General features: G+C 63.7%; 47 protein-coding genes (1 of these 47 running past the window's edge). 17 read left to right on the top strand and 30 right to left on the bottom strand.

What is annotated here, in order from left to right; genetic code table 11:
• Positions 1-1,443 carry the 5' portion of a DUF6600 domain-containing protein gene (locus F7R19_RS07895; RefSeq protein WP_150979895.1) on the bottom strand. The gene continues 1,116 nt to the left of window position 1, outside the view, so the window shows 1,443 of its 2,559 coding nt (coding positions 1-1,443); it begins with the start codon at positions 1,441-1,443; its stop codon lies beyond the left edge, outside the window.
• Positions 1,444-1,720: 277 nt separating this feature from the next.
• Positions 1,721-3,046, bottom strand: a complete 1,326-nt coding sequence (locus F7R19_RS07890) for a putative bifunctional diguanylate cyclase/phosphodiesterase (RefSeq protein ID WP_061957148.1) — start codon at positions 3,044-3,046, stop codon at positions 1,721-1,723.
• Between the two features lie 300 nt (positions 3,047-3,346).
• Between F7R19_RS07890 and F7R19_RS07885 the strand changes: the two genes are divergently transcribed.
• The 8 genes from F7R19_RS07885 (at position 3,347) to F7R19_RS07850 (ending at position 13,113) form a co-directional block, all read left to right on the top strand.
• Positions 3,347-4,966: a methyl-accepting chemotaxis protein gene (locus tag F7R19_RS07885; RefSeq protein ID WP_061957147.1), complete on the top strand. Its 1,620-nt coding sequence runs from the start codon at positions 3,347-3,349 to the stop codon at positions 4,964-4,966.
• Between the two features lie 17 nt (positions 4,967-4,983).
• The gene (locus F7R19_RS07880; protein WP_061957146.1) at positions 4,984-5,457 is read left to right on the top strand and encodes a chemotaxis protein CheW; all 474 of its coding nucleotides are present in this window, start codon (positions 4,984-4,986) and stop codon (positions 5,455-5,457) included.
• On the top strand, positions 5,454-6,770 hold the full coding sequence (locus F7R19_RS07875; protein WP_150979894.1) for a CheR family methyltransferase: 1,317 nt from the start codon (positions 5,454-5,456) through the stop codon (positions 6,768-6,770). Before F7R19_RS07880 ends, F7R19_RS07875 begins: the two co-directional genes overlap by 4 nt.
• Complete coding sequence (locus F7R19_RS07870; protein ID WP_150979893.1) at positions 6,763-7,485, top strand: chemotaxis protein CheW; 723 nt, start codon at positions 6,763-6,765, stop codon at positions 7,483-7,485. Before F7R19_RS07875 ends, F7R19_RS07870 begins: the two co-directional genes overlap by 8 nt.
• Positions 7,482-9,851 carry a hybrid sensor histidine kinase/response regulator gene (locus tag F7R19_RS07865; RefSeq protein WP_150979892.1) on the top strand — a complete coding sequence of 790 codons (2,370 nt, stop codon included), beginning with the start codon at positions 7,482-7,484 and terminating at the stop codon, positions 9,849-9,851. The genes F7R19_RS07870 and F7R19_RS07865 overlap by 4 nt, the downstream gene beginning before the upstream one ends.
• Complete coding sequence (cheB, locus tag F7R19_RS07860; RefSeq protein ID WP_150979891.1) at positions 9,848-10,879, top strand: chemotaxis response regulator protein-glutamate methylesterase; 1,032 nt, start codon at positions 9,848-9,850, stop codon at positions 10,877-10,879. Before F7R19_RS07865 ends, cheB begins: the two co-directional genes overlap by 4 nt.
• Before the next feature lie 5 nt (positions 10,880-10,884).
• The gene (locus F7R19_RS07855; protein WP_061957141.1) at positions 10,885-11,892 is read left to right on the top strand and encodes a response regulator; all 1,008 of its coding nucleotides are present in this window, start codon (positions 10,885-10,887) and stop codon (positions 11,890-11,892) included.
• 444 nt (positions 11,893-12,336) lie between these two features.
• Positions 12,337-13,113 (top strand): DUF4397 domain-containing protein, encoded by a 777-nt coding sequence (locus tag F7R19_RS07850; protein ID WP_061957140.1) that lies wholly within the window; start codon positions 12,337-12,339, stop codon positions 13,111-13,113.
• A gap of 126 nt (positions 13,114-13,239) precedes the next feature.
• Here the strand turns inward: F7R19_RS07850 and F7R19_RS07845 are convergent, their stop codons facing one another.
• The 4 genes from F7R19_RS07845 to F7R19_RS07830 all read right to left on the bottom strand — a co-directional run bounded on the left by F7R19_RS07845 (position 13,240) and on the right by F7R19_RS07830 (position 17,584).
• Positions 13,240-13,539 (bottom strand): PadR family transcriptional regulator, encoded by a 300-nt coding sequence (locus tag F7R19_RS07845; RefSeq protein WP_150979890.1) that lies wholly within the window; start codon positions 13,537-13,539, stop codon positions 13,240-13,242.
• 183 nt (positions 13,540-13,722) lie between these two features.
• Entirely contained in the window at positions 13,723-15,225 is a 1,503-nt protein-coding gene (locus tag F7R19_RS07840; protein WP_150979889.1) for a tripartite tricarboxylate transporter permease, read from the bottom strand.
• Between the two features lie 13 nt (positions 15,226-15,238).
• Entirely contained in the window at positions 15,239-15,700 is a 462-nt protein-coding gene (locus tag F7R19_RS07835; protein WP_061957137.1) for a tripartite tricarboxylate transporter TctB family protein, read from the bottom strand.
• Between the two features lie 426 nt (positions 15,701-16,126).
• The gene (locus tag F7R19_RS07830) at positions 16,127-17,584 is read right to left on the bottom strand and encodes an MATE family efflux transporter (RefSeq protein ID WP_150979888.1); all 1,458 of its coding nucleotides are present in this window, start codon (positions 17,582-17,584) and stop codon (positions 16,127-16,129) included.
• A 225-nt stretch (positions 17,585-17,809) separates the two neighbouring features.
• Between F7R19_RS07830 and F7R19_RS07825 the strand changes: the two genes are divergently transcribed.
• Positions 17,810-19,240, top strand: coding sequence for an NAD-dependent succinate-semialdehyde dehydrogenase (locus F7R19_RS07825; protein ID WP_150979887.1), 1,431 nt, complete (start codon positions 17,810-17,812; stop codon positions 19,238-19,240).
• A 43-nt stretch (positions 19,241-19,283) separates the two neighbouring features.
• Here F7R19_RS07825 and F7R19_RS07820 read toward each other — a convergent pair whose 3' ends face one another.
• From F7R19_RS07820 to F7R19_RS07790, 7 genes are all read right to left on the bottom strand, one after another.
• On the bottom strand, positions 19,284-20,480 hold the full coding sequence (locus tag F7R19_RS07820; RefSeq protein ID WP_150979886.1) for a DUF2252 domain-containing protein: 1,197 nt from the start codon (positions 20,478-20,480) through the stop codon (positions 19,284-19,286).
• A 51-nt stretch (positions 20,481-20,531) separates the two neighbouring features.
• Entirely contained in the window at positions 20,532-20,891 is a 360-nt protein-coding gene (locus F7R19_RS07815) for a cytochrome C oxidase subunit IV family protein (protein ID WP_061957133.1), read from the bottom strand.
• Positions 20,892-20,899: 8 nt separating this feature from the next.
• On the bottom strand, positions 20,900-21,595 hold the full coding sequence (locus F7R19_RS07810; RefSeq protein ID WP_061957132.1) for a heme-copper oxidase subunit III family protein: 696 nt from the start codon (positions 21,593-21,595) through the stop codon (positions 20,900-20,902).
• Positions 21,596-21,610: 15 nt separating this feature from the next.
• The gene (locus F7R19_RS07805; RefSeq protein WP_061957131.1) at positions 21,611-22,276 is read right to left on the bottom strand and encodes a cytochrome c oxidase subunit 3; all 666 of its coding nucleotides are present in this window, start codon (positions 22,274-22,276) and stop codon (positions 21,611-21,613) included.
• Positions 22,273-24,024, bottom strand: coding sequence for a cytochrome c oxidase subunit I (gene ctaD / locus F7R19_RS07800; RefSeq protein WP_150979885.1), 1,752 nt, complete (start codon positions 24,022-24,024; stop codon positions 22,273-22,275). The genes F7R19_RS07805 and ctaD overlap by 4 nt, the downstream gene beginning before the upstream one ends.
• A gap of 14 nt (positions 24,025-24,038) precedes the next feature.
• The gene (locus tag F7R19_RS07795) at positions 24,039-25,187 is read right to left on the bottom strand and encodes a cytochrome c oxidase subunit II (RefSeq protein ID WP_150979884.1); all 1,149 of its coding nucleotides are present in this window, start codon (positions 25,185-25,187) and stop codon (positions 24,039-24,041) included.
• A 259-nt stretch (positions 25,188-25,446) separates the two neighbouring features.
• Positions 25,447-25,950 (bottom strand): hypothetical protein, encoded by a 504-nt coding sequence (locus tag F7R19_RS07790; protein WP_061957150.1) that lies wholly within the window; start codon positions 25,948-25,950, stop codon positions 25,447-25,449.
• Between the two features lie 261 nt (positions 25,951-26,211).
• Here F7R19_RS07790 and F7R19_RS07785 point away from each other — a divergent pair, with 261 nt between their 5' ends.
• Both F7R19_RS07785 and F7R19_RS29690 read left to right on the top strand, forming a co-directional pair.
• Positions 26,212-26,394 (top strand): hypothetical protein, encoded by a 183-nt coding sequence (locus tag F7R19_RS07785; RefSeq protein WP_061957128.1) that lies wholly within the window; start codon positions 26,212-26,214, stop codon positions 26,392-26,394.
• Positions 26,395-26,441: 47 nt separating this feature from the next.
• Complete coding sequence (locus F7R19_RS29690) at positions 26,442-26,606, top strand: hypothetical protein (protein ID WP_170292568.1); 165 nt, start codon at positions 26,442-26,444, stop codon at positions 26,604-26,606.
• Between the two features lie 22 nt (positions 26,607-26,628).
• Here the strand turns inward: F7R19_RS29690 and F7R19_RS07780 are convergent, their stop codons facing one another.
• Entirely contained in the window at positions 26,629-26,814 is a 186-nt protein-coding gene (locus F7R19_RS07780; protein ID WP_061957127.1) for a rubredoxin, read from the bottom strand.
• A gap of 131 nt (positions 26,815-26,945) precedes the next feature.
• The gene (locus F7R19_RS07775) at positions 26,946-30,929 is read right to left on the bottom strand and encodes a DUF748 domain-containing protein (protein WP_150979883.1); all 3,984 of its coding nucleotides are present in this window, start codon (positions 30,927-30,929) and stop codon (positions 26,946-26,948) included.
• A 314-nt stretch (positions 30,930-31,243) separates the two neighbouring features.
• On the opposite strand from F7R19_RS07775, the gene F7R19_RS07770 reads away from it, so the two are divergent.
• A complete protein-coding gene (locus F7R19_RS07770; RefSeq protein ID WP_061957125.1) occupies positions 31,244-32,554 on the top strand; it encodes an MFS transporter in 1,311 nt (436 codons plus the stop codon).
• A 76-nt stretch (positions 32,555-32,630) separates the two neighbouring features.
• Here F7R19_RS07770 and F7R19_RS07765 read toward each other — a convergent pair whose 3' ends face one another.
• Entirely contained in the window at positions 32,631-33,710 is a 1,080-nt protein-coding gene (locus F7R19_RS07765; protein WP_061957124.1) for an extracellular catalytic domain type 1 short-chain-length polyhydroxyalkanoate depolymerase, read from the bottom strand.
• 272 nt (positions 33,711-33,982) lie between these two features.
• Between F7R19_RS07765 and F7R19_RS07760 the strand changes: the two genes are divergently transcribed.
• Entirely contained in the window at positions 33,983-34,729 is a 747-nt protein-coding gene (locus tag F7R19_RS07760; protein ID WP_223506051.1) for a Crp/Fnr family transcriptional regulator, read from the top strand.
• A 147-nt stretch (positions 34,730-34,876) separates the two neighbouring features.
• Here the strand turns inward: F7R19_RS07760 and F7R19_RS07755 are convergent, their stop codons facing one another.
• The 4 genes from F7R19_RS07755 to F7R19_RS07740 all read right to left on the bottom strand — a co-directional run bounded on the left by F7R19_RS07755 (position 34,877) and on the right by F7R19_RS07740 (position 37,988).
• The gene (locus F7R19_RS07755) at positions 34,877-35,740 is read right to left on the bottom strand and encodes a DUF2950 family protein (protein WP_150979882.1); all 864 of its coding nucleotides are present in this window, start codon (positions 35,738-35,740) and stop codon (positions 34,877-34,879) included.
• Positions 35,741-35,742: 2 nt separating this feature from the next.
• Positions 35,743-37,134 (bottom strand): DUF3300 domain-containing protein, encoded by a 1,392-nt coding sequence (locus tag F7R19_RS07750; RefSeq protein WP_150979881.1) that lies wholly within the window; start codon positions 37,132-37,134, stop codon positions 35,743-35,745.
• 88 nt (positions 37,135-37,222) lie between these two features.
• Complete coding sequence (locus F7R19_RS07745; RefSeq protein WP_223506050.1) at positions 37,223-37,624, bottom strand: hypothetical protein; 402 nt, start codon at positions 37,622-37,624, stop codon at positions 37,223-37,225.
• A 73-nt stretch (positions 37,625-37,697) separates the two neighbouring features.
• Positions 37,698-37,988, bottom strand: coding sequence for a transposase (locus F7R19_RS07740; RefSeq protein WP_223506048.1), 291 nt, complete (start codon positions 37,986-37,988; stop codon positions 37,698-37,700).
• An 835-nt stretch (positions 37,989-38,823) separates the two neighbouring features.
• Here F7R19_RS07740 and F7R19_RS07735 point away from each other — a divergent pair.
• The 3 genes from F7R19_RS07735 (at position 38,824) to F7R19_RS07725 (ending at position 42,182) form a co-directional block, all read left to right on the top strand.
• Positions 38,824-39,777 carry a LysR family transcriptional regulator gene (locus tag F7R19_RS07735; RefSeq protein WP_150979879.1) on the top strand — a complete coding sequence of 318 codons (954 nt, stop codon included), beginning with the start codon at positions 38,824-38,826 and terminating at the stop codon, positions 39,775-39,777.
• Positions 39,778-40,085: 308 nt separating this feature from the next.
• A complete protein-coding gene (locus tag F7R19_RS07730; RefSeq protein ID WP_150979878.1) occupies positions 40,086-40,748 on the top strand; it encodes a response regulator in 663 nt (220 codons plus the stop codon).
• A 99-nt stretch (positions 40,749-40,847) separates the two neighbouring features.
• A complete protein-coding gene (locus F7R19_RS07725; RefSeq protein ID WP_223506350.1) occupies positions 40,848-42,182 on the top strand; it encodes a cobyrinate a,c-diamide synthase in 1,335 nt (444 codons plus the stop codon).
• Between the two features lie 13 nt (positions 42,183-42,195).
• Here the strand turns inward: F7R19_RS07725 and F7R19_RS07720 are convergent, their stop codons facing one another.
• Positions 42,196-42,657, bottom strand: a complete 462-nt coding sequence (locus F7R19_RS07720; protein ID WP_061957116.1) for a MarR family winged helix-turn-helix transcriptional regulator — start codon at positions 42,655-42,657, stop codon at positions 42,196-42,198.
• Between the two features lie 37 nt (positions 42,658-42,694).
• A complete protein-coding gene (locus F7R19_RS07715; protein ID WP_150979877.1) occupies positions 42,695-44,308 on the bottom strand; it encodes an MFS transporter in 1,614 nt (537 codons plus the stop codon).
• A gap of 152 nt (positions 44,309-44,460) precedes the next feature.
• Here F7R19_RS07715 and rocF point away from each other — a divergent pair, with 152 nt between their 5' ends.
• Positions 44,461-45,363 carry an arginase gene (gene rocF, locus F7R19_RS07710; protein WP_150979876.1) on the top strand — a complete coding sequence of 301 codons (903 nt, stop codon included), beginning with the start codon at positions 44,461-44,463 and terminating at the stop codon, positions 45,361-45,363.
• A gap of 11 nt (positions 45,364-45,374) precedes the next feature.
• On the opposite strand, the gene guaD is transcribed toward rocF, so the two are convergent.
• The 8 genes from guaD to F7R19_RS07670 form a co-directional block, all read right to left on the bottom strand.
• Positions 45,375-46,715, bottom strand: a complete 1,341-nt coding sequence (gene guaD / locus F7R19_RS07705; RefSeq protein ID WP_099047581.1) for a guanine deaminase — start codon at positions 46,713-46,715, stop codon at positions 45,375-45,377.
• Between the two features lie 23 nt (positions 46,716-46,738).
• Positions 46,739-48,019, bottom strand: coding sequence for an MFS transporter (locus tag F7R19_RS07700; protein WP_150979875.1), 1,281 nt, complete (start codon positions 48,017-48,019; stop codon positions 46,739-46,741).
• Positions 48,020-48,246: 227 nt separating this feature from the next.
• Positions 48,247-49,728, bottom strand: coding sequence for an AdeC/AdeK/OprM family multidrug efflux complex outer membrane factor (locus F7R19_RS07695; RefSeq protein ID WP_061957111.1), 1,482 nt, complete (start codon positions 49,726-49,728; stop codon positions 48,247-48,249).
• The gene (locus F7R19_RS07690; RefSeq protein WP_061957110.1) at positions 49,725-52,871 is read right to left on the bottom strand and encodes an efflux RND transporter permease subunit; all 3,147 of its coding nucleotides are present in this window, start codon (positions 52,869-52,871) and stop codon (positions 49,725-49,727) included. Before F7R19_RS07690 ends, F7R19_RS07695 begins: the two co-directional genes overlap by 4 nt.
• Before the next feature lie 26 nt (positions 52,872-52,897).
• Positions 52,898-54,067 (bottom strand): efflux RND transporter periplasmic adaptor subunit, encoded by a 1,170-nt coding sequence (locus F7R19_RS07685; protein WP_150979874.1) that lies wholly within the window; start codon positions 54,065-54,067, stop codon positions 52,898-52,900.
• A 775-nt stretch (positions 54,068-54,842) separates the two neighbouring features.
• Positions 54,843-55,670, bottom strand: a complete 828-nt coding sequence (gene istB, locus F7R19_RS07680) for an IS21-like element helper ATPase IstB (RefSeq protein WP_211922719.1) — start codon at positions 55,668-55,670, stop codon at positions 54,843-54,845.
• Entirely contained in the window at positions 55,667-56,695 is a 1,029-nt protein-coding gene (gene istA / locus F7R19_RS07675; protein WP_150979873.1) for an IS21 family transposase, read from the bottom strand. Before istA ends, istB begins: the two co-directional genes overlap by 4 nt.
• A 200-nt stretch (positions 56,696-56,895) precedes the next feature.
• On the bottom strand, positions 56,896-57,267 hold the full coding sequence (locus F7R19_RS07670; RefSeq protein ID WP_150979872.1) for an endonuclease: 372 nt from the start codon (positions 57,265-57,267) through the stop codon (positions 56,896-56,898).
• Positions 57,268-57,671: the final 404 nt, after the last annotated feature.

The following is a 57,671-nucleotide window of genomic DNA, read 5'->3' as shown; positions in this document are numbered from 1 at the left end:
CCGTGCGAATCCCTGACGCGCCATCGGCGGCACGTCTTGCGGCCTCGCGCCGCCGATCAGGCTTGCCTTGACCGGCGCCATCGGCGGCGCACCGCGCCCTTCTCCCACCGGCAACTGGCGCCATTCGTCACGATAGCTGCCGCGCGGCACCGGCCGGCCCTCGACGAAATTGCGTGACGGCATGCCCGATATGGCCCCCGGAACGTTACGGTTGACCCAGCGGTCGCGGTCGCCACCACGCATCCAGGTGTTGTTCACGGTTATGTTGTTGATCCGCGTGACGTAGGTAGGGCTTGTGCGATACACGGGCCGGTACACGTCGCGCGGGCCCAGCGGATACCACGCCACGCCCGGGCCGCCGCCGATGCGGATGGAGGCCGAGACGCCGCCGATAAAGCCGACCACGGCTGGCGCGTAGCACGGCCGCACTGCCACCGGGCCGGGCACCCAGCCCCAGCGGCTGCCGAAGTACGCCCAGCGTCCGTAGTGCGACGGCGCGAAGCCCCACGGCGCATCGTCGATCCACGTCCATCCCCACGGCGCCACCCAGGCCCAGTGCCCGGTGCTGTAAGGCGCCCAGCCGGCGGACACGGCGCGCGGAAACCATACGGCGCCGTATCCAGGGTCCTGCTGCCAGTCGCCGTAGTCGTCCAGCGCCGTATATCCGGTCATCTCGGCCGGGACATAGCGCGCAGTGGGCGAGGCGTCCTCGCGCGCATCGCGCGCCGCGGTCCACTGGTCGAACGCGTCGGCCGGCGGATAGCTGCCCTGTCCCGCATCGGCCAGATCGGTTCCGGCAAAGCGCAGGCGCTGCCCGCGCTCCAGTTCGACGGACCGAGTGTCCCCATAAAGCACCGCGCTGCCGTGGCGCATCGTCACCAGCGTGGTGGTGCCGTCCGGAGCCACATCGAGTCGATAGTCGCCGGGTTCGCGCGGCACGAATGCCAGATTCGGGGTGTCCACTTCCACCTGCTGGTCCGGCGGCAGCGCGCGCACCCGCAACTGCAGCGAGCCCCGCGTCAGCTTGATCTGCGTGGTCCGGTCGTCGAGATTCAGGATAGTGGCTGCGGAAGCGCCCCCGAGCCGTACCGCCGTGGCGCCGGCATGCAATTCCGCACGGCCGCCCGGATCCACCCACAGCCGGTCGCCGGTGGTAAACGGGCGATTCGGCACCACCGCCGCCCAGTCGTCGGATCCCGCCGGCGCAAAGCTCAGACCGCCCGACATATCGGTGACGGTCGCGATCCGCGACGGCGGGTCGGTCACCGCCGCATCGGGATTGCCAAGCACATTGCCGTCGGCGGGATCGGGCCGACCATAGGGCTGCCCGTATGCCGGCGGCGCGGCGGGGCCGTAGTTCTGCGCCTGGACGAGGCCTTGGCCAAGCAACGCGGCCAGGCCGATGGCGACGGGCGCCAGTGCGAAGCGATAGCGGGATGACATGATGAAAAGTGTGGTTCTGGGCCGCCGAGCCGGCGACCATCGCAGGGCGGCGTACACCCTGTTGCCACCCTATATCGGATAACGGGACCGAACCTGACCTGTGCACCTGACTTTGTAAGTACATATTTCCCGGCGCGGCCCGAGGGGCTTGCGGGACAAAGGTGGAAACAAGTCTTGCAGGCGATGTGGAAATCGGCGGCCGGCTGGAAACGGTCCGGCGGGGCGTATTGCTGCAGCGCCGCATTCGGATGCGCGGGCGCGCATCCGGCAAACCGGCTCAACGCGGCTGGTTGCGCAGGAAGTCGGTCAGGCGATCCGCTGGCATCGGACGGCCATAGAGATAGCCCTGCGCCTCGATGCAGCCATTGCGCAACAGGAAGTCGCGCTGAGCGGTGGTCTCCACGCCTTCGGCTACCACGCCGATCTTCAAGGTCTGCCCTACGTTGATGACCGAGCGGACGATGGCGGCGTCCACGCTGTCTTCGGTGACATTGCGGATAAACGACTGGTCGATCTTGAGCCGATCCACCGGGAACGACTTCAGGAAGCTGAGCGATGCGTAGCCGGTGCCGAAGTCGTCGCAAGTCAGCGTCACGCCGTCGCGGCGCAACGCCTGAAGCTGATCCGAGACTTCGTCGCCCTGCTGCAGCGCGATGGTTTCAGTGATCTCGATTTCCAGCAGGTTCGCCGGCAGTTCCAGCGCGCGCAGCACGTGCCTGACCTCCGTCAGAAGGCGGCTTTCGGCCAGCTGTGCCGCAAACAGGTTGATTGCCACACGCGGCGCATCGGGAAAGGTCAGCGACCACGCGCGCGCCTGTGCGCAGGCCGTGTGCAGCAGCCACATGCCGACGTCGGCGGCCACGCTGCTGGCAGCCAGCGCATCTATGAACGCGGCCGGCGTCAGCAGGCCCAGGGTGGGATGGCGCCAGCGCATCAGGGCTTCGGCGCCCACTACGCGCCCATCGCGCAGATCGACCTGGGGCTGGTACAGCAGTTCGAACTGGCGCTGCGCATAGGCTTCGCGCAGGGCCTGGACAAGGGACAGGCGCGTCGTGACATCGGCGCGCATCTGCGGCTTGAAGAAGCGGATGGTCCGGCCGCCATCGTGCTTGGCACGGGCCAGGGCCAGGCTGGCCGCCGCCAGCACGTCGGAGGCCGTGTCGCCGCCGGCCGGCATCACGCACGCGCCGAGGCTGGCCAGCACATGGTGGCGGTTGCCGTCGAGTTCGTACGGGGCGGAAAGCATCGAAAGTATGGCGGCGCTGACATGCCGCACCAGCGTGGGGTCCGAAATCGACGTCAGCAGGATGCCAAATTCGTCGCTACCCACACGGCCGACCACTGCATCGCGCGGCGAGGCATCGCGCAGACGGCGCGCCACATGCTGCAGGATGGCATCGCCTTGCAGGTGGCCATGCATGTCGTTGAACGCGCGGAAATCGTCGATGCCTACCAGCAGCAGGGCAAAACGGGGCTTCGCCTCGCTTTGCAGACGCGCCTCCACCCGCTTGAAGAATGCCTGGCGGGCGACCACGCCGGTCAGCGAATCCACGTCCGCCGACGGCAAGGCGCCAGTCGCCTGTGTCCCCGACTTGGCCACCATCCCTGCCCTATCTGTAGTGATGAACATGTTTCCCGCTCAAGCTATTTGGCAAGTGTGACGAAAACCTTGAAAAAAGCAAGCGCTTCAGATTTGCGCATCAACCGCGCAACGGCAACGCGGGGGCTGGCCTTGTGCCGTTGAAATGACCCGGACGTTAAAGTACCCTACGCCGCAAATGCCTACCACCCAAACGAGGGATATCCGAATAAGGGATATCCCTTTGCTGGCGATGTCCGCCAGCATCCCGGCCACGCCAGACCCGACCACGCTGCGGCCGCCAACGAGAGACTCGCATCTACCGTGAACCACTGGACCATCCGCACCCGCATCCTGGCAAGTTTCACCTTCGTCCTGCTGGTCATGACGCTGATGGGCGTCGTTGCCTACAACAGGCTGTCCGCCATCGAGCACGAAACGACGGTGATGCGCACCGATGCGCTGCCCGGCCTGAACTACAGCGCGGGCATGCGCGGCGTGTGGGGCGAGATCTATGTGCTGGCCTGGCAGACGGTGACGGCGCAGGACGCCGCCCAGCGCGGCAGGCTGCAGGCACAGGCCGAAGACGCCGAACGTCGGCTCGACAAGCTGCAGAAGCTGTACGAGGAGACGGTGCAGCGCGAAGACGACCGGCAGCGCCTCCGCGTGTTCGTCGAAATTCGCGAAAGGTACCAACAGGCGGCGCTGCCCTATCGTGATGCGGCGCACTGGAAAGACAACGCCACGGCCGAAGCGGCGCTGCGCGGCAGTGCACACGAAATCTGGGCGGAGGGGCGCAAGGCCCTGCAGGAGCTGGTGGACGACAACGCCGCCGTCAACGACCGTGCCGCCGCGGGCATCGTGGCTTCGGTGTCGGCCGCCAAGAGCAGCATCGAAATCGCCCTGGCGATTGCCGTGGTGGCCGCCGCGGTATGCGGCTTCCTGCTGATGCGCGCCATCAACCGGCCCATGCGCGACATCGTGGGACTGCTGGCGACCATGCGCGGCGGCGACCTGCGCCAGCGCATGGCGCTGAATCGCGGTGACGAATTTCAGGCCGTGGAACAGGGCTTCAACCAGATGGCTGGCGAACTGACGTCGCTGGTCGGGCAGGCGCAGCGCTCGGCAATCCAGGTCACCACCTCGGTCAACGAAATTGCCGCCACGGCGCGACAGCAGCAGGCCACTGCCACTGAAACGGCGGCCACGACCACCCAGATCGGCGCGACCTCGCGCGAAATCTCGGCCACCGCCCGCGATCTGGTACGCACCATGAGCGAGGTTTCGCACGCCGCGGAGCAGACCGCCGGCCTGGCCGGCACAGGCCAGGTAGGCTTGTCGCGCATGGAGGGCACCATGCATCTGGTGATGGAGGCGGCGGGTTCGGTCAACGCACGGCTGGCCACGCTCAACGAGAAGGCCGGCAATATCAACCAGGTGGTGACCACCATCGCGCGCGTGGCCGACCAGACCAACCTGCTGTCGCTGAACGCCGCGATCGAGGCGGAAAAGGCAGGCGAATACGGCCGAGGCTTTTCGGTGGTCGCCACCGAAATCCGTCGCCTGGCCGACCAGACCGCCGTGGCCACCTACGACATCGAGCAGATCGTGCGCGAGATTCAGTCCGCGGTGGCCGCCGGCGTGATGGGCATGGACAAGTTCTCGGAAGAGGTGCGCCGCGGCATGTCGGAGGTCACCCAGGTGGGGGATCAGCTTTCCCAGATCATCGGTCAGGTGCAGTCGCTGGCGCCGCGCGTGCAGATGGTCAACGAAGGCATGCAGGCCCAGGCCGGTGGCGCCGAGCAGATCAATCAGGCGTTGATGCAGTTGTCCGAAGCGGCGCAGCAGACGGTGGAATCGCTGCGCCAGTCCGGCCAGGCCATCGACGAGCTGACGCTGGTTGCCAACGAACTGCGCAGCGGCGTATCGCGATTCAAGGTCTGAGCGGCCCCGCTCCTGTCATGGCGCTCTATCTGCTGTTCCGCATCGGCCCCGACTTCTACGCCCTCGATAGCGCCGAGGTGGCCGAAGTCCTGCCCCTGAGCCCCGTCAAGCAGATTCCGGGCACACCGGCATGGGTCAGCGGCGTGATGGCACGACGGGGCCGGCCGGTGCCCGTGATCGACATGAGCGCACGCGCCACTGGCGTACCCGTCTGCCCGCGCACCAGCACACGTACCGTTCTGGTGCATTACCGGCGCCCCGGCGATGCGCACGCCGCACCGCATCTGCTGGGCCTGCGGCTTGAATACGCCACCGATACGCTGCGCTGCGATCCGACCACTTTCGTCGATCCCGGCATCGATCCCGGTGAATCGCGTTATCTCGGCCCCGTGCGCCAGGACGCGCGAGGCCTGGTGCAATGGGTGCGCGTTGCCGAATTGCTGCCGCACGACGTGCATGCCCTGCTGTTTCCGGAAGTTGACCCGGCATGACGGACCACCCTCACCCCACCACACCGATCGAAGCACTGCTGAAGGAACGCATCGGACTCGATGCGGCGTCGGTGGGCCCGGCGGTGATCGCCCGTGCCGTCGAAGAACGGCGCGTGGCGGTCGGCGCGCTGGATCCGGCCGAATACTGGAACATGCTGCATGCGGTGCCGGACGAACTCCAGGCGCTTATCGAAGCGGTCGTGGTGCCCGAGACCTGGTTTTTCCGGCATCGCGAGGCTTTGCTGGCACTGGGCCGGTTTGCGGCGCAGCGCCTGTTTGGCGAAGGCAAACGCCAGTTGCGCATTCTGAGCGTGCCCTGCTCCACGGGCGAGGAACCGTACTCGATCGCCATGGCATTGCTCGATGCGGGGGTGCCGGCAGAGCGCTTTTGTATCGACGGCGTGGACATCAGCGCGCGGGCGCTGGAGCGCGCGCGCATCGGCTTCTATGGCAGCAACGCGTTTCGCGGCGCCCCGCTCGATTTTCGCGACCGCTATTTCACGCCAGCTGCCGGCGGCTTCCAGCTATCGGCAAAGATACGATCGCGGGTGCGATGGGTTGCCGGCAACCTCGTCACGCCGGGTCTGCTGATGGGCGAGGCGCCCTACCATTTCGTGTTCTGCCGCAATCTGCTGATCTATTTCGACCCCGATACACAACGCCGCGCTGTGCAGACGCTGCGCCGCCTTGCAGCGCCTGATGGCATGATCTTCGTCGGTCCCGCGGAAGCCAGCCTGCTGACACGGGAAGGTCTTGCCAGCGCCGGCGTGCCTCTCGCCTTTGCCTTTCATCCCGGATCGGACCGGTTGCCCGCAGCGGCTGGCGCGGCGCCATGCGCTCCCGTACCGCACGCACCGCCCCGCATGCTAGAGCCGACGCCGAAGCCCCACACGCCAGCCGCACCGCGCGGGCCGGCGCGCACGGCCGTACGTGCAACGGCGCGTACCGGCCTCGCATCGCTGCCCCATCCCGCACCGGCCTCCCCATCCGCTGCCGCCGACGGCGCCGACTTGGCTGCGATCGCCGCGCAAGCGGATCGCGGCGACCTCGCGGTGGCCACCGCGGCATGCCTGGAGTTCGTGGCCCAGCACGGATCATCGGCCAACGGCTGGTGCCTGCTCGGCGTGCTGCACGATGCGGCAGGCCGCACGGCCGATGCGCACGCTGCCTATCGCAAGGCCGTGTACCTCGATCCCGGCCACGAGGAAGCGCTGTACCATCTGGCGGCATTGCTGGATAGCGAAGGGGATGCAGCCGGCGCGCATCGTCTACGCGAACGCGCCCAACGTCACGCCCGACTAAGCCATGATTGATCCACTGGTTCGATCCTCCCTCCATGCATTGCCCGGCCTGGCGGCTGGCACTGTCGAAGACTGCTGGCGACACATCGGCACCGGCGGCGATCGGTCATGCCCGGAACTGGCCACGCACGTCCGATGCCGGAATTGCCCCGTGTACGCCCAGGCTGCGGTCACGGTGCTCGACTCGCTTTCCGCCGGAAGCCTGGCCTATAACGAAGACGCCGCATTGACTGCCGTCGATCTCGACAATCCCGCCGGGACCGAGGAAGCCGACCGGCGGGCAGGCCAATCGGTGGTGATATTCCGCGTAGGCGAGGAATGGCTGGCTCTGCCTACCGCGGTACTGGGCGAGATCACGGCGCCCGCCCCGGTACATTCACTGCCTCATCGACGCCATGCGGCATTGCTCGGCGTGGCCGCCGTGCGCGGCACGCTGCTGACGTGCGTTTCGCTTGGGTTGCTGTTCGGCACGTCAGCCGGCGACGACGCAAGCCAGCGCGCTGCGCGATTCCTGATCCTGGGGCACGGACGCGACGCCATCGCGCTGCCGGTGGCCGAAGTGGCCGGCGTGGAACGGGTCATGGCGGGCGCGCTGCTGCCGCTTCCCGCTACGCTCGCACGCGCGTCGGCACGCTACACGCAGGCGCTGTTCGAGCATGACGCTCGTAGCATCGGCCTGCTCAACGCCGACCTCCTTCGCCAGGCCCTGGCGCGGAGCCTGTCATGAATCCGGACCAACTACGCGACGCGTCGCTGCTGGAACTGTTCGCGCTCGAAGCGGACGCACAGGCGGACGTGCTCAATACCGGGCTGCTGGCGCTTGAACGCGACCCGACCGCCGCAGACCAGCTCGAGGCCTGCATGCGCGCCGCCCACTCGCTCAAGGGCGCGGCACGCATCGTCGGACTCGACAGCGGCGTCGGCGTGGCCCATTTGATGGAGGATTGCCTGGTGGAGGCGCAGCGCGGCACTCTGGCGCTCACGCCCGCGCATATCGATGTCCTGCTGCAAGGCACCGACCTGCTGCAACGCATCGGCAAGCCACCCGGCGGCAATCTCGACTGGCCGGAGACCGGCGGCAAGGCGCTCATCGAGGCATGGCTGACGGCCATGCGCGAACTGCTCGCCAGCAAGGGCGGCCCAGCGCTGCCGAAAGCGCGCCCCATCGATAACCCTGCTGTCGCTGGCGCGCGCGACACGGCCGTGGTCGGCGCCCAGGCTGACCTTACAGCCGATGCCGGCGCCGCGACCCGAATCGACGCCAGGATCGGCGCGGCGAGTCCTGCCGCTGCATTGGCGCCTGACGCAAGCGAACGAATGCTGCGCGTCAACGCGGACCGGCTCGATCGATTGCTGGCGATGGCGGGCGAAGCGCTGGTGGAATCGCACTGGCTTGCCCCGTTCGGCGACGCGCTGCAGCAGGCGCGGCGGCAGCAGATGCGCGCGTTGCAGGCGCTGGACGGCGTCCAGGCACTGCTTGACGCGCCAGACACCTCGCCGGACCACGTGCCCGGCAGCGCGTCCCGCATACGGGCGGCGCTGACGCAAGCACGCGACGTTCTAGAGAAAAGCCACGGCCAGCTTTCCGCGCGCGTGGAGGATTTCGACCAGTACCATCATCGCGCCAGTCGCCTGTCGCGCCGTCTCTACGACACCGCACTGTCGTGCCGCATGCGGCCTTTGTCCGACGGCATTACCGGTTATTCACGCATGGTGCGCGACCTGGGCCGAAGCCTTGGCAAGAGTGTGCATCTGGCGCTGTCCGGCGAACACACGCAGGTGGATCGCGACATCCTGGAGCAACTGGATGCGCCACTAGCGCATCTGCTGCGCAACGCAGTAGACCATGGCATCGAGAGCCCCGAGGTGCGCCGCGCGGCCGGCAAGCCCGCAGAAGGGCGTGTCTCGCTGCATGCACGCCACAACGCCGGGCGGCTTGTGATCGAGATCTTCGACGATGGTGCGGGCGTCGATCTGGATGCGCTGCGCGCCGCGATCGTGCGTCGCGGGCTGGCACAACCGGACACGGTCGGACGGCTTTCGCAGGCCGAACTGCTCGAATTCCTGCTGCTGCCCGGCTTCAGTCTGCGCGAAACGGTCTCCGAAGTGTCAGGTCGCGGCGTTGGCCTCGATGCCGTGCAGGACATGGTGCGCGCCGTTCGCGGCAACCTCAAGGTCTCGCAACAACCGGGCAGCGGCCTGCACTTCCATCTCGAACTCCCGCTTACGCTGTCGGTGGTGCGCGCGCTGCTGGTTGAAGTGTCGGGCGAATGCTATGCATTCCCGCTCGGACATGTACTGCGCGCGGCCGCGGTGCCGCGCGACAGCATCGAACAGACCGAACAACTGCAGCACTTCAGGCATGAGCAGCGCCCGGTCGGACTGGTAAGCGCCGCGCAGGTGCTGCAACGTCCGGAAACGCTTCGCGAAGGGGATGCCGTACCCGTGGTGGTGATCGGCGAACAGGATCGCGTCTACGGTATCGCCGTGGACCGCCTGCTCGGCGAGCGCATGCTGGTGGTGCAGCCGCTGGCGCAGGTGCTCGGCAAGATCAAGGACATCGCGGCGGGCAGCCTGACAGACGATGGCACACCCGTTTTGATCTTCGATGTCGAAGACCTGCTGCGCTCGGTGGAAAAGCTGGTGGCCGACGGACGCATCGAGCGAGTACGCCAGGCCGGCAACGAAGCGGCCAGCGTGCCGCGCAAGCGAGTACTGGTGATCGACGATTCGCTCACGGTGCGCGAACTCGAGCGCAAGCTGCTGACCAGCCGCGGCTACGAGGTCGCGGTTGCCGTCGACGGCATGGATGGCTGGAACGTCCTGCGCGCCGAATCGTTCGACCTGGTCATCACCGACGTCGACATGCCACGCATGGATGGCATCGACCTGGTGACGCGCATGCGGGCCGATGCGCGGCTGGCGCAATTGCCGGTGATGATCGTGTCCTACAAGGACCGCGAGCAGGACCGCGAGCAGGACCGCGAACGCGGCATGCAGGCAGGGGCGGATTATTATCTGGCGAAAGGAAGTTTCCACGACACCGCACTGCTCGATGCAGTGCACGACCTGATCGGCGAGGCCCGCACATGAAGATCGGTATCGTCAATGACTCCCCATTGGCTGTCGCCGCACTGCGCCGCGCGATCGCGCTGGACACCGCGCTGGAAATCGTATGGGTCGCAGCCGACGGTCAGCAAGGTGTCGCGATGGCAGCCAGGCAGACCCCGGACCTGATCCTGATGGATCTGATGATGCCCGTGATGGATGGGGTGGAAGCCACGCGCCGGATCATGGCCGCCACACCGTGCGCGATCGTGGTCGTGACGATGGATCTTGGGCGCAACGCCAACCAGGTGTTCGACGCCATGGGCCATGGCGCGATCGATGCGGTCGACACGCCCACGCTGACCGAATCGAGCAGCCGGCTCGAGGCCGGGCCGCTGCTGCGCAAGATTCGCAATATCGGCCGCCTGCTCAGTGGCCGCGCCCAGGCATCGCACACGGTTGCTGCCGCGCAATCCGCGCCGGCGGCACCGCGCCTGGTAGCAATCGGCGCTTCCGCCGGCGGCCCGGCGGCACTGGCCACGCTGCTTGGCGCATTGCCGGCAAATTTTGGGGCAGCCGTGGTCACCGTCCAGCACGTGGACGAAGCATTCGCGCAGGGCATGGCCGAATGGCTCGATGCGCAATGCCCGCTGCACGTGCGCATCGCACAGGCAGGCGAAGTGCCGCAAGCCGGCACGGTGCTGCTGGCAGGCACCAACGATCATCTGCGGTTGATTGCAGGGGCGCGCATGGCCTATACGCAGAAGCTCGGCGACTACCTCTATCGCCCGTCGATCGATGTGTTTTTCGAAAGCGTGGTGGAACACTGGCGCGGCGAAGCGGTGGGCGTGCTGCTCACCGGCATGGGACGCGACGGCGCGCAGGGTCTGCATGCCATGCGCGAACGCGGCTTTCTTACCATCGCGCAGGATCAGGCCACCAGCGCCGTTTATGGCATGCCCAAGGCGGCGGCCGCGCTGGGCGCCGCCAGCGAGATTCTGCCGCTGTCGCGCATTGCGCCGCGGCTGGTCCGCGCATGTGGCGGCCCGGACGCCAACCGGCACGTGGGATGACATCAATGCCAAAAATCAAGAATCCAACCGAAGCGATGGGCAAGAACGAATATATGGCCATGGTGCTGCTGGTAGATGACCAGGCCATCATCGGCGAGGCCATCCGGCGCGCACTGGCAAGCGAAACCGATATCGACTTTCACTATTGCTCGCAGCCGGAGGAGGCGGTGGCTGTGGCCGAGCGCACGCAGCCCACGGTGATCCTGCAGGATCTGGTGATGCCGGGCACCGATGGGCTGACGCTGGTGCGCCGGTATCGAGAAAATCCTGGTACGCGCGACATTCCGATCATCGTGCTTTCCACCAAGGAAGAGCCTACGATGAAAAGCATGGCGTTCGCGGCCGGCGCCAACGACTATCTCGTCAAGCTCCCCGACACGATCGAACTGGTGGCACGGATCCGCTATCACTCGCGCTCGTACCTGAACCTGCTGCAGCGCGACGAAGCCTATCGGGCGCTGCGCCAGAGCCAGCAGCAACTGCTGGAAACCAATCTCGAACTTCAGCGGCTGACCAATTCCGATGGACTGACCGGGCTATCGAACCGGCGGTACTTCGATGAATATCTCGGCGCGGAATGGCGTCGCGCTTGCCGTGAACAGACGCAACTGGCACTGCTGATGATCGATGTCGACGCGTTCAAGGCGTACAACGACAACTATGGGCACGTCGCAGGCGACGAAGTGCTGCGTCGCGTGGCAACGGTGATCCGCGAGAACTGCGCACGCCCGGCCGACCTCCCCGCGCGATTTGGCGGCGAGGAATTTTCGATGATCCTGCCTGCCACGTCGCCAGGCGGCGCACGCCTGCTTGCCGAGAAGGTCCGCCGCGCAATTGAGACGCTCGGGATTGCACACGCCGGCTCGCCGACCAGCGGCGTGGTCACGGTCAGCATTGGCGGCGCGGTGATCGTGCCGCACACCGAGGAAAATTCCAGCACGCTGGTGGAAGCTGCCGATAGCGGTCTCTACCAAGCCAAGCGCAGTGGACGCAACCAGGTGGTAATGGTGTAGATATTTCATCGTCGGCGCGACGTGCGGAATTACCGCAAACACGCGCGCCGGGCTCGTCCAGATCGGCCTCCACGCAGCTCTCAAGCGGCGATGCATGACAGGACGCGCAGCATGATGGTCGCGCGCCTTTGTATCGACTACCTGCGCCGCCTGTACGGCTGTGTGTCAGGTTTGCAACCAAATTGTGGGAATCTTCCGACAGGGATTTCGGAGCCGCGCGTCTGTCTGTGATTTCCCGTCCTGCCTATCTTTGCATCAGGCAAGTGCAATCCAGCATGACTGCCAGCATCGCAAACAAAATCGCGATCGCCGCGCGGCCCGCATCGCTCACAACGCAGCAGCCACCACCACACACACCGCCAGCCGGGTGGCGTGAGGATGGATCGTTGTGCCGACATGCTCCGCACGCTTGACTATCTGATCCAAACGGCAAGAGGTGAATCCATGACACAAATTAAGCGAAAAATCATTCTGGGCATGGCGCTGGCAACCACGGCAGTCCTGGCTGCATGCGGAGGCGACGACGGCATCGATGACCGCATCGGCATTAGCAAGCCGGCGGTGCGTGTGATCCATGCAGTCACGGCAGGCCCGAACGTGGATGTACTGCAGAACGGCGCACTGACCTCGCTGCAGAACATCCCGTACAAGACCGTATCGGGCTATTTCGACGTATCGACCGGCAACAACCTGTTCGCGTTCAACCTCGCCGGCACCTCGACGCAGGTCGCCTCGACCACCGTTGACGCACACACTGGCCACAAGTACACGGTGGTGGCATTGCCGGGCACCGCCACGCCGGACGTCGTGCAGATCGACGATCCGTACGGCAAGGGCCTGCTCGACACTTCGGCGCGCGTTCGTACCCTGAACGCATCGATCAACGCGCAGAATGTTGACGTGTACCTGACCACGCCGGCCGTCGACCTGAACTCGGTGTCGCCGAACATGGCTGCGGTGCAGTACAAGAACGCCGTGCCCGCATCGGGTCAGGACTCGCAATATGTGGACGGCGGCACCTATCGCCTGCGTATCACCACTGCGGGCACCAAGACCGTGATCTTCGATTCGGGCGCACTGACGATCTCCAAGAACGCCGACTGGCTGATCACCACGATCCCGGCCGACGGCTTCGGCGCCGTGGTGCCGAACAAGATCAAGGTGCTGGTGGCACAAAGCAATACCAGCAACGCGACGGCTCAGGAACTGGTGTCGCAGTAATCCGCTTCGTAGCTTGCGCCAGCGTTCTTCCAGGACGCTGGCGCGCCAAAAAAAACGCCGCCCCTCGCATACCGAGGGGCGGCGTTCTTGCATGGACTGCACGCGCAGGGCACGTGCCTCGCGCGCTCAGTCAGCCGAATCCTTGACCTCTTCCTTGAGCACGTCGAGGTGCGAAAGATAGGCGTCCAGCTCGGCGCGGCCTGCGTCGGTGATGCTGTAGACGCGGCCGTTGCCTTCGACCAGCTCGGCAGTGATCGCGCGCGCCATCATTAGGCTGCGCAGGATCGGGCGCAACGCGCGAATGTTCTTGTCGATACCTCGTTCGCGCAGCCGTTCCATCAGGTTGAAGACGGTGGCAGGGCTGGCCTGAACGAGCTTCAGGATGTAGAGCCGGGAAACGATCCGGTCGAGCGAAGGCGGTTTCATGGGCGCAGTCGACGCAGCCAGAGGTGCGGGAATTCGGATCATGATGCGCAGCCCATGACTGCTGCCGCAGTCGGGCATCTCTCTCGTAATGCTTTAGAAAAACGGGGTGCGCATTGGCACCCCGAAAGCTTGCTATGTACGCGCCACCGCAGTGGCGCATGCGTTCAGGAACGTCACGGAGCGTTATTCTTCCTGGAACGCTTCTTCACGCTTCGCCTTGATCGACGGCAGCGCAACCACGGCAACCAGAGCGGCAGCGGCGATCAGCAGGCCCATCGACAGCGGACGCGTCACGAACACGGTGAAGTCACCACGCGACAGCAGCAGCGAGCGACGGAAGTTCTCTTCCATCATCGGTCCGAGCACAAAGCCCAGCAGCAGCGGTGCCGGCTCGCACTTCAGCTTCAGGAACAGATAGCCGATCACGCCAAACGCGGCCGCCATGAACACATCGAACGTCTGGTTGTTGACCGAGTACACGCCGATGCAGCAGAACGTCAGGATCGCCGGATACAGGAAGCGATACGGCACGGTCAGCAGCTTCACCCAGATGCCGATCATCGGCAGGTTCAGGATGATCAGCATCAGGTTGCCGATCCACATCGAGGCGATCAGGCCCCAGAACAGCGAGGGGTTGCTGGTCATCACCTGCGGGCCCGGCTGGATGTTGTGGATCGTCATCGCACCGACCATCAGCGCCATCACGGCGTTAGGCGGAATGCCCAGCGTCAGCAGCGGGATGAACGACGTCTGCGCCGCGGCGTTGTTGGCCGATTCCGGACCTGCCACGCCTTCGATCGCGCCCTTGCCGAATTCGTGCGCATACTTCGACGTCTTCTTTTCCAGCGAGTAGGCCGCGAACGACGCCAGCGCTGCGCCACCGCCCGGCAGAATACCCAGCGCCGAACCGAGCACCGTGCCACGCAGCACTGCCGGAATCATGCGCCTGAAGTCTTCCTTGGTCGGGAACAGGTTGGTCACCTTGTTCGTAAAGGTCTCGCGGGCTTCCTTCTGCTCAAGGTTCGCGATGATTTCCGCGAAGCCGAACATACCCATGGCGAGCGCCACGAAGTCGATGCCGTCGGTCAACTCCGGCACGTCGAACGAGAAGCGCGCAGCGCCCGAGTTCACGTCAGTACCGATCAGGCCCATCAGCAGACCCAGCACGATCATCGCGACGGCCTTCGGCAACGAGCCCGACGCCAGCACCACGGCGCCGATCAGGCCCAGCACCATCAGCGAGAAGTACTCGGCGGGACCAAACTTGAACGCCAGTTCCGACAGCGGCGTAGCAAATGCGGCCAGGATCAGCGTGGCCACGCAGCCGGCGAAGAACGAGCCGAGGCCGGCAGTGGCCAGCGCCACGCCCGCACGGCCACGACGCGCCATCTGGTAGCCGTCGATGGTGGTCACCACCGACGACGATTCACCGGGCAGGTTCACCAGAATTGCCGTGGTGGAGCCGCCGTACTGTGCGCCGTAGTAGATACCGGCCAGCATGATCAGCGCGGCCACCGGCGGCAGCGTGTAGGTCACGGGCAGCAGCATCGCGATCGTGGCCAGCGGCCCAAGGCCCGGCAGAACGCCGATCAGCGTGCCGAGCACGCAGCCCAGAAACGCGTAGGCCAGATTCTGCAGCGACAACGCCGTGGAAAATCCCAAGGCAAGGTGTTCGAACAATTCCATTTGGTGCGACTCCTTAGCCGGTAATGAAAGCCGGCCACACCGGCATCTGCAGGTTGATGCCGTACACGAATGCACCGAGGCTGATCAGCACCAGCACCACGCCGTTGAGCAGCGCGCCCTTCCAGCTGAATTCATGGCTGGCCATCGACGACACCAGTACCAGCACGAACACCGACAACACCATGCCGAGCGGCTTGAGCAGCAGGCCGAACAGCACGACAGAACCGAGAATCCACAACAGGATCTTCAGATCCCAGCGGGCGAGTTGATCGTCTTCACCCTTCGACGACAAGGAACCGATCGTCACGAACGAACCCAGTACGGCAAGCACCAGACCGAGCAGGAACGGGAAATAACCGGGACCCATCTTGGCGGCTGTCCCCATGGTGTAGCCGCGCGCGACGAAGGAAAAGCCCAGACCGACCAGGATGAACATCAGGCCGGAGGCAAAGTCCTTTTGGCTGCGTATGCGCAAAACGATTCTCCTCAAAGTTGTGAAAAGCGGTACTGCGTGGCTCGCCGGCTCTGACGCCCACGCTGCGAACGCGCAGAGTCAGACACGTTCGACGCGATGGTGCGAACGATAAAAAGGCGAACTTTCAGCCGCCTTTCATTTGTCTGGGGTTTAGGGTATTTCCCGATCCTGCGAACGTATCGGACATCTTCATTTGCATCACAACGTGATGCAATTCCTGCGGACGATGCGCATCAGCGTAAGGCGACCGAAAGGTGCCACCGCAAGGAAGGTGAAAGGAAACATCGAGGCGTGAGGCGGGCGTGACCCGTAGACACGCCCCGCATTCTTTCAGGACGCTTACAGCGCCGAGGCAGACATCCTCGCAAAGACCATATGTCTGCTCATTCGGAAACGCAGCAGCATGTATGCCCGCCCCTTTTCAAGCTATCGCGCGACCTCGACGCCGGCGTCAGCATCTTCGCAGGGGGTTGCCATGCTCGTATCGGCCACTTGGCCCAGTGCTTGGGCGTGCGGCGGCGTCGGCAGGATATGGCTGCCGCGCCAGTTGCCATAGCGGTAGTAGCCGAACGCGAGCACCACCGACACCACCGAACCGAGCGGAAAGCTCCACCAGATCGATTCCGCGCCAATGCGGGGCGCCAGCATCCACGCAAATGGCAGACGGATGACCCACATCGAGATGAACAAGATCACCAGCGGCGCCATCACGGCACCGGTGGCGCGCACCGTGCCGAACACGACGATCGTGAAGCCGAACAGGATGAACGACCACAGCACCACACGGTTGATATGCTGCGCGATCTCGATGGCAACGCTATCGTCGCCAAGAAACAGACCCAGCGAATGACGGTTGAACAGATAGATCAGCGCCACTAGCGCGCCGGTGATCACCACGTTGAACAGCAGGCCCACCTGCGTGATGCGCGCCACGCGCGCCCACAGTCCCGCTCCCACGTTCTGCGCCACCATCGAAGAAACGCTCGCACCGACCGCCAGCGCAGGCATCTGCACATAGGTCCACAACTGCGAAGCCACGCCGTAAGCCGCGGTGGTTTGGGATCCGTATGTGTTGACGAGCGACATCATCACGATGGCCGACGACGAGATCACTACCATCTGCAGCCCCATCGGCAAACCCTTCATGACCAGCGCGCGCAGGATCGCGGCGTTGGGCACCAGCAGTGCAAGCTGGTGCCGATGTAGCAACAGGAAATGCTTGCGCCGATAGAGCAGCATGATCATCGCCGCCAGACTGGTCAGCTGCGCGATTAGCGTGGCCAGTGCGGATCCTGCAATGCCCAGTGGCGGAATCGGCCCCACGCCGAAGATCAACACCGGATTGAGCACCACATCGAGCACTGCCGACAACAGCATGAAATAGAACGGCGTGCGCGAATCCCCTGCGCCGCGCAACGTCATCATCACGAAGTTGTAGAAGTACATGAACGGCAGCGCAACGAAGATGATGCGCAGATAAACCACCGCCAGCGGCGCCGCATCCTCCGGCGTGTGCATGGCCGCCAGGATATGCGGCGTGAAGATGAACCCGAGGGCCGAAGCAATCACCGACAGTCCGACAAAGAAGGTGGTGCTGGTGCCCACCACGCGTCGCGCCTCGTCGACATCCCGCGCACCGATCGCCTGCCCGATCATGATCGTATTGGCCATGCTGATGCCAAACACCACGCCCAGCAGGAAGAACAGGATGATGTTGGCGTTCGACGTCGCCGTCAGCGCCGCCTCGCCCAGATAGCGGCCCACCCATACGGAATTGATCGAGGCGTTGAGCGACTGGAGAATGTTGCTGCCGAGCACCGGCAGCGAAAACATCAGCAGTGTGCGGCCAATCGGGCCGGTGGTCAGTCTGGCGTCTGGCTTCATCTGTGGGGATTTTCCGCACTGCAACAGCGCGTCGTTTCGGACCTGTCAGTCTAGTCCTCACGGGCGAGCGGTGCCAGCGCCGGCCACCGCTCCGCCCCGGCCGATAATCGCCCGCATCGCGCTGTGCGAAATCCGGCGCGACGCGTTAAGCTTGCGGCTTTGCCACCGGCCGTCCGCGGCACGCCTGCTTCCGGCGCACCGCCCTATCCCGCACAGGAGAATTTCATGACCTATCAGGATCTCGCTCTCTATATCGATGGTGAATTCGTCAAGGGCGGCGACCGTCGCGAGCAGGACGTCATCAATCCGGCCACGCAGGAACAGCTGGGCAAACTGCCGCACGCCACCACGGCGGACCTGGACCGCGCCCTGGCGGCCGCCCAGCGCGCCTTCACGTCGTGGAAGAACACGTCCCCGCTCGAGCGTTCGGCCATCCTGCGCCGCGTGGCGCAACTGACGCGCGAACGCGCTCGCGAAATCGGCCGCGACATTACGCTGGACCAGGGCAAGCCGCTGGCCGAGGCCGTCGCCGAAGTCACCATCTGCGCGGAGCACGCGGAATGGCACGCCGAGGAATGCCGCCGCATCTACGGCCGCGTGATTCCGCCGCGCAATCCCGCCGTGCGCCAGATCGTGGTGCGCGAGCCGATCGGCGTCTGCGCAGCCTTCACGCCCTGGAATTTCCCGTTCAATCAGGCCATCCGCAAGATCGTGGCCGCAGTGGGCGCGGGTTGCACGCTGATCCTGAAAGGCCCCGAAGACTCGCCCAGCGCCGTGGTGGCGCTGGCGCGCCTGTTCCACGACGCAGGGCTGCCCCCGGGCGTGCTGAACATCGTCTGGGGCGTGCCCGGTGAAATCTCGACCTACCTGATCGAATCGCCGATCGTGCGCAAGATCTCGTTCACGGGATCGGTGCCGGTGGGCAAGCAGCTTGCCGCGCTGGCCGGCGCGCACATGAAGCGCGTCACGATGGAACTGGGCGGTCATTCGCCGGTACTGGTCTTCGACGACGCCGACATCGAACCCGCGGCCGAAATGCTGGCCCGCTTCAAGCTGCGCAATGCCGGCCAGGTATGCGTGTCGCCCACGCGCTTCTATGTCCAGGAAAAGGCTTACGACAAGTTCCTGGCGCGCTTTACCGAAGTGATTGGCTCGATCAAGGTCGGCAACGGCCTCGACGACGGCACGCAGATGGGTCCGCTGGCCCACGAGCGCCGCATCGCATCGATGGAGCAGTTCCTGGACGATGCCAACCATCGCGGCGGCAAGGTCGTGGCGGGCGGCGCACGCATCGGCGACAAGGGCTTCTTCTTTGCGCCGACTGTCGTCACCGACCTGCCTGACGATGCCAAGCTGATGGTCGACGAACCATTCGGTCCGGTAGCGCCGGTCACACGCTTCAAGGACACCGAAGAAGTGCTGCGCCGCGCCAACAGCCTGCCGTTCGGCCTGGCATCGTACGTCTTCACGAATTCGCTGAAGACGGCGCATCAGGTATCCAACGGGCTTGAAGCGGGCATGGTCAATATCAACCACTTCGGCATGGCCCTGTCCGAGACGCCGTTTGGCGGCATCAAGGATTCCGGTATCGGCAGCGAAGGCGGCCAGGAAACCTTCGACGGCTACCTGGTGACGAAATTCATTACGCAGGTCTGATGCCTGGCACCCCTGCACCGGGGACGGTGCAGGGGTGCCCACCCTACTTCGCGCTGGTGGCCTGGCGGTAATCCTCCGCATACTGCTTCCACTGCGCCAGCGACACGTCGCGCCCATGCCGCGCCAGACGTAGCGCCTTCGACTGCCAACGCCCGCCCGCCGCAAAATCCTGCAGCGCCTCGATACGATCGGCCGCCTGATGGCCGCAGCCTCGCAGGTGCGCCCAGGCCGCCGCGCGGGCCATGGTGGTCAGCACCATCAGCAGCGCAGGTTTGTCGCGACAGTGCGCCAGGTCCACACGGTCCGAGGTCGGCTGCAGGCTCTTGACCAGGAACGAGTCACGCTTGTCGAGCGCCACGCAGGAAAGCAGCGCTGGCGATGCGGCCTGCATGATCTGCTGCGTCGTCGTCACGCGCTGCGCGTCACTGTTCCAATGCGGCTGTCCGTGCCTGTGCATCGCCACCCAGGCGCTCGGCGCAGCGCGCTTGATATCGATGAGCCGTCGAGCGGACGGGTCCCCGGCTTCATGCGCCAGTACCACGTACCGCTCCAGGCCAAGGCTGCCGACACCGGCCACGCGTCGCGCCACGTCTTCGACCACGAATCGGTGACCATGCTGCGATGACTTCGAATACAGCGCGAGGATACGGGCTGCACGCTCCCGCTGCGCCTTGTCCGCGCGCAGCGCACGCCGGTCGATTTTGATGCGAGGGCGACCGTCGCGGATGGTGGTGCGCGCTGCCAGCAAAGCGCCGCGCTTGCGTCGCTTCACCTGCCGCAGCAGCGTGGCCACGAGACCCATGGCCGTTGCACGTTCGATCCAGCGCGGCTTGCCGGTGCGCAACGTTGCAACGTAGGCCGCGAGCATGTGGTCGCATAGCGCGCGCGCATCGCCGTCCGACAGGCCGAAGCCATGCCCGGCCACCAGCACGCTTGACAGCATGCGCACGAGGTCCACCGTAAACGGCGCCACCAATGCATCGTCGAAATCGTTCAGGTCGAAATAAACCAGGCCGTTGTCGCCCTTGAACGAGCCGAAATTCTCCACATGCAGGTCGCCGCAGACATAGGTCAGTGGCGCATCGAGGCCGATTTCATCGCTCAGCGAGGCCGCGTAGAGATGATTGGTGCCACGAAAGAACGCGAAGGGGTCTGCTGCGATCGCTGCCAGCTTCAGGGTCAGGCGTTCCGGATCGCGGCCGTGGTTATAGTGCAGGATGCTTTCGGTGACGGCATGCATTGGCGAAGTCCTTCCATGCGGCTTGCGACGTTCGCCGCCACAATGGAGGCGCTATCGGAAAAACATGCCGCGAGTCAGGAAAGTGTAATCCGCTTCGGTTGCCATGAGCCACACCAATACGAGCAGGCAAAGCGGCGGCAACAGGATGGCACAGATCAGCGCCAGCCGTTCCCACGCCATGTGCATGAATACGGCGACGATCAGGCCCGCCTTCAGCACCATGAACAGCAGGATCAGGATCCAGCGCAGCATGCCGGACAAGTGAAGGTAGTCCACCATGTATGACATCGTGGACAGGATGAAAAGCAGCACCCAGACTTTCAGATACAAGCCGATCGGGTGCGCTTGTCCGCCGTGGCTTTCTGCTGGTTCGACATCGCCGGGCGCGGCGCGAGCGGGAGTGGTAGCCATGTTCGGCCTCACCAAAGATAGAACAGCGCAAAGATAAACACCCAGACCAGATCCACGAAGTGCCAGTAAAGCCCGGCGATCTCCACGGGCTGGTAGTTGCCGCTGAGGTCGTAGTGTCCGCGCAGCACCTTGCTGGCGATGAACAGCAGGTAGATCACGCCACAGGTCACGTGAAAGCCGTGAAAACCCGTGATCATGAAGAACGTCGAGCCAAACTGCGCGGCGCCCAGCGGATTGCCCCATGGTCGCACGCCTTCCACAACGATCAGCTTGGTCCATTCGAACGCCTGCATGCAGACGAACACTTCGCCGAGCCACGCCGTCACGAACATCAGCTTGGCGCATGCCATGCGGTCGCGCCGGTAGGCGCAGTTGACGGCCATCGCCATCGTGCCGCTACTGGTGATCAGCGTGAAGGTCATGATGGCAATCAGCAGCAATGGCACCGGCTGACCGCCGATCTCCATCCCGAACACTTCGCTGGGATTCGGCCACGGCACGGTGGTCGCCATGCGCACCGTCATGTAGCCCGTCAGGAAGCAACTGAAGATGAAAGTGTCCGACAGCAGGAAGATCCACATCATCGCCTTGCCCCACGACACCTTGAACGCGTGGCGGTCCGAGGACCAGTCGGCGACCAGACCTCGCACTCCGCTCGGCAGCGTGTCGTGCGATGCAACGGAGGAAGGAATTTGCGAACTCATCGATGCCCCCTTGCGTCAGCCCCGGCCGCAGATGTAGTTGACGATTTCCGGCGTCAGCCAGCCGAGCGCAACCAGCAGGACCATCCACAGGGCAAGCAGGAAATGCCAGTAGCGCGCGCAGAGTTCGATGCGGGCCAGCGTGCGCGCACCGCTGCCGCGGTCGGCGGCAACGATGCAGAAGGCCGCCAGTCCGCCGATCACGTGCAGGCCATGCATCGCCGTGAGGAGATAGAAGAAACTGCCGGCGGGATTGTTGGCGGGCACCACGTGCGCGGCATACAACGCGCTCCATGCCCACAGTTGGCAGGCGACAAAGGCGGCGGCCCCGAGTCCGCCCAGACGCAGTGCCACGCGCGCCCGCGCCATGCCGCCGCTACGCGCCGCGCGGGATGCAATAGCCATGGCCAGGCTGGCCAGCGCCAGCAGCGCGGTAGACAGCCAGGCCTGCCACGGCAAGGCAATGCGCTGCCAATCGGGGCTGTCCATGCGCATGACGTAGGCCGCCAGGAACAATGTGAACAGCGCGGTGACAACGCCCATGAACACCCAGAGGCCGACGCTTTCCGGCGCGCGCCGTCCGCCGCCGTGCATCGCGTGGCCGCCCGAACCGCCGCCCGGCGATTCACGCGAGACGCGAAATACGCCCGTGCCGGCGTCGACGGCAACCGGGTCGGCTTTCATGCCACGGCTCCGCGACTTGGATGCGGTTCCGGCGCGGCACCGCCGGCCTCGGGCGGCGCATTCTGCGCAATGAAGTCTTCCGCCGCACCCGGCACGCTGTACGCATAAGCCCAGCGATAGACGACGGGCAGACGAGGCCCCCAGTTGCCATGCACCGGCGGCGTCTGTGGCGTCTGCCATTCGAGCGACGCGGCCCGCCATGGATTCGATCCCGCATGCCTGCCGTGCCGCAGGCTCCAGAACAAATTGAAGACAAAGAGCAATTGCGCGGTCGCCACCACGAATGCGGCAATCGAGATATACATGTTCATGGTGTGCGCGGATTCGGGAATGAAGCTGTAGTTGTCCCAGGCGTAGTAGCGCCGTGGCATGCCAAGGATGCCGAGGTAATGCATCGGGAAGAAGATCGCGTAGGTGCCGATGAACGTGACCCAGAAATGCACGCGGCCCAGCGTATCGTCGAGCAGGCGGCCCGTGACTTTCGGATACCAGTGGTAGATGCCGCCAAACACCACCAGGATCGGCGAGACGCCCATCACCATGTGAAAGTGCGCCACGACGAAATAGGTGTTCGACAGCGGAATGTCCACGCTGACATTGCCAAGGAACAGCCCTGTCAGGCCGCCGATCACGAATGTGCTGACGAAGGCGATGGCAAACAGCATCGGCACCGAGAAATGAATGTCGCCGCGCCACAGCGTGATCACCCAGTTGTAGACTTTGATGGCGGTGGGCACGGCAATGATCAGCGTGGTGGTCGCGAAGAAGAACCCGAAGTACGGATTCATGCCGCTGACGAACATGTGGTGCGCCCATACCACCACCGACAGCAGCCCGATCGCCAGAATCGCCCAGACCATGGTGCGATAGCCGAAGATGCTCTTGCGCGCATGCACGCTGATCAGGTCCGACACGATGCCGAATGCGGGCAGCGCAACGATATACACCTCGGGGTGGCCGAAGAACCAGAACAGGTGCTGGAACAACAGCGGACTGCCACCCTTGTAGCCGAGTTGCTGCCCCATCGACACCATAGCAGGCATGAAAAAGCTGGTGCCCAGCGTCTTGTCCAACAACATCATTACGCCCGAGACAAACAGCGCCGGAAACGCCAGCAGGGCAAGGATGGTGGCCATGAAAATGCCCCAGACCGAAAGCGGCATGCGCAGCAGCGTCATGCCCTCGGTGCGCGCCTGCAGCACGGTGGTGACATAGTTCAGCCCGCCCATCGTGGCCGCCACGATGAAGATCAGCAGCGACACCAGCATCAGGATGATGCCCCAGTCGTGCCCGGGCGTGCCGGGCAGAATCGCTTGCGGCGGATAAAGCGTCCAGCCGGCGCCGGTCGGTCCGCCCGGCACGAAGAAACTGGCCAGCAGCACCAGCACCGACAAGAAGTAGACCCAGAAGCTGAGCATGTTCAGGAACGGGAACACCATGTCGCGCGCACCGACCATCAGCGGAATCAGGTAATTGCCGAAACCACCGAGGAACAGTGCCGTCAGCAGGTAGATCACCATGATCATGCCGTGCATGGTGACGAACTGGTAGTAGCGATTGGCGTCGATGAAATCGAACTTGCCCGGGAAGCCCAGCTGCATGCGCATCAGGTTGGACAGCGCCACGCCCACCAGCCCAACCACGATGGCAACCAGCGTGTACTGCACCGCAATCACCTTGTGGTCCTGGCTCCAGACGTAGCGCGTCCAGAAACCCTGTGGGCCGTGGGCATCGTTGGCATAGGCCATCGTTTCCTCCTTGCCTATTTCCCGCCCTGTGGCGCTGCGGCAGTGCCGGAGCCCAGCGAGTGGATGTAGGCGGTCAGTGCCGCCACCTCCGCATCCGTGACAGGCAGTTTGGGCATCACCGGCCCGAAGCCCTTCACGATGCGTGCCTGCGGGTCTTCGATCTCCCGCTTCAGGAAAGCGTCGTCTACCGTTGCGCTGCTGCCGTCGGTGAATGCCTGCGTGCTGCCGAACAGGCCTTTCCACGTGGGTCCCACGCTTGCGCCGCCGTCAACGCTATGACATGCCGCGCAGCCCTTGCTTTGCGCCAGCGCGCGGCCCTGCGCGGCAAGGTCGCCACCTGTCGATGCATCCGCGGCAGCCGGCTGGGCGGCCTTCGCCATGGCCACCGCAAAGGTCTGCTGCTTGGCCAGCCAGCTGTCGAAAGCCGCCTGCTCCTCCACGATCACGTAGCCGCGCATGTTGTAGTGACCGACACCGCAGAGCTGCGCGCAAAGGATGTCGAACTTGCCTGCCTGCGTGGGCGTGAACCAGAACGACGTGACCATGCCAGGCACCATGTTCATGCGCGCGCGAATCGGCGGCACGTAGAAATCGTGCAGCACATCCTTGGACCGCAGCAGCACCTTGACCGGCCGGTTCAACGGCAGGTGCACCTCCGGCCCGACGACGATGACGTTGTCCTGCCCGCGCGGATCGTCGGGATTCAACCCAAGCGGATTGCTGGCGTTGACGAAGCGTGCATCCGTGGTACCGAGCTGGCCGCTCTTGCCGGGAAAACGGAAGGCCCATTGCCACTGCTGGCCGACCACTTCCATCTGCATGGCGCCGGGCGGCGGATGAACATAGTCGGCATAGACGATCAGGCCGGGCGCAAGCAGCGCCATGATGCCGACAGTACTTAGCCCGATCAGCCAGCGCTCCAGCCGGGCGTTTTCCGGCTCATAGGCGGCGCGATGTCCTTCGCGATGGCGAAAGCGCCAGACGATATACGCGACGAACAGGTTGATGACGACGAAGAAGACGCCGGTAATGACGAGGGTAATGGTGAGCGTGTCGTCCATCTGCTTCCAGTTGGACGCCAGCGGCGTGGCCCACCACGGGCTCAAGAAATGGAAGAGCACCGAAGCGGCAACGATGATGACGAGCGCAATTGCAATCGCCATGTCCCCTCCTCGTGTGCGCTGAGCCAGGCGGCAAAGCGCCCGCGTACGCACGTGGAATAAGACTAGTGCATCGTCTCAGGTCACTGCAAGGCGACATGCTGCGCATGCAGTAAGGCACCGCTCACAGCGTTCTGCACCTATCCGCGCGGCGGCGCGCCACCGCAACGCAGCAAGAAGAAAGGCGGAGGAGGACCGCGCCTCATCCGCCTTGCATCGCCATATGATGCGTGTGTCTCACGGCTCCACCCGGGCAGTCGCGCTAATGGATGACATCGCGCGATTCGAGCTTCCAGTAGCACAGCGCAATAGCCATGCCGAAAATCAGATGGCCCGCCAACGTGTGCCAGCCCCGCGCATCGACGAACCAGGGAAATGCGGACGTCATCACGTAGAAGTTGAACACGTAGATCACGAGGCCGAACACCGCGCCGACCAGCAGCGACATGCCGGGGCTCGAATCGAGCTGGAAGGGTGCCATGATGGCACCGAGCACCACGCCGAGGATCGTGCCGAGCACAAAGTGGATGATCAATGCCATCGCCACGGTGCTCACGCTGAACATCGATGTCTGCAGCACGTCGCGTCCCATCACGATCGCCGCGATCATGCGCGTGGTGGCCCACGGATGTACGCCCGCGACCATGGTCGCCCAGAACATCTCCACGACGACCACCAATGCGCCTGCCGCAAGTCCCGACACTGCCGCCGCGGACCAGTCGGGCCGGCGACGCACGTAGTGGTGCGAATGCATGTGAAGTTCCATGGTGTCCTCCATCCTTGCGCGGCCAACGATGGCCATCAGGTAAAGCATAGGACAGCCTCTGCCGAGGTGGAGATCTGCAGAAAGCGCATGCGCACGCGGCGATACTGACCAGCGCGCGGAAAGTCGCTCGCACGGTACATGAGGCCAAGCATTGCCCACGCACGTTTCAAACACTGCGGGACAACCCTGATGCCTGCCGCCTTGTATTCGGCACACACGACCTATACTGGAAAACATAAAGAAACAAGACAGGAGACCGCCATGGTGCATCTGCAGGCGCACGATCTTGTATTTCTGATCCCCATGGCACTCGTCGGCCTTTTGGCGATGGGTGCGATTCCGGTGGCCGCCAAGGCCCTGCGTATCAGTTGCCGTTGCGCGGGCGCCATCATCGGCGTGCTGCTCGGGGTGCTGGTATTGGAAGCGCTGCCGCTGCTGATATAGCGCGGCAAAGCGGAATCGAGGCGCCTTTTTGAGAGAAGGAGGCGCGGATGTCGCTGACACTGCTCGCCGCCCTCATGGCGGCGTTACTGGTGCTGACCGTGGCTTCGGCGCTATGGCGCTGCAGTCATCCATATCGAATGCGCTACCGGCGCTGCGCCCGCCGTCGCGCGCGCGCCGGCATTTGCCGGCAAATGCCGCGCCGCCAGCCCTGACGACTTACGGCCGCGGCGCGCTTCAGATCTCGATCATCGAGAAGTCACTCTTGCCGACATCACATTCCGGGCAGCGCCAGTCTTCGGGAATGTCTTCCCAACGGGTGCCCGGTGCGAGGCCTTCTTCGGGCAGGCCCTGTTCTTCGTCGTAGACCCAGCCGCAAATCAGGCAAACCCAGGTCTTGTAGGCAATCGTTTCCTGCTCCAACACGCGCTCCCAAGTGATTTCGAAATTCCGTTCGGGGCGAATGATACGCGACTATGCGCGGCGTTTAGCGGCGACCGCGTTCGAGCCTTCCGTCCAAACGCCGTGCGCCACATCATGCCGATCGATGCCGCCTACTGCCGGATCGAGAAATCGACGCGGTTGGGAGCACCTTTGTCCTTGATCCCTTCTGCCGTGAGCTTGGGCGCGGTCAGGAACAGCTTCGAGTCTGCAACCTTGCCCTCGCGTTCGAGCGATTGCTTGACCGCCAACGCACGCTGGTCGGCCAGCGCACGCAGTTCGGCATCGGTCACGGGGGCGTTTTCCAGCAGCAGCTTTTCCATCTCCGCCGGCGGCAACGATTTGTTCAGGCCGATAAAGTTCTTCGGCTTCTTGAACGACTCGCGCTTGTAGACCGCCTCGAGATACTTTGGATACTCCTGCTTCGTCACCGTCACGCGCGCGCCCTGGTCGCCGCCTTCGCCTTCCTCGGCCTGGCTGCCCGATTGCGCGGAGCGACGCAGATCGCGCTGCTTGGCATCGGCAACGCGCTGGTCCAGCCACACGCGACGCGCACCGTCCGCGTCAGTGGCAGGATCGATACGCCCGCTGATCTCGAGCCGCAGCGATGGGCGGTCGTTCAGCGCTTTGCCGACGGTTTCGATCTTCTTGTGCGCGTCGTCGGTAAGCGTGGACGAACCCGGCGCGAACTCGATGTAGCCCAGTTCTTCACCGCTGCCGCCAAACGCCGACGCAATCAGCGAAAACGGTGACGTGATGGCCTTGGTGAGCAGATTGACGATCACGCGCAGGATCACGCCGCCGATGCTGAACTCGGGATCCGACAGCGACCCGGAAACCGGCAGGTTGATATCGATGACACCGTTGCGATCCTTGAGCAGCGACACCGCCAGCAGCACGGGCAGCTTGACCGCATCGGGACTATCGGTCTTTTCGCCGAACGTCAGTTGATCGAGGTACAGATGGTTCTTCGCATCGAGCTTGCCGTTCTCGATCTTGTACGCCACGTCCACCGTGAGCTTGCCCTTGGTGATCGGATAGCCGGCATATTTCGCAGCGTAAGGCGTCAGCCGCGTCAGTTCCACGCCGGCCGCCTTGGCGGCAATGTCGAGGTAGAGCTGCTCGCCCAGTGGATTGAGCTTGCCGCTGATGCTGACCGGCGCATCGTCATCGAGCCGGCCATCGAGCACAAGGTCGGCCGGTGTGGGATCGCCCGACGACACCTTCGACACCGAACCTTTCATGTCGGTGAGATTGGCAGAGTAGTTGGGCTTGACGAAAAAGTCGGAAAAATTGATGTTGCCCTTGTTGATCGATACGCCGCCGAGCCGGATCTGCGGGCGCGGACCGCTCGGTGCTGGCGGCTGCGCCGGCGCCTCTGCGACGGGCGCGCTGGCTGGCGGCGCCGACGCGGCGTTGGCTTGCGTCAGGCTCGTGGATGGCGCGGCCTCGCCTTTTTCGGCACCACCTGCCATTACGTCCTGCAGGTTCAGCCGGCCGTTCGCGTTCAGGATCACACGCGCATAGAAGTCGGACAGCGCGACATGATTGATCCCGACCTGCATCGGCCCCTTGGCTTCGTTCATGTTGAAGTCGATGCCGCTGACCGCCAGAGCGCGCCAGCGCAGGAAGTCCTCGCCCGTAATGCGGTCCACCGTGCGCACGTTGCCAGCCACCGCATTGCCGTTGAACTGCACCGCAATCGGCTTGCCGGCCGGCGCGTTATAGCTGGCGCGCCCCTTGAGCGTCATGGTGCCGCTGCGCAGCGCCGCATTGAAGCGATCAGCCAGATACGGCTGCAGCGGCGCCATATCGAGGTCGCGCAGATCAAGCTGCAATTGCGCGGCTGGGGCGGTCGGCATGATCTGACCATCGATATTCATCACGCCCTTGCGGCCACTTTCCGCATGCAGCTTCATCGGCAGTGCGCCCGGCGACAGCGGCCATGTGATCGTGCCCGTGTTCAGTCCGATATTGCGGAACTGATGAATGACGGGACGGCCGCGATTGGCGTCGGCCGGCGCATAGTCGGCGATACGTGCCGCACCGCCCTCCACCGCCACCTTGCCTAAGCGTACTTTCCACACCGGAGGCGCCGGCTTGCCGCTGGCTTGCGCAGCCGGGGATGCGGGCGGCGGCGCATTTCTGTGCGCGGCCGCGTCCGAAGCGGATTCTGCCGCCCAGATCTGCGCGGTCTCCAGCAACTGTCCGCGATGGTCGCGCGTGGCCGAGATCTGCGGCTGCACGAGCGCGACCTGCCCCGCCTCGAATGTCTGTTTGGCAAGGTCGAGCTGGATACCGTCGAGCACGAGCTTGCTGGCCTTGATCAGCGGAAGGCTGGCGCCTTCGCTGTCCGCCACGCGTACGGCGCGCGCCGCACGCACGGTACGCGCACCCTTGCGCACTGGCGCGGCCCGGGCGCTGTCGTCGGGTGCAGCCGGCGCGGCGGTGGCCGGCATGGCAACCGGCTCGCGTGTGCTCACGTACACGGGAGCCAATTCGAGGCGCGATTTGTCGAGCGTGAACTGGAAGACTGGCTGCGACCATGCCATGGCATAGTGCAGTTCCGCGTTGACGCCGGTGTCACCGAACTGGCTGCGCAGCTCACGCGGCCACCACGCCGAGAATCCTTGCGGGCGCAGTCCGGCGGTTTCCAGCGTGCCCTTCAGCGTGCCCGGCTTCAAGGCCAGTTCGCCGGTGTGCTTGATGGTCTGCCCGTTGGCAATCGTGATGTTGGCGTCGAGCTTCGCCGGTTTGTCGCCTGCGCTGGCCAGGTCGGCGATATCCACGTTGACCGGGCCGATTTCGAGCTTGCCAGGCCCGGACGGCGCGAGTTCGTCGACAAACCCGAGCGTCGCATCCTTGAGTGCGATCCGGTCGACGGCATAGGCCCACGGCGCCTCCTCTGGACGCGCTGGCGGCGTCTGGTTGCCAGCCGCGGCCGGCGCCGATGCCGATGCCGATGGCACTGATGCGGCGGGCGGCGTCTGCACCGCCGCCGTTTTCGAGGCGGGCGGCGTTGCCCTCGCCGCTTCGGGCAGAAAGGCGGTGGCCAGATTCAGCGTACCGTCGGCTCGGCGCAGCGCTTGCAGGCCGAGCCCTTCCAGTTCCACGCTCTTCACATGCACGCGATGCGCGAGCGGCTCGATGCGATCGAGATCCACGGCCAGACGGCCGGCCTTGATCAGCGGCGCGCCGGCATGCGTCTGCACATCGGCATCGCGCAGCGTGACCGTGCCGGACACGTAAAGGTCCTGCTTGTCCTTGTCCTGCCGAAAACCGACCTTCAGGCGGGTATCGACCCGCCCCGCGGTGACCTGCGCGTCCTTGAGGCGCGGCGCGAACGCCATGTATTTCGCGATCTCGAGGCCGTCCAGATTGACATTGAGATTGGTCTCATGCGTTTCGGCGAACGGCTGCGACGTGCCTTCAAGCGCCAGCGGCGACCCGTTGATCTTGGCAAACAGCGACGGACGGGTGTTCACCTCGACGTCGTGCGGCAAGTTGGACAGAAACGGCAGCGTCAGCGTGAAGTTCTCGACACGCTGCACGGTATCGCGCGGCTTGTCGTCATAAACGAAGCTGCTGTTGGTCACCGCGATATTGCTGACCGAGAAACGCGCGGGCTTGCTGTCGGCCGGCTTGGGCGGCTGCGCAGCGAAGCGCTCCTGAATATCGGCGAAATTCATCCGACCGGCGGCGTCGCGCACCACATGCACGGCCAGGCGGTCGATATGGAGAAAATCGACTACCGGCGCCAGATGCCATATCGACGCGGCCGAGGTATTGGCCTCGATTTCTCCCAGCGTCACCATCGGCGTCTTGCCGTCCGCCTCGAATATCGTCAGGTCGGTTGCCGTGGCGGCCAGTTCGAAAGGCCGGACATGCGCCGCGCCCAGCGTTACCTTGCGGCCCAGCGCCTCGGTGGCATTCTTCTCGACCAGATATTTGATAAGCGGCGGCCCGCCAAAATAGCCGGCCAGCCCGAAAATCGCCACGGCGGCCACCAGGCCGCCCGCTACACGCAAGGCCACGCGCCGGCGCGGCGTTGCCACGGCCGCCCCTGTCGCAGCCTGGATCGAATCCTTGAAAGCCATGTCACCCCAGAAAGTCTGACCCCGCGCCCGATGCGAGCCGTGCGCTTTGTGCCCCGGATTTCACTTGAATTTGTATTATGGAGACGGATTATGGCAGCGCAAAGGACGATTTAGTATTCGATTTGCTGGAAATGGCAGGGCGCCAGGGATCGATCTGGTATCTTTACGCCTTTGCGAAGCGTCCGTCGTGCCCGCCTGCTTACCCGCCGGCCCCGGTTCGCCAAGTTCGTGTCGTCATCCTTTCGGCCGTCTCCCTCCACGTCACCCGTGTTGCGCGCTTCGTATGTGAAGAATTTGTCCATGCGAGTCTTTTCATGTCCTCCTCCAGCAGTACTGCCGGGGTAACGGGCGCGCAAGGCGGTCAAGCCGCCCGCCCGTTGACCGGCCAGGATTACAAGACGTTGGCTCTTGCAGCGCTTGGCGGCGCGCTCGAGTTCTACGACTTCATCATTTTCGTTTTCTTCGCCAAGGTTATCGGCCAGCTGTTTTTCCCGGCGTCGGTGCCGGACTGGCTGCGCCTGCTGCAGACGTTCGGCATTTTCGCTGCCGGCTATTTGGCGCGCCCGCTCGGCGGCATCATCATGGCGCACTTCGGCGACCTGCTTGGCCGCAAGAAGATGTTCACGCTTTCCATCCTGCTGATGTCGGTACCGACGCTGCTGATGGGCCTGCTGCCAACCTATGCGACCGTGGGGCTGCTGGCACCGATGGCGCTGCTGGTGCTGCGAATCCTGCAGGGCGCGGCCGTCGGCGGTGAAGTGCCCGGCGCGTGGGTATTCGTCTCGGAACATGTGCCGAAGCGCCATATCGGCTACGCCTGCGGCACGCTGACCGCTGGACTCACGGCCGGCATCCTGCTCGGCTCGCTGGTTGCCACCGGGATCAACGCGGTGTTCGATCCGCAAGAACTGCTGTCGCATGGTTGGCGCGTGCCGTTCGTACTCGGCGGCATTTTCGGCGTCGGATCGATGTACCTGCGGCGCTGGCTGCATGAGACGCCGGTTTTTGCCGAACTGCAGCAACGCAAGGCGCTGGCCGCGGAAATGCCGCTCAAGACTGTGGTGCGCGATCACGGTGGCGCCGTACTGATCTCGATGCTGCTGACGTGGATGCTGTCGGCCGGCATCGTGGTGGTCATCCTGCTCACGCCGACGTATCTGCAGACGATCTATGGATTTGACGCCCGCACAGCACTGGTGGCCAACAGCGCCGCGACGCTGACCCTGTCGATCGGCTGCGTGGTCGCCGGGGTGCTGGCGGACCGCATCGGTGCGCGCCTGACGCTGTCCGTCGGCGGCGTATTGCTGGCCGCCAGCGCCTATGCGCTCTACACCACGGTCGGCGCGCGCCCGGACCTGCTGCTGCCGCTGTACGCGCTGGCCGGCTTCTTTGTCGGCACCATCGGCGCGGTGCCGTACGTGCTGGTTCACGCGTTCCCCGCGCAGGTTCGATTCTCGGGCCTGTCCTTCTCGTACAACGTCGCCTACGCGATCTTCGGCGGCCTGACTCCGGTGATCGTCTCGCTGATGTTGAAGAACGATTCGCTCGCGCCCGCGCACTACGTGGTGGGCGTCTGCGCGATCGGCATTGTTACGGCGATGTTCGTGCGCAAGCGCCACGCCTGAACGCGGCCGCCGCGCAAATGTGAAAAGGGGAAGGCTCGCTGCCTTCCCCTTTTGATTTCCAGCCCTCGCCTGCGCGTTACGCGGCCCGGCGGTGCTGCCTGAAGAACTGCCACATCAGCCAGCTGGCATCGGGGCCGAGATCGCTGTGATATTGGATGCTGGCGTCGCCGCCGCTCCACGCATGATCAAGGCCCGCTACTTCCACCAGTCGTACCAGATCGCGATTCCAGCGGCCAAAGCGCACGTCGCGACAAGCGCCGTCGTCGGGCCCAGGGCCATCGTCATCGTTGGCGCTTTCCAGCCGTTGATCGAGCTTGTCGGCTAGCCCGTTGTACGCGAGAAACTGGCGAGCCAGCAAGCGCCCGTTAAGCGGATTGACTGCCTCGTCCGCCGTGCCATGGACTACGATCGCCGGCATCTCGGGCCCGCCCGGGCTGACGCCGGCCGCTTCGAGCAGCAGCGCAGGTTCAATCGCCGAGCCATGGCGCATGGCCTTCAGGCCGCCGCGCGGGTTATCGGCCGCGCCGATCACGACCCCCGAATGCATGCCGACCGCCGCCACCTTTTCCGGATAGCGCAGCGCCACCACCGCGGCCATGGCCGCGCCAGCCGAGAGACCTGCCAGGTAGATTTCGCCGCGCCGGACGTCAGGCCGATTGCCCAGTTCGTCGATCAGCATCGACACCGCCTGCGCCTCGCGGCCGCCCACACCGGCGCCAAGGTCGAACCACTGCCAGCAGCGGTGCACCGACCGCCGCAGCGGCTGTTGCGGATAGGCGACGATAAACCCCTCGCGCTCGGCCAACGCATTCATGCGCGTGCCCGCCGCAAGGTCCTCCGGCGTTTGCTGACAGCCGTGCAGCATCACCACAACGGGCAGCGCACCTTTTGCCCCGGATGGGATATAGAGCCGATACGAGAGCTGGGGCACGAGTTCGCCAGGCAGCGGTGCCAGCTTCAGCTTGTGCGATTGCCAGGCCCCGGGAAGGTCTCCAGGGGCGGGTTCGCCGGGCGCGGGATACCGCAGGCGGCGCGCTGCCGGATAGTCGTTATCGGGACGACCCAGCCAGCTACGGATTTGTTTCACGGTCTGGATCGGAGCGCGACTGATGGGTCGCCACTGCGTCTCCCAGACCGGAGATAGGCTTTTGGCCATATGAAGACTCCTGTTCAGCTTGGAACGGGCCTCCTCCTGTTATTTGTGCGATGCAGCATAGCACAGTCGGCCGCATCGATCTGCCGTATTGTCTGCAAGACACAACATGAGAATTGGAAACAATTCTGTCCTTGGTCGCCGCCCCGCGCCCCCAGCGATCGAAGAAATTTACTTCCCACGGACAAAAGAATGCAGAACGGCGAAAGATAGACGAATTTGGATGGGATTTATACTGATGATCACAAAAAATCCGAAGGCAACCTTACGCGGCAATGCCCGACAATCGCCCTCAATCCGGTATCGTATCGTGCGCCCTGTGCCCCTTTCGGAAGGTGTGTCGCAACTTCATGGGCGGCGCAGGCATCACATCGGCGACTGGCATCTCGCCCGGCAGCGTCCACTTGCAGGCCGGAGAAATACTATGCGAGCAGGGACGGCCGGCACTCGCGGTGTATCCGGTCCGGACGGGCGGCCTCAAAGGTGTGTACGAATCGCAACTGGGCTGGCGTCAGGTCAGCCGCTTTTTTATGCCCGGCGATGTGCCCGGGCTGGAAGCCCATGATGCCCCCGCGTACGGCATCAGCGTCGTCGCCTTGCAGGATACCGAGTGCTGCGTGATACCGGTCGAAGCGGTGCAAGCGGGGTTCGCCCATGCCGACCTGCGCGCCGCGGCCCTCGACATCTTCCGGCGGCAAACCCGGCGACAGTCCGAGCTGCTGATCGCCATCGGCTCGATGAAGGCGGCGCAAAGGCTGGCAATGCTGCTGCTCGATCTGGCTGGCGAGCAGGCGCGGCGAGGCATGGCGGACAGCGTGCTGACCCTGACCATGACCCGCAACGACATCGCCAGCTATCTGGGCCTGACATTGGAAACGGTGTCGCGACTGCTCTCGCGATTCCGCTCGGCCGGGTTGATTACGGTCCGGCACCGCTTGCTGCGCATCGTCGACGAGGCTGGCCTGGCCGCCGTGCACGCCGATCCCGAGCGCGTCACATTGCGGAACCCTGGCGTCGACTGAGCCGACCGTCTTGCGTATACCGCTCATGCGCGCCGCGGGCCCCCATCGGCGCCACGCTCAGCGCGCTGGCGCGAAGGCCAGCAGGCGGCACGGATGCGCCCGGCGCGCCTCGCTGACACGGGCGCACCGGCTTCCGGCAAGCGCGTTCTAGCGCTCGCCGACGCGCTGCCAGCCTTCGGGCGAGAACGTGCGGATCGCGGCCGCGCGGCGCGCGGTGTCTTTGCCAAGATCGCGTTCGTAGAAACGCTGCTCACTATCGAGCAGGAATGAATGGACACCGCTTTGCCCATATCGCGCCGGCCATGCAACGAACGCGAACTTTGCGTCGCTGCCCTTTGGCGGCGCGATCACGCGAAAGCGATATCCGAAGAACGCCTCGTCCGCGGGCGTTTCCGGCCCCATCGACAATGCATCGGGGCCCAGCGGACTATCGTTGTCGGCCGACGCCGAGGGCCAGTACAGACCGTCGGTTTTCCCCGGGTTGCTGACCAGCTTGCCCGCGTAGGCGCCCCGCCCCACCTGCTTCGCGTATTGCTGCTGGGCATCGGCGAGTTGCTGCAGGGTGTCCATGGCGACGATTTCATTGCGGCCAATCGTGCGCACGCGCACTTCGCGCTCGCCAGCGGGGAGGTCGAACTGCCATCCCGACTTGCGCTTGACGATTGGCACTGGAAATGTCCAGCCGCTGTCACCGACTTCGACGCTGGCGATGTCGTCGCCTTCCTTGCGGATGGCATGGTGGCTCGCCCAGGCGCCGAGAAAGTCGTAGACGTCCTGCTGGTCGAGATGGGGCGGCAGCAGCTTCGGGTATTGCGCGCCAAGCACGCGCGTCAACGCCGCCGGATCGCTGCGGGCGACGCCGTCGCCCAGCGCGTCCATCGCCGCTTCAGGCGTGGGATAGACCTGCTGGGCCAAAGCCGGCGCCACTGCGCCGAGCAGCGCCGCCGCACACAGCGCGCGTAGCAGACGCAGCATGAATGCGGATACTACCGATTTCCGATTACGCATCATTGCTACCTCCGACCATGACCAAAATGACCGCCACCGGCGCCTCCGCCCAAGGCTGGCCCGCCGCCGCCGTGGAAGCCACCGCCCGAGGCAGCCGGCATGGCGCGCGGCGTGCGGCCGGTATCGCCACGGACCGCGCCGCGATCAACCTGCTGGCGCATACGATCTCCATTTCCGGCATCCCGGAAGGCGTTATTGCGATTGCTGTCGCGCGCACGATTACGCGCTTCGGCCTGATCCGCCCGCTGCCGGTTCGCATCTGCGGGCCGGGGATTCTGGCCGCCTGCCTGACGATTGACGTTTGGCGCGCCATGGCCAGAAATCGATTGTCCGGTGCGCCCCTGGAACGATTGCGCCGCACGCTCGCGAGCCGCGTCGCGCTGGCTTTGCTCGCCGGATCCGCCCTGTCCTAGACGCTGCGTCCCGCCAGCGCCGCCGAGTTGGCCCGCGCGCGGATTCTGTACACCGCCGCCTGCCTGCCCAAGACGCTGACCACCGCCGGCCTGTCCCGCTCCGGGACGGTTCGCCAGCGCCTGCTGGCGCTGCGCGTCGTAACGGCCGGCAACGTTCGCATTGTTGTACGGCACATTGCCGCGATTGGCCGGATTGTGCTGCCAGTTCACGTTGGCCCGGTTCACGTCGAGCCGCTGGTTCACGTTAATGTTGTTGTAGCGATTGACGTTGATATTCACGTCGTGATGGCCCCAGTCGAAACCGCCCCAAAGCGAATTGACCGCGGCAACACCGAGCCCGAATCCGACGCCGGCCACCAGCGCCCCGGCAAAGACGGATCCCGGCGGCGGCGGATAGTAGGCCGGCGGATAAGCCGGATAGGGCCACGCGCCATAGACCACGGTCGGGTTGTAGGTCGGCACATAAACCACCTGCGGATTGGCCGGCTCGATCTGCACGATCGTCGTGCCGCCAGTCTGCTGCGTCACAACCTTCTGTTGTTCCGTCGTCTTCAGGCTGCCGGCCTTCTGCGCTTGTACGCGCAGACGCTGCACGGAATCCATCACGTCATCGGGCTGCGCAAGGAATGCGTCGCCGACCGACTGGACCCACTGAGGCTGACGTCCGAGCACGTCCATGACCGACGGAAACGCGACCAGCGACTGCACGCTTGGATCCCACCGCTCGCCTGCAACGGCCTTGGTCGCTGCGTCACCCGACAAAGTGGGATTCGACTTCGACCATTGCGCGGCGGCTGCCACATCAGCCGGGTAGGTCGATGCCATCAACACCTGCGACAACAGTGCGTCGGGATAAAGCGCCACCGGCGCCAACAGCTGGTCCAGATGCGGCGGATCGAGCTTAGCCTGGGCCATCGCATTGCCCGTGCCGGCCAGCAACGTCAGCCCGAGCAGCCAGGCAAGGAATCCTCTTGCGCGGAACATGTTCGCTCCTTGTAAAGACGGATGAGACCGCTACGTTCGATGTATCCGCGCATGCTGCCCCGTCTGTGTAGATGCGCGGACGCGCGGCTTACTTGCGCTCCTGCGCACATTCCTGGCGATAGGCCTCTTCCAGCCGCTTGCGATCGGGTGCGCGTTCGAGCGTCGGGTAGGTGAGCCCTTCGGCGGTCTGCACGGAGGACTTTCCTTTGGACCATTGCGGCGTCGATGGGATGGCGTTGAGCTTATCGAGCAGTTGACGGCAGTGCTCTCTTTGCGACGTACTCAAATTACCTTCGACGTCTTCCACCGTCGAGGTGGCCGGATCAAGCATGCGCGGCGGAACAGGCGCCGTCATTGGCGATGCGGGATCGATTGGAGGCGCGGCCTGAACACTGAACCCGAACAAGCCGATGCATCCCACTGCAGCCATGGCTGCGAAAACCTTTTTCACAAAAACTCCACAATCCTGTGGCAATGCATTGATTGCCATGCGATAGACGCCGGTCGGCGGGAGCAAACGAGTAACGATCAACTCGACATTGCCGGACCGAGATCGAGCAATTTCAGCGGTCCACTCTGCCGCTGCCACGCCGGCTGGTACGATTGCGCAGCAGCTCGAGTTGCAGCAGCGCATCCGCAAGCATACTCTTGAGCCGCACGTTTTCTTCCTCGAGCTGGCGCATGCGCCGCACATCCGACGCTTCCTTCAGCCGTGGCGATCCATATTTCGTCCGCCATCCGTAAAATGATGCATCGCTGAAACCATAACGTGCGCAAAGCTCGCGTACCGGGACGCCTTTAGCAGCCTCTGCGAGGTACATGCGGATCTGATCCTCCGAATAGCGTCTGTTCACCCGAATGCCTCCACTCCGCGGGCCTCCGCGCGGCTGACCAGACGGTCCGCCGATCCTGCGGGTAAGTTAGCGTAGCGCTCGTTCAAAAGGCAAGTCAGTGTCTTTGCAACGCGAGTTAAGAAAATTGAAGTCGAAGCATCGGAGAGATCAGCAATCTTGGTACCGGAACAACCACGAGTGCCTGGCCCACGTTGCGCGAGTCAAATTTTGTCATTCCAAATTGGAAAAATTCGTCGTGCTGGACACTGTGGAACAGGTGATCTAAACCATTTCGTATGGCAAGCACTCGCTGCCATCGCGGCAGCTGAAAAAAAGAAATGCCTGCGAAACGCTTCTGCCATGCGGTTTGCGGGCATGTCTTGTTGTGAAGACAAGAGGCCTTGCGGCGCGGTGAATTTCACGCATTCGAACGCCATTACTGGTACTTTCTAAAATGTTGTATTAAGATTTCCTCGCATCAACTAATTTTCAAACGCCTGCGAAACGCGCATCCCAGCGCTTGCAGACAGGCGGTCGACAGCTACGCATCGTTACAACGATGACGCCAATATATGAGCTGCCGGATTACCCCAGGGCCTGAGGAAGCGGTGCCACTGTAGTTCCACTAAAAATTCCTGACACAAATGTCTGGAAGCTTTGGCGGTGGTGGTGATACCCATGTGAAGCGGTATGGGTGTATTACCTGGGGTTGAAGGACCTCCCCTGTTTTCTTGTTGTATCAGTTTGAGCCTTGCCTGTTTCGCCCCCAATGCAGTGGCGCGGCGGGCAAGCCATCTATTTGCCCAGCTTTACCATAAAAAAAACAATCGGAAGAATCAGATCGGGAGAAGTCAGTATGCGGCATGTCAGCACCAAGCTATTGCATGTATTTGTCCTGCTCATGGAATACCGTGATCTGAGCGCGGTAGCCGCCTGCACGCAGGGACGCATTCCAACTGTTGCCTATAGTCTCGCGCGGCTGCGTGAGATAACCGGCGACCCGCTGTTCGTCAAGCGAAACGGCACGCTCGAGCCGACGCCTCACGCACTGCGCCTGGAGCAGACGGCGCGGCAGATCTTGTCCAAGTGGAATCATCTCGTACAACCGCTCGACAGCAACGTTCAGTCGGAAAATACCGGGCGGCGTATCTCCATCGGCTTTTCGTCATCGATCGGGGACCCGGTCATTACAGAAATCCTGACTGCGCTGTGCGAACGTTTTCCGCACGACAGTTTCATCACGCGCCCCGTGATCGCCGATGCGGCGCTTGGCGAGAGCCTGGAGACCGGCAAGCTCGATTGCGCCTTCGTGGTCGACGGCACCAGCGTGCCGGACAGCGTCACGCCGCACAGCATCCTGGCTACGCCGCGCCGGCTGGTCAGCGCGGCGCGCGTGGGCTCGAGCGACGATGTGGAAAGGGACTGGATCTTGCTGCAGGAGGATTGCGAAAGCGGCAGTCCACTGCGCGCCTTTCTCGCGCGACAGGCCACCACGCCAGGCCATCGCGAAACCGTGGTGCCGTCGTGGCACACGCAGATCACCCTGCTGCAATCGGCAGGCGGCATCTGCCCGGTACTCGACTTCAACGTGCCGTTGGTAACGCGCGACCGGAAAACGCGCCTGCTGGCGCCGCCGGCGAGCTTTCCGGCCTGGGCGGCGCTGCATTTCTGGATGCCGCAGTGCACGCCTGACCGTGCCATCCTGCGCGACATCATGGAAGTTGGCGCCGCGGTGCTCCGAGACCCGCTCAAGGCCATCGACGGCCGCCGCCAAGCGCAGCAGCCATCCCGCCCGCTGGCTGTGGCCTGACGCGCGTCCAGATCCAGCCATTCCATTTGCGGCCCCGCCGATGGCGACATCGCGGGGCCGCAATGCATTCGTCTGCGCAAACGCACAACTTCCCATTTCATTTTGCGAATCGTCTTACTGCCCTAGTCAACGCCTCCCATTACTCTCGGCTGGCATCGCGTCGCATCGGATCGTCGCCCGTTTGGTCCGGTGCGCCGGGTGTACGCAGTTGCTGCGTGTTCGCGCCGCACACGTCTGTCGCGTGCGGCGCTTTTTTGACGCCAGCGCGGAGCCGAACGCTGAGCCATGTACAGCACAGGAGTCAATGGATGACGTTGAGGATTTTGCTGGCCGACGACCACCCCGTCATTACGGCGGCGATCCGGGCCAGGGTGCAGACCCAAACCGGCTGGGAAGTTTGTGGGGAAGTTGCAAGTGCCTCGGAATTGCTGCAGCAGGCCGACATTGAGCGGCCGGATGTCGTGGTGACGGATTTCCATATGCCCGGCCCCGCCGAGCTAGACGGCGTAAGGCTGATCAGCGCCTTGCGCCGCCGCTATCCAGCCATGTCGATAGTGGTACTGACCATGATCACCAATCCGCTGGTATTGCGGACCATTCTTGATGTCCGCATTCAGGGACTATTACTCAAGGATTGCCAGCTCGACGAGATCGTCACCGCAATTGCGCGGGCGCAGCGCGGCTTCACCTATATCGGCAAGTCCGCGCTGCGCGCTCTGGCGCCCACCGACCTGCGCACCATGCTTCCCTGCGGCAGCGATGGCGAACAACGCCTGTCGGCGCGCGAGACGGAAGTGTTGCGCCTGTTTCTGACCGGCCGGTCCGTTACCGAAATTGCCACGACGCTATGCCGGAGTGTCAAAACCATCAGCCGGCAGAAAAACTGCGCCATGCACAAGCTGGGCGTCAGCAATGACCGCGAGCTGTTCGAATGCGCGGCACTGCAGGGCGTCGTCCTGCCAAGGAGTTGATCCACGATGCATGCCACTGCCCGCTATAATCGGCCGCGGCGCATGCTGGCCTCGCCAGGCGCCGCCGCCATTGCCACCCCTGCGGAGTGTCCGCTGCCCATGCTGTCCACGCCAAGCGCCTGTTCCCCCACGCTCGAAACCTGCCGCGTGCCCGTTCTGCTCGTGGCCGCGCCGGCCTCCGGCCAGGGCAAGACCACGATCACCGCTGCACTGGCGCGCCTGCATGCACGCCAGGGGCTGCGGGTGCGCGTGTTCAAGACCGGGCCGGACTTCCTCGACCCGACCTTGCTTGCCGCGGCCAGCGGCGCACCAGTGCACTCGATCGATCTATGGATGACGGGAGAGGCCGACGCGCGCGCCAGGCTGGCCAGCGCGGCGCGCGAGGCAGACCTCATTCTGGTCGAGGGCGTGATGGGTCTGCACGACGGCACGCCCAGCAGCGCCGATGTGGCCCGGCTGTTCGGCCTGCCGGTGCTGAGCGTGATACAGGCCGGCGCCATGGCGCAAACATTCGGCGCCGTCGCTTACGGCCTGGCGCACTACGGGCAGCCGTTTCGCGCCATGCACGTATTGGCCAACGGCGTCGGCAGCCCCCGTCACGCGACCCTGGTGCGCGAAAGCCTTGCGCCGGACATCAAGTGGGCAGGATCGCTGGCGCGCGACCCAGCGGCGAGCCTGCCGGAGCGGCACCTGGGCCTGTTCAGCGCGGACGAGTTGCCGGATCTGATGGATCGGCTGGACCGTCTTGCCGACGCCCTTGCCACCCAGCCGATCGCACAACTTCCCGAGCCGGTGCCGATCGCCGACGTCGGCGCACCGCCGGTGCCCGCATTGCTGGCCGGCAAACGTATCGCCATCGCGCGAGACGAGGCATTCCGCTTTATCTATCCCGCCAATGTCGAAACGTTGACAGCGCTGGGTGCCGATATTGCTTGGTTCTCGCCACTGCACGACCAGACGCTGCCGCCGTGCGACGCCTTGTGGCTGCCGGGCGGTTATCCTGAATTGCATGCCGCCGGCCTGGCCGCGAATATATCGATGGTTCGCGCGATTCGTGACGCGCACGCGCTCGGCATGCCGATCCTGGCCGAATGCGGCGGCATGATGATGCTGTTCGACACACTGGTCGACAAGGCGGGTGTCGCCTATGCGATGGCGGGGCTGCTGCAGGGCACCGTTACGATGCAGAAACGGCTGGCGGCAATCGGGCATCAAGCCGTCACGCTGCCGACGCAGCATGGCGTCATACGCGGGCACACGTTTCACTATTCCGCGACCGATTCGCCATTGACACCGATCACCCACGCGGTATCGCCGCACGATGGGTCGCGTGGCGAAGCCGTGTATCGGGTAGGGTCGCTCACCGCGTCATATGTGCACTTGTATTTCCCGTCGAATCACACGGCCATCGCGGCGCTGCTTGGCGGGGAGTGATGCGTGGAAAATTTCAGGCTGCGTCGCGTTCCGCTGTCGTCCGTGCCACAGCATCGGCAATGCCTGATTCCAGCTGCGCCAGGCCCTTCGACAGATTGTGCATCGTGGTTTCGGACACGTTGGCGAGCACATCCTGCAGAAACGCGGATCGGCGCGGCATCGCCTGATCGACGATGTCTCGTCCGAGGGTTGTCAACGTGACGTTGGTCATGCGATTGTCACGCTCGCTGGTGGTGCGCTCGACCCAGCCCAACTCCTGCAGGGCCTTCAATTGACGCGTAAGCGCGCCGGGGTCCATGCCAACGCGATCGGCCAGCGGCTTCTGCGCAATGGGGCCCTCGTGTCCGTACAAGGCAAAGAGAATGCGCCAGCGCGGCAGCGGATGGCCGATACGCTGTTCGAACGCCGATGCGTACGCCCGGTACGTGCGTCCAAACTGTTGCAGCACGGCCAGGCTTTGTCGCTCCAGTTCCAAATTCAGTCTCCTGTTGGCGAAGATCTTCCGCCGATGTTCAGTCCGTCGCCATCGCAGGCTCTTGCACCCGCGTCAGCTTGATGGGCGGCACGCGGCGCGTGCGCCAGATGCCGATCAATGCTGCAATCGCCGCCAGCATCAGGCCCAAATGGATCGCGCTAACCAGCGATGCGCGCGCCTGCTCAAGCAGCAAGGCTCCATTGTGCCCTGCACTGTGCAGATTGGTCAGCAATTCGGCCTGCGATGCCTTGTCGATCAAGATCTGCGGGTCCGTCATTCTGGGCGCCCATTCCGATGCATTTGCCGCAGCAAGTGCATTGGTAACACTCGATGTATAGCTGCGCGTCACCAGTGTGCCAACCAGCGCGGTCCCGACCATCCCTCCCACCATGCGTAGCGACTGCAACATGGCCGTGGCAATGCCCAGGTGCGAGCGGCCTGCCGTCTGCTGTGCAAAGACGGTCAGGTTCGGCAGGACGAATCCAAGACCGAGCCCCGCGCACAGCATGATGGCCAGCAGCACGTGGTGATGCATAGCGCGCGTGGCCTGGGAGAGCCCGAGCAGCGCCAACGCCAACATGGCGAAACCGGCATAAAGCATGCTGTTAGGCCGCGGGATGCGTGTAATGATCCGGCCGTTGACGATACTGCCCACCGTGATGCATACCACGAGCGGCGTTACCAGCAGCCCCGCTTCCTTCGGCGAGTAGCCAAACCCGCCCTGAAACAGCAACGGCGCGTAGAGCAGCAACGCAAACATCGCGAATCCGCCCAGCACCCCGAGCAAGAAAAGCGGGGACAGCGCCGGATTTCTGAACATGTCGAGCGGCAAAATCGGGTTCGCGCAACGGTGCGACCATTGCCACAGCGCCACGAATGCGGCGCACGACAACACCATCAGGCCGACGGTCACCAGCCCCAGGCCACGCTCGGGCAGCCATTCGACCGACAGTTGCAGGCTGCCAAGGCCCACCGCGATCAACATGGCGCCCAGCCAATCTATCCGCACAGGGCCGTCGTGCGAGGCCTGCCTGAGGTGTGGCAAATATCGCCATGCGAACAGCAGTCCGAGCACGCCAACAGGTACGTTGATGTAGAACACCGCTCGCCATCCAAACCATTCCGTCAGCACGCCGCCCAGCGACGGGCCCAGGGCGTTGGCCAGGCCGAACGCGGTGCTCATCATCACCTGCCAACGCAGGCGCACATGGGAATCGGGGAACAGGTCCGGAATACAGGCAAATGCGGTACCGACCAGCATGCCGCCGCCAATGCCCTGCAGTGCGCGCGCACCCACCAGGAACAGCATGTTGTTGGCCATGCCGCACAATACTGAAGCCGCAAGAAACACCACGATCGATGCCAGTACGAACGGCTTGCGGCCGTAATAGTCGCCAAGCCGGCCGAAAATCGGCACGGTAATCACCGATGTCAGCAGATACGCCGTAGCGACCCATGCGTAGTACTCGAAGCCTTGAAGTTCGGCCACCACGGTGGGCAATGCGGTAGCCACCACGGTCTGGTCCAGCGCCACCAGCATGACAACAAACGCGATGCCCAGCATGGCCAGCAGAGATTCCCGAAACGGCAGCACCTGCCCTCGGTTGTTTATTTGTGCTGGATCCTGCGCTGGATGGGGTTTCGAAGCCATTTCTGTTGCCGAATCAATCGTTGTAACGTCAAGGATCGAGAAATTATAGGCTCCTGGCGCATCGTGTGCTGGGGAATTTCCGAGCGCGTCAAACAGGTGGCGGATCGTGCCATCATTCTTGGGTCAGCCATCCGCAAGTCAAAGGAGTTCGCATGAAGCCGATCACGTTGTTCGGTGCACCGACAGACGTCGGGGCCAGCATTCGCGGCGCCTCGATGGGCCCGGAAGCGCTACGCGTGGCCGACATCGCCGGCGCATTGATACGGAACGGTCTCGATGTACGAGACATCGGCAACCTGAACGGACCGGGCAACCCCTGGCAACCGCCGGTCGACGGCATGCGGCACCTGGAAGAAGTGCTGGCATGGAACCGCCAGATCTTCGACACCGCGTACGCCGCGCTGACAGCGGGGCATATGCCGCTGCTGATGGGTGGCGATCATTGCCTGGCGATCGGGTCGGTCAGCGCCGCTGCCCGACACTGCCGCGAGCAAGGCAAACGCCTGATGGTGCTATGGCTGGACGCCCACGCCGATGCCAACACGGGCAGCACCAGCCCCACAGGCAATATCCATGGGATGCCAGTGGCTTGCCTGTGCGGCGATGGTCCGGCGCCGCTCACCGCGTTGAGCGGCGTCACGCCAGCCATGTCGCCCCAACAGATCCGCCAGATCGGCATCCGCAGCGTCGATGCCGAAGAGAAGTTGCGCCTGCGCGAATTGGGACTGACGGTCTACGACATGCGCTACATCGACGAGAACGGCATGCGGCAGACGATGGAGCGCGCGCTGGCGGGCATCGACGCCGATACACATCTGCATGTCAGCTTTGACGTGGACTTTCTCGACAGCCAGATCGCGCCAGGGGTGGGCACGCCGGTGCGCGGCGGGCCGACCTATCGCGAGGCGCATCTGGCGCTGGAAATGATCGAGGACACCGGCGCGCTATGCTCGCTCGACGTGCTCGAACTCAATCCGGCGCGCGATGTCCACAACCAGACCGCGGAACTCGTGGTGGAACTGATCGAAAGCCTGTTCGGCAAATCCACGCTGTAGCCGCGGCGCGATCAGGCTGCCGGATAGTTGAAGCGCTCGCCCTGCGCGTCGCGATCGTAGACGCGCTGGCCTGCCACATAGGTGGCGCGCACCACGCGATCGTCCCCGAGCGTCATCAGCACGAAAAGGCGTTCGACGATATCCGCGCAGTAGGCGTCGCGAAAATCAAGCATCGGCGTGGCCTTGCGATCGAGGATAACCAGATCGGCATCGAAGCCGGGAGCGATCGAGCCGATGGTGTTTTCGAGACACAGCGCCTCGGCGCCGCCTCGCGTGGCCAGATACCAGGCGTGGATTGCCGTCAGCCGTGTACCATTCATGGCGGCAACCTTGTATGCCTCGTTCAGGCTCTGCAACTGGCAGAAGCTGGTCCCGGCGCCGATATCGGTGCCAAGGCCCACCCTCACCGGCCGCGCGGCTTGCTTGGCATCGAACAACCGGAATAGGCCGCTGCCCAGGAACAGGTTCGAGGTCGGGCAGTGCGCTAGCGCCGCGCCGGTCTGGTGACAGATCGCGAAATCCTGCTCGGTCAAGTGGATACCGTGACCGTAGATGGACCGGTCGCCGACGATGCCCGCATGCGCGTAAACATCCAGATAACTTTGGCGTGCCGGGAACAAGGACCGCACCCAGGCGATTTCATCGAGGTTCTCGCACAGATGCGTCTGCACGTAGGCGTCGGGATACTCCTTGCGCAGCGTGCCGCAGACATCGAGCTGGGCGTCGGTGCTGGTAGGCGCAAAGCGCGGTGTAATGCAATAGTGCTGGCGCCCTCGGCCATGCCAGCGTCCGATCAGCGCCTGGCTCTCCCGGTATCCCGTCTCCGCGGTGTCCAGCAGCGCAGGCGGCGCGTTGCGGTCCATCAGTACTTTGCCCGCGATCATGCGCGTATTGAAGCGGCTCGATTCCTCGAAGAACGCATCTACCGACTGCGGATGCACAGTGCAGTAGACGGCCGCCGTAGTGGTCCCGGCACGCAGTAGCTCCCGCAGGAAGACCCCCGCCACGCTGCGCGCGTGCCCGATATCGGCAAACTGCTGTTCCGCGATGAACGTGTATTTGGTCAGCCATTCGAGCAGTTGTTCGCCGAACGCGGCGACCATCTGGGTCTGCGGATAATGGATATGCGTATCGATAAAGCCGGCGCTAACGATCGCATCGGGATAGTGAAGAACCAACGTATCGGCGGGCAGGCGCTTCAACACCTCGTCGGCGGGGCCGAAATCCGCGATCTTGCCGTCGTCCATGGCGATGACGGCATCGGGCTCGTACACCAGGCAGTCGGCGGGTTCATGCAGGAACGGGTCGGCGCGAAATGTCACTGCCGCGGCGCGAATGGCTGTCGTGCTCATGTCATTGCTCTCCATTCAAGGTCTTACTGTTGTTTGGGATAGGACTCGCGCATGATCAGCGACAGCAGTAACGCCACTGCCAGCGCCACGACGATCGGAAGCGCCGCATACTGCGCCAGCGCCAACGAATGCTCGGCGAGGCCCTCGGCTTCCCCCATGGCGACTCGCGCGCCGGGCCGGGCGATCATGATGCCGCCCGCAATAAACGCCAATCCGTTGACGAACGCCGCCGATGTGCCGATCAACTGCGGCGGCACAACGTCGGCCGCGCTACTGAAGGTCAGCATATGCGCCGCGTTGGCAAAGCCAAAAATGAAGTTCAGTAACAGTGCCAGCCAGATCGGCAGCACCGGCACATAGAGAATGGCGGACGCGCACGCGAGCTGAATGGCGCAGCCCAGTACGATCGGCAGCTTGCGCCGACGCAGCCTGTCCGACCATGCAGGCAGCACAAGGCAACCTGCGGCCAGCCCAAGCCATAGCAGCGACGCACTGAAGGCCGCCTGCTCCGGCGACGCGCCGCGCACTGCCATGAGCTTGGGAGTCCAGACCACACCGCCTGCCAGCAGACTGCCGAACAGCACCGCACAGATAAGCGCGCATAGCCAGACGTGAAAGATCTTCATTACCGCGTTCAGCGATGCGATGACATCCTTGAAGAATCCTCCGATGCTGTCCGCGGTCTGCTCCACCGGCGCCGGATTGCGCAAATAGATATAGGCCAGCACGGTCAGTATCACGCCAGATGCGCCGACGTAATTGAACAGCGTGCGCCACTCCATCTGCGCCAATGCGTATTGAAGTGCCGTCACTGAAAAAGCCGATGACAGCGATGCGCACAATTGCACGAGACCAAACATGAAATTGAATTTGGCCATGCCAAACCATTGACCGCCGATATATCCGCCACCGACAAAGCCGGTGCATGCGCCAATCGCCATTACGAATTGCGATGCCAGCAACATTGGATAGCTGGTGGCGTTGGCAAACAGAAACACCCCGAGCGTCACCAGCGCGACCGACAGCGGCAGCACCTTATGCGCGCCAAGGCGGTCCAGCAATGCGCCGCCAAAAAACTGGCAGACCGCGAATACCCAGGTGTACACGGCGGCGATCGTACTGATTTGCGTGACGCTCAACGCAACATCGCGCCCGATGTCCGCGTTGACGACCGAGTAGCCGGTCTGCACGCTGAACAGGTACACCACAAACAATACGGAAAGCGTCCATACCCACCAGGCCCGGGCGCCGCCGAGCTGCACTTGCGCTGTCCGCGCTATCGATGTGGATTGCGTCTGTGCCATCTCTTGCCCCTCGATGTGGATGCGAGAACTATCGTGCACAGAGGGGCGTCGTCGAAGTGATTTTTTTTGATGCAGCTCGCCGTAAATCGATGCCACTTATTTCGATGCGGCTCTGATGGCGCAGCCATCGCGCGCATCGCGAATGCAACCGGCTTGACGCCAAAATAAAAAACGGAGGCAGCCAGAAGCTGCCTCCGTCATGACTGCATCGATTTCGCGCGCGGCGATCAGGATGCCGATTTATTGCTGTTGGCTGCGCTGCCAGTTGTAGTGCCGGCGTCAGGTGCCGCTGGCCCGGTAACCTCGTTCAGCCCGCCTCCCAGCGCCTTGTAGAGATTGACTTCACTGGTCAGCTGATTGAACCGTGCATCGATCAGTGCCTGCTGCGCGTTGAACAGCTGCCGCTGCGCGTCGAGCAGCGTCAGATAGCTATCGACGCCAGTACGGTATCTGCCCTCCGCCAATCTGAAGTAGTCCTGACTGGCTTCGACAAGCCGCTGTTGTGCCTGAAGCTGATCGGTGTAAGTGCCACGCGCGGCCAAACCGTCCGACACCTCGCGGAACGCCGACTGCACGGTCCGTTCGTACGTCGCGACGTTGATGTCCTTCTGGACCTTCGCGTAGTCGAGGCTCGCGCGCAGGCTGCCGGCGGTGAAGATCGGCAGCGTAATCTGCGGCGAGAACAACCACGTACCCGATCCCGCATCGAACAGTCCGGACAACTGGCGGCTGGCCGTGCCGCCCGAAGCGGTCAGCGTGATGCGCGGAAAGAACGCCGCGCGCGCTGCGCCGATATCGGCGTTGGCCGACAGCAGACGATGCTCGGCCGCGAGGATGTCGGGACGGTTCTGCAACAGATCCGACGGCATGCCGGCCGGCACATCGGCGACCAGTTTCTGGTAGAGGCTCAATCCTTCGGGCAGGTCCGCCGGCATGGCCGTGCCGAGCAGCAGCGTCAGCGCATTGGCGTCCTGCGCCACCAGACGCGTATATCGGGCCAGCGATGCACGCGCGTTCTCGACCTGCGTCTGCGATTGGCGCAAGTCCAGACGAGACGCGACGCCTTCCTCGAAGCTGCGGCGCGTCAGGTTGTACGTCCGCTCGTAGGTGCCAAGCGTATCGCGTGTGACCTGCAGTTGCGCCTCGTCGGCGCGCATCGTCAGATAGGCGTTGGCGACGCTGGCCACCAGCGCGATCTGCGTGCTGCGGCGCGCCTCCTCGCTGGCGAAGTATTGCTGAAGCGCGGCGTCGCTCAGGCTGCGCAATCGGCCGAACAGATCGATTTCCCAGGCCGTGGTGCCGAGCGACACGCCGTACTGGCTGCTGATCACGCGCTGCCCCGTGGTGGACAGGTCCGCCGGCACGCGCTGGCGCGTACCTTGGCCGGTCGCGCCGACTTCAGGGAACAAGTCCGCGCGCTGGATGCGGTACTGCGCACGGTACGCTTCGACATTCAGCGCGGCCACACGCAGATCGCGATTGTTTTCCAGCGAAACCTCGATCAGCCTGCGCAGGCGTGGATCGGCAAAGTAATCGCGCCAGCCGAGCTCCACCGCCGGCGCCACTTGCGCGTCGCCGGCCGATCCGCGATAGGCATCGCCCTGCGGATACGCAGCGTCCACCGGCGCAGCCGGCCGCTCATAGGTCGGAATCAGGCTGCAGCCGGTCAATGCCGCTGCCGCGGCCAGGCAAAGTAGTGTCTTTCTCATGCTTGTGCTCCCGTTTCCAGGGAGGACGATCCCGATTTGCGGCGCCGTTCCTTGATCGCGCTGACGACCACGAAGAACAGCGGCACCCAGAAGATGGCCAGAACCGTCGCCGTGATCATGCCGCCGATCACGCCAGTGCCGATTGCGTGCTGGCTGCCAGCGCCCGCGCCTTGCGACACGGCCAGCGGGAATACGCCGAGCATGAACGCCAGCGACGTCATGATGATCGGACGCAGCCGCATGCGGCAGGCCTCCACCGCGGCCTCGACGAGCCCCTTGCCCTGGTCGTGCAGGTCCTTGGCAAATTCCACGATCAGAATCGCGTTCTTGGCCGACAGACCCACCGTGGTCAGCAGGCCGACCTGGAAGAACACGTCGTTCGACAAACCGCGCGCGAGCGTGGCGATCAGCGCGCCAATCACACCAAGCGGCACCACCAGCATCACCGAGAACGGAATCGACCAGCTTTCATACAGCGCCGCCAAACACAGGAACACCACCAGCAGCGACAGTGCATAGAGCGCCGGTGCCTGGGCGCCGGACAGCCGTTCCTCGTAGGAAAGCCCGGTCCACGAATACGAAATGCCAGCCGGCATCTGCTTCATGATTTCCTCGACGGCAGCCATCGCCTCGCCGGAACTCTTGCCTGCCGCCGGCTCGCCCAGGATTTCCACCGCCGGCACGCCGTTGTAGCGCTGGAGCTTCGGAGATCCATAGCCCCATTTGCCGGAGGCGAAGGCCGAGAACGGAACCATGTCGCCCTTGTCGTTGCGCACGAACCACTTGTCCAGATCCTCCGGGTTCATCCGCGCATTGGGACGGCCCTGCAGATAGACACGCTTGACGCGGCCGCGATCGATAAAGTCGTTCACGTAGCTGGAACCCCACGCGATCGACACCGTGCTGTTGATGTCGGACACGGAAACACCCAATGCGCGAGCGCGTTCGTCGTCGATGTCCAGCACGTATTGCGGCTCGTCGTTCAGGCCGTTGGGACGCACGCGTTGGAGCGCCGGGCTCTTCGCTGCCAGGCCAAGGAACTTGTTGCGCGCTTCCATCAGCGCGTCGTGGCCAAGGCCGGCCTGGTCCTGCATGTAGAAGTCGAAGCCCGTGGCGTTGCCCAGTTCCTGCACCGCTGGCGGCGCGAACGCGAAGGCCAGCGAATCGCGGAACGTGCTGAACTTGGCTTGCGCGCGCTTGGTCAGGTCGAACACGCTGGTGGCGTCGCCCTCGCGATCCTTGAACGGCTTGAGCAGGATGAACGCGAGACCCGAACTCTGACCGCGACCGGCGAAGTTGAAGCCGTTCACCGTGAACAGCGACTCGACGATCTTGCCTTCGTCGTTCAGCAGGTAGTTGCGCATCTGGTCGAGCACGGCCTGCGTACGCTCTGCCGACGATCCCGGCGGCGTCTGGACCTGGGCATACAACACGCCCTGGTCTTCTTCCGGCAGGAACGACGTTGGAATCCGCGTGAACAGGAAGCCCATCGCCACGACGATCAGCACATAGATGATCAGGAACGGCGCGCGGCGTTTCAGGATGCCCACCACGCCGCGCTCATACTTCTGCGTGGACTTGATGAAGCTGCGGTTGAACCAGCCGAAAAAGCCCTGCTTGTGCTCGCCGTGATCGCCCTTCTCGATGGGCTTTAGCATCGTGGCGCACAGCGCCGGGGTCAATATCAACGCCACCAGCACCGACAGCACCATCGCCGAAACGATCGTGATCGAGAACTGGCGATAGATCACCCCGGTCGACCCGCCAAAGAATGCCATCGGCAGGAACACGGCCGACAACACCAGCGCAATGCCAACCAACGCGCCCTGAATCTGCCCCATCGATTTCCGGGCGGCCTCCTTCGGCCCAAGCCCGTCCTCGGACATCACGCGCTCTACGTTCTCGACCACCACGATGGCGTCATCCACCAGCAGGCCGATGGCCAGCACCATCCCGAACATGGTCAGCGTGTTGATCGAATAGCCGAACGCTGCCAGCACCCCGAACGTGCCCAACAGAACCACCGGCACGGCGATCGTCGGGATCAGCGTGGCGCGGAAGTTCTGCAGGAACAGGTACATCACCAGGAACACCAGCACGATGGCTTCGAGCAGGGTCTTGACCACCTCGTGAATGGAATCGGCAATCACCGGCGTGGTGTCATACGGAAACACCACCTTGATCCCCGGCGGGAAAGTCGGCTCGAGCTGATTCAGCGTATTGCGGACATTCTTGACCGTCTCGAGTGCGTTGGCGCCGGAAGCGAGACGGATCGCGATACCGGACGCCGGCCTGCCGTTGTACTGCGCATTGATGGAGTAGTCCTGGCCGCCCAGGCCCACATCGGCCACATCCTTCAAGCGCACTTGCGAGCCATCGGGATTCACCTTCAGGAGGATATTGCCGAACTGTTCCGCGGTCTGAAGGCGCGTCTTGCCGATCACCGTTGCATTGAGCTGCTGGCCCTGCACCGCGGGCAGGCCGCCCAACTGGCCCGAAGCCACCTGCACGTTCTGCGCTTTGATGGCCGTGCTGACATCGAGCGGCGCCAGCTGGTAGCTGTTCAGCTTGGCCGGATCGAGCCAGATCCGCATCGCATATTGCGAGCCGAACACCTGGAAGTCGCCGACACCCGCCGTCCGCGAAATCGGATCCTGCAGGTTCGAGACGATATAGTTCGACAAATCTTCACGCGTGGTGGCCGGATTGGTCGAAATCAGGCCCACGATGATCAGGAAGTTCCGCACCGATTTGGTCACGCGGATACCCTGCTGCTGTACTTCCTGCGGCAACAATGGCGTAGCCAGCGCGAGCTTGTTCTGCACCTGCACCTGCGCGATGTCAGGGTTGGTGCCCTGCTCGAACGTAGCCGTGATCGTCATGCTGCCGTCGGAATTCGATTCCGACGAGATATAGCGCAGACGGTCGAGACCGTTCAGCTGCTGTTCGATCACCTGCACGACCGTATCCTGCACGGTCTGCGCCGAGGCGCCCGGATAGGTCACCGAAATGGCGATGGTGGGCGGCGCAATCGCCGGATATTGCGTCACTGGCAGCGAGCGTATCGACAGCACGCCGGCGAGCATGATCACAAGCGCGATCACCCACGCAAAGATCGGCCGCTCGATAAAGAAATTAGACATGGCGAATCCTCATGCGTCGGCCCCGATCAGGACTTTGCGGCAGGCGCGGATGCGGCTGCGGGTGCGGATGCGGCGGCGGGCGCATCCCCTGCTGCCGCGGCATCGGCTTCAGTTGCCTTGACCTTCACGCCTGGGCGAACAAACTGCAAACCTTCGACGATCACCCGATCGCCTGCTTTCAGACCATCGGTCACCAACCAGCGCGTGCCGATGGTGCGGTCGGTCTTCAGGACGCGCAGTTCCACCTCGTTGTTGGCGTTGACCACCAGCGCAGTCGGCTGGCCCTTGAGGTCACGCGTCACGCCGCGCTGCGGCGCAAGGATGGCCGAGCTCTTGACACCTTCGGCAAGCCGCGCGTGCACGAACATGCCCGGCAGCAGTTCGCTGCGCGGGTTCGGAAACACGGCGCGCAACGTGACCGATCCCGTGCTCTGATCCACGGCCACTTCGGAAAACTCGAGACGGCCCGCTTCCGCATAGGTGCTGCCGTCTTCCAGCTGGAGCGTCACCTTCGCAGCGTTGGCGCCGGCGCCTTGCAGTTGGCCGTTAGCCAGTTCCTTGCGCAGGCGCAGAATCGACGCGGACGGCTGGGTAACGTCCACATAGATCGGGTCGAGCTGCTGAATCGTGGTCAGTGCTGTGGCCTGGCCATTGGTGACCAAAGCGCCTTCCGTCACCAGCGAGCGGCTGATGCGGCCGGAGATCGGCGCCAGCACCCGGGTGTAGCGCAAATTGATATGCGCCTGATCTACTGCCGCCTTGGCTTGCATGAAGGAAGCCTGGGCTTCTGCGAATTGCTGCTTGCTGACGGCTTCATCGCCGACCAGTCGGCCGTAACGCTCAGCCAGCAGGCGCGATGATTCCAACGTGGCTTCGGCGCTCTTGGCCGTGGCTTCATAGGTCGACGGATCGATCTGATAAAGCTGCTGACCCTGCTTCACGTCGCTGCCTTCCACGAACAACCGCTTCTGAAGAATGCCGTTGACTTGCGGGCGGACCTCCGCGATCCGGTAAGGCGTCGTACGACCGGGCAAGGAGGTATCGAGCGTGACGCTTTCGTTCTTGAGCGTGACAACTTTCACTTCAGGCGTCTGGGCCGCAGGGGCTTCGTTCTTCTTGCCGCATGCGGCTAGCACCGTTACGGCAATAGCCAGCATGCCTGGAATCAAAGCACGCTTGGCGCGCATTGCTTGCATAGCGATTTCCTCGAGGATGAAACGGATTAGTTCTTCTTGCGCCTGGCTTCAACCAAGCGGGCTCCACGGCGCGCGTGGACGCAACAGACGTGCCTGCTTCAGGCAAATTTCGGATATCGAATTCAGCGGATTGTCGCCATCGGCCCCTGCTTTCGCCAGATTGCTGGCCTGGAGGAAAACACAATGCCGGACACGCCGCGCGCGCACCCAGCTACAGGGTCATCCTGTCGATGTCCCTGCTCCCCGTACTCGTAACGTCCTGCACATCTTCGTTTATCGGTATTACCGTTCTTCGCGCAATCACGTGTCCGTCTATTGCGAACATCGCAACTGCCGGTCGCAACAATAATCGGTTTTGTCGATTGTTGCTGGCGACAGCCGAAACGGTAATGTCTGCCATCCATGTAGCACCCTGGTGCGCCAAGGCATGGCGACAACCCCCTCCTCCAGGCAAGTTGTCGCATTCTGCGGCAATGCAGCATTTGAGCGGACTGCTAACTGTCAGTTCCATATCCAAACTGCAGACAGCGTGCCATCGTACCAGCTTGACGATGAATCGTGATCACAGAAATTTGCCTGTAATAACGTGAAATACACGTAATGCAGGGTGGAACTGCTTATTTCTCGGGCAGGTGGGCCGCTCTCCCGGGCTCATGCGCTACGGTCAAAACAGTGTTTTGCGTGAATGAGACAATGTGACATCGTCGGCGAGTGTCAACGCCGATCGAAAATTGCATGGTTGTGGCGCCTGAAAATTGCACGCCCCTCAACTTCATTACTGCGTGACCCTGGTGCGCCGAGCGCGCCGGTTCGTGTCCGATGGGACGAGAAGCTCATCCTGCAGGGCGCGATACAGTTCAGTGTGTTCCCGCATGCGGTAGCTGTTGCCGCGGATGTTGACCAGATGGCAGTGATGGAGCACACGGTCGATGAGTGCGGCAGCCATGACTTCATCACCGAACACCGAGCCCCATTCCTCGAAACCCTTGTTGGAAGTCAGCACGGTCGAGGCGTGTTCGTAACGCCGGTTCATGAGCTGAAAGAAGAGCACGGCACCGGTATGGGTGATTGGCAGATAGCCGATCTCGTCGACCACCAGCAACGCAGGATGGGACAGCACCGCAAGCCGGCGCATCAGTTGGCCGGCGGCCTGTGCTTCTTCGAGCGAGGTGATGAGGTCGATCAGGGTGCCGTAGTACACGCGACGCCCGCGTTGGGCCGCCGCGATGGCCAGGCTGATTGCGAGATGGCTCTTGCCCACGCCCGGCGGCCCGAGCAGGATGACGTTCTCCTTGCGCTCGACGAAGCCCAGCTCGTGCAGGCTCTCGATCTGTTCGCGCTTGATCGATGGCTGGAAGGCGAAATCGAAGCTTTCCAAGGTCTTGACTGCGGGGAGCCTGGACGAGCGCATCGCTGCCTGCAGGCGGCGGTTGTTGCGCAGCATGATCTGCGCCCCCAGCAGGCGCTGGATCGCCTCTGACGCCGTGAGCTGCCCGCCGTCCACATCGCTGAGGATGTGGTCCACTGCCTCCAGCGCGCCGGGCATCTTCAGGTCGGCCAGCATGCCGCGAATAGTTTCACGCGGAGAGTTTGCGGTGTTCATCGGTAACCTCCCGCCAATCGGCCGTAGACACTCAGCGGCCGGTGCTCGACTTGTGGCAGGGGTGCCGGCGTGGTGGCACACGCGGGTTCCTGCACGGCAACCACACCGCGATAGGCTGTCCGTGCCAGGGGCTGCAGCGTGGCCAGCTCGCCGCGCAGGAAACGAGTATCAGGCGCCTCGCCCGTGGTGCGATGGATGCGCCGGTTGGCCTTGTGCGTGACCCATGACAGGGCCTGTGCATTCAGATCGGCGTCGTTGAGGAAGTGCCGGCCGTAGAAAAAGCTCTGCCGGACATAACCGATGGGTCGCTCCACCTTGCCTTTGGTCTGGGCCCGGTACGGCCGGCAGGCGCGGATGCGAAAGCCCCAGTGCGCGGCAAAGCGCGCGAACTCGGCATTCTCCAGCACCTTGCCCCCGCCTGGGCGCTGGTCACCGACCACCACCGCCTTCATCTGGTCGAACAGCAGTTCGGTGGGCACGCCGCCCAGGAAGGCGAACGCCTCCTCCAGGCCGCCCATGAGCACTTCCATGCTCTGGCGCGGATAGAACTGCAGCCACAGGCGTCGCGAGTAGCTCAGCACCACCAGCAGGGCGTACCGCTTGCCCCATGGCAGCCGGAACTCGGCGAAATCCACCTGCGCCTGGCGCCCGGCCGGCGTCTCGAAGCGCACGACCGGCTCGGGGACAGCGCCTGGACGCGCCTGGCGGACGAACTCCTTGACCTGGGTATAGCCGCCCTCGTAACCGGCAGCGCGGATCTCCTCAAACAGCCGCGTGGCAGTCAAGCGGGGATACTCGGCAAGCCGGGCCGAGATGATGCCGCTGAAGCGATCGATCTTGCGGGCCACGGTAGGTCGGGCGCTGTATCGTACTGGCCCCTTATCCAGTGCCCGATCCAGTTGCCCTGCCTCAATCCAGTAATAGAGGGTGCGCAGGCTGATGCCCAGTTGCCGGGCGATCTGCGCCTTGGGCAGCCCTTGCTCCAGATAGTGACGCAACAGCACGCGTTGTTCCCTCCCGTACATGGGCGGCTCCACAGTCTCTTGCAGAGCCGCCACCTTGCCCGAGTGTGCAAATTTCGTCCGCCGCTACCGTGCAATTTACGTCCGCCACCGACAGCGAGCCGTTTCGCGAGGTCAATAAAAAAAGCCCTCGCTGGGTAGCGAGGGCGTGCTGTCCGGTAATGGTGCGACGTCTTTTAAATGGTTATCCGGCCGTTGTTCATTCAAGCGCCGTCCAAGAAACGGCTGCGTGGTCCGAGACGACTGCCGAGCATCGGGCCACTCCACCGCATGTCGCCGCGATATGCCGAGGCGCCCACGCGATCGGTCTGAACCGGCTGGGACATGTCAGGTTGATAGGTTTGAGACTGCGGAGCGAGATCGCTGCGCGTGCTCTGGTTGGCGCCTTGCGAGTACGGGTCGAATTTATCGCCGGTACGCGCGCCGCTGGAATACGGATCGTAAGTGCCCGTGGAAGTTGCCGCGCCCTGCGTATAAGGATCGCGCGGAGTGGGCGTCGTTTGGGCAACAGCGCTTGCCGACAAGATCGCAAAAGCACCTGCTGCGAGAAATGTACTTGCTCGATTCAATCGCATAATTACCTCCATGAGACGAAAGGGGCAACCAATTTGCCACCATGGACGTATAGAGAGCGAAAGGCGTGCCGGGGTGAAAAGCACCGCTTAAGACGCAAAATTATGTGTATCGGCCGATAAAATGCCTTGAAAAACGCATTTTCGGTTCGCTTTTACACATGGCGTGTAAAAGCCGATTTTGGGTCTCCGGACTGCCGAGTGGTTGGCGCCGCCCCGAGTAGACTTGAGCTGACGCATCGCCCGCGGCGATTACCAAGCATCGCACGCTGTAAACCACTCGCTCAAAAGCAAAACCCCCAAGCTTTTAGGGCTTGGGGGTTTTGGGGATAAGAGCCTGGCGATGACCTACTTTCACACGGGTAGTCCGCACTATCATCGGCGCAAAGTCGTTTCACGGTCCTGTT

Origin of the sequence: Cupriavidus pauculus (assembly GCF_008801835.1) — a bacterium.
Lineage (GTDB): Bacteria > Pseudomonadota > Gammaproteobacteria > Burkholderiales > Burkholderiaceae > Cupriavidus > Cupriavidus pauculus.
The sequence above is the reverse complement of the archived record's forward strand: the minus strand, read 5'-3'. Positions and strand labels throughout refer to the sequence as shown.

What these genes read in the sequence shown, in the direction of transcription:
- F7R19_RS07890 (WP_061957148.1), bottom strand. Translation starts at nt 3,046, where the DNA reads ATGGTGGCCAAGTCGGGGACACAGGCGACTGGCGCCTTGCCGTCGGCG.
- F7R19_RS07880 (WP_061957146.1), top strand. Translation starts at nt 4,984, where the DNA reads ATGGCGCTCTATCTGCTGTTCCGCATCGGCCCCGACTTCTACGCCCTC.
- F7R19_RS07875 (WP_150979894.1), top strand. Translation starts at nt 5,454, where the DNA reads ATGACGGACCACCCTCACCCCACCACACCGATCGAAGCACTGCTGAAG.
- F7R19_RS07870 (WP_150979893.1), top strand. Translation starts at nt 6,763, where the DNA reads ATGATTGATCCACTGGTTCGATCCTCCCTCCATGCATTGCCCGGCCTG.
- F7R19_RS07865 (WP_150979892.1), top strand. Translation starts at nt 7,482, where the DNA reads ATGAATCCGGACCAACTACGCGACGCGTCGCTGCTGGAACTGTTCGCG.
- cheB (WP_150979891.1), top strand. Translation starts at nt 9,848, where the DNA reads ATGAAGATCGGTATCGTCAATGACTCCCCATTGGCTGTCGCCGCACTG.
- F7R19_RS07855 (WP_061957141.1), top strand. Translation starts at nt 10,885, where the DNA reads ATGCCAAAAATCAAGAATCCAACCGAAGCGATGGGCAAGAACGAATAT.
- F7R19_RS07850 (WP_061957140.1), top strand. Translation starts at nt 12,337, where the DNA reads ATGACACAAATTAAGCGAAAAATCATTCTGGGCATGGCGCTGGCAACC.
- F7R19_RS07845 (WP_150979890.1), bottom strand. Translation starts at nt 13,539, where the DNA reads ATGAAACCGCCTTCGCTCGACCGGATCGTTTCCCGGCTCTACATCCTG.
- F7R19_RS07840 (WP_150979889.1), bottom strand. Translation starts at nt 15,225, where the DNA reads ATGGAATTGTTCGAACACCTTGCCTTGGGATTTTCCACGGCGTTGTCG.
- F7R19_RS07830 (WP_150979888.1), bottom strand. Translation starts at nt 17,584, where the DNA reads ATGAAGCCAGACGCCAGACTGACCACCGGCCCGATTGGCCGCACACTG.
- F7R19_RS07825 (WP_150979887.1), top strand. Translation starts at nt 17,810, where the DNA reads ATGACCTATCAGGATCTCGCTCTCTATATCGATGGTGAATTCGTCAAG.
- F7R19_RS07820 (WP_150979886.1), bottom strand. Translation starts at nt 20,480, where the DNA reads ATGCATGCCGTCACCGAAAGCATCCTGCACTATAACCACGGCCGCGAT.
- F7R19_RS07815 (WP_061957133.1), bottom strand. Translation starts at nt 20,891, where the DNA reads ATGGCTACCACTCCCGCTCGCGCCGCGCCCGGCGATGTCGAACCAGCA.
- F7R19_RS07810 (WP_061957132.1), bottom strand. Translation starts at nt 21,595, where the DNA reads ATGAGTTCGCAAATTCCTTCCTCCGTTGCATCGCACGACACGCTGCCG.
- F7R19_RS07805 (WP_061957131.1), bottom strand. Translation starts at nt 22,276, where the DNA reads ATGAAAGCCGACCCGGTTGCCGTCGACGCCGGCACGGGCGTATTTCGC.
- ctaD (WP_150979885.1), bottom strand. Translation starts at nt 24,024, where the DNA reads ATGGCCTATGCCAACGATGCCCACGGCCCACAGGGTTTCTGGACGCGC.
- F7R19_RS07795 (WP_150979884.1), bottom strand. Translation starts at nt 25,187, where the DNA reads ATGGCGATTGCAATTGCGCTCGTCATCATCGTTGCCGCTTCGGTGCTC.
- F7R19_RS07790 (WP_061957150.1), bottom strand. Translation starts at nt 25,950, where the DNA reads ATGGAACTTCACATGCATTCGCACCACTACGTGCGTCGCCGGCCCGAC.
- F7R19_RS07785 (WP_061957128.1), top strand. Translation starts at nt 26,212, where the DNA reads ATGGTGCATCTGCAGGCGCACGATCTTGTATTTCTGATCCCCATGGCA.
- F7R19_RS29690 (WP_170292568.1), top strand. Translation starts at nt 26,442, where the DNA reads ATGTCGCTGACACTGCTCGCCGCCCTCATGGCGGCGTTACTGGTGCTG.
- F7R19_RS07775 (WP_150979883.1), bottom strand. Translation starts at nt 30,929, where the DNA reads ATGGCTTTCAAGGATTCGATCCAGGCTGCGACAGGGGCGGCCGTGGCA.
- F7R19_RS07770 (WP_061957125.1), top strand. Translation starts at nt 31,244, where the DNA reads ATGTCCTCCTCCAGCAGTACTGCCGGGGTAACGGGCGCGCAAGGCGGT.
- F7R19_RS07765 (WP_061957124.1), bottom strand. Translation starts at nt 33,710, where the DNA reads ATGGCCAAAAGCCTATCTCCGGTCTGGGAGACGCAGTGGCGACCCATC.
- F7R19_RS07760 (WP_223506051.1), top strand. Translation starts at nt 33,983, where the DNA reads ATGCCCGACAATCGCCCTCAATCCGGTATCGTATCGTGCGCCCTGTGC.
- F7R19_RS07755 (WP_150979882.1), bottom strand. Translation starts at nt 35,740, where the DNA reads ATGATGCGTAATCGGAAATCGGTAGTATCCGCATTCATGCTGCGTCTG.
- F7R19_RS07750 (WP_150979881.1), bottom strand. Translation starts at nt 37,134, where the DNA reads ATGTTCCGCGCAAGAGGATTCCTTGCCTGGCTGCTCGGGCTGACGTTG.
- F7R19_RS07745 (WP_223506050.1), bottom strand. Translation starts at nt 37,624, where the DNA reads ATGGCAATCAATGCATTGCCACAGGATTGTGGAGTTTTTGTGAAAAAG.
- F7R19_RS07735 (WP_150979879.1), top strand. Translation starts at nt 38,824, where the DNA reads ATGCGGCATGTCAGCACCAAGCTATTGCATGTATTTGTCCTGCTCATG.
- F7R19_RS07730 (WP_150979878.1), top strand. Translation starts at nt 40,086, where the DNA reads ATGACGTTGAGGATTTTGCTGGCCGACGACCACCCCGTCATTACGGCG.
- F7R19_RS07725 (WP_223506350.1), top strand. Translation starts at nt 40,848, where the DNA reads ATGCTGTCCACGCCAAGCGCCTGTTCCCCCACGCTCGAAACCTGCCGC.
- F7R19_RS07715 (WP_150979877.1), bottom strand. Translation starts at nt 44,308, where the DNA reads ATGGCTTCGAAACCCCATCCAGCGCAGGATCCAGCACAAATAAACAAC.
- rocF (WP_150979876.1), top strand. Translation starts at nt 44,461, where the DNA reads ATGAAGCCGATCACGTTGTTCGGTGCACCGACAGACGTCGGGGCCAGC.
- guaD (WP_099047581.1), bottom strand. Translation starts at nt 46,715, where the DNA reads ATGAGCACGACAGCCATTCGCGCCGCGGCAGTGACATTTCGCGCCGAC.
- F7R19_RS07700 (WP_150979875.1), bottom strand. Translation starts at nt 48,019, where the DNA reads ATGGCACAGACGCAATCCACATCGATAGCGCGGACAGCGCAAGTGCAG.
- F7R19_RS07695 (WP_061957111.1), bottom strand. Translation starts at nt 49,728, where the DNA reads ATGAGAAAGACACTACTTTGCCTGGCCGCGGCAGCGGCATTGACCGGC.
- F7R19_RS07690 (WP_061957110.1), bottom strand. Translation starts at nt 52,871, where the DNA reads ATGTCTAATTTCTTTATCGAGCGGCCGATCTTTGCGTGGGTGATCGCG.
- F7R19_RS07685 (WP_150979874.1), bottom strand. Translation starts at nt 54,067, where the DNA reads ATGCAAGCAATGCGCGCCAAGCGTGCTTTGATTCCAGGCATGCTGGCT.
- istB (WP_211922719.1), bottom strand. Translation starts at nt 55,670, where the DNA reads ATGAACACCGCAAACTCTCCGCGTGAAACTATTCGCGGCATGCTGGCC.
- istA (WP_150979873.1), bottom strand. Translation starts at nt 56,695, where the DNA reads ATGTACGGGAGGGAACAACGCGTGCTGTTGCGTCACTATCTGGAGCAA.
- F7R19_RS07670 (WP_150979872.1), bottom strand. Translation starts at nt 57,267, where the DNA reads ATGCGATTGAATCGAGCAAGTACATTTCTCGCAGCAGGTGCTTTTGCG.